The following is a 57,671-nucleotide window of genomic DNA, read 5'->3' on the forward strand; positions in this document are numbered from 1 at the left end:
GGACGGTCACCCGCCTCGATGATAATCTTTAAGCTGCCGGACTTTTTGATAAAGAGAAACCTCGATTCCAATTTATTCAGCACCAGCGTGCTGACCAGAACGATCGCTGTCGTGATGATCGCAGGCCAGTAAAAACCGGAGCCCACGCTTAAACCGATAGCCGCTGCCACCCATAAAGTGGCGGCCGTGGTCAGACCTGAAATGATATGATTGGAACGCCGCAATATGGCTCCGGCACCAAGAAAACCGATACCGCTTACAACTTGTGCCGCCAGCCGGGCAGGATCAAACCTCGCATTGGGATGATTGATCAGTGCAGAATCAAACCCGTAGATGGAAGTCAGCATAATCAGCGTCGATCCGACGGCCACCAAGAGATGGGTTTTTAACCCGGCCTGCTTATTCCGGCGTTCCCGCTCCCAACCGATCAAACCGCCGAGCAATGCAGCGAACAGCAGCCGCATCAGCATGGTCTCCGTATCCAGTTGAAACACATCCATTCCTAATCTCCACCCATCTTCATCATGTAAGGCGGCTCTTCGTTATGCCATATGTTCATCCTGCCAGCGCCATAACTCTTTGCTGGAGGTGGATATGCCGATTACACCGCTCTTTAGAGCCGTATCAAAATCCTCCAAATCGATCATGAGCCCCCCAGCAATGACAGGCACGTCCACCTCTGCGCGAATACGTTCCATAATCCGCTGGCACACCATGCCCGGGAGCACTTCAATGGCATCGGGATTGGAGGCCTTAATCATCTTGATCCCGTTGTCCAGGGAGACGGAGTCAAATACGAACAGACGCTGAACCGTTAACAAGCCCAGCTTCTTTGCTTCCACAATCGCCGTGTTTTTTGTCGTGACAATCCCGTCGATGCCAACCTTCTCAGCCAAGTACTTAACTCCCGTCTTATCTTTGCCGATCCCTTCAATCAGATCAAAATGCACAAACGAAAGCTTGCCTGCCTCGCGAATCTCCTCGACGATCGATTCAATGATAAAAATATCGGTCTTGAGAATAAATACGATGTTCGATTCGGTCGCTAACACGGCAGGAAGTTCATCCGCATTCATTAATGAAGTAATAATGGGTTTACGCTTCAAGCAATACGAAATTCGTTGTGCACCTTCAACACTGGTTTTCATGTCTTCACCTCGTTGCCGCCGCAACCTCTCCAATTCTCCCGTTGCCCCGGCATATTTTTGTAGATACTCGTCATTGCGCTTCGTTTGCCTGCTGCAAGGCAGTACCGCTGAGATAAATATCGTGAACCGAATTCAGCACATAGGTGGGCTTCACGCTGCTGTCCATCAGATCCTCCTTGGTCGACACCCCGGTCAGCACCAAAGCCGTGCTCATTCCCGCCTGATTGCCCATCTTGATATCCGTCTCCAGCCGATCCCCCGACATCAGGCAATCCTCGGCCTTCACTCCCAAAATATCAAGAGCCGTCAATGCCGTCAAGACGGAGGGTTTGCCCATGACCGTCGTAATGGTAATGCCGGCAGTGCCTTCGATGGCACCAATCATGCCGCCGCAATCCGGAACATCGCCGCCAGGCATCGGACATGTTCGATCCGGGTGGGTAGCAATAACCTCAGCGCCCCCCTTGATCGCCTGATAAGCAAAATCCAGATGACGATAGTGAAAATCCCGATCCCACGATACGACCACGACGTCGGTTTCCTCCGGGGATGAGGCGAATCGTATCCCATTGTCCAGCAGCTCATCCTTCAATATATCCTCGCCAATGACGTACACTTTTGCGTCCGGATGATGCTTCTGAAGATAATGAATCGTAACAAGCGCGGGATTCAGAATATGATTCAATTCAACCTGAATGCCAAGCTTCGCTAATTTCTTCAAATAATTCTCCCTAGAGTCTATCGTTTTGTTGGTCAAAAACAACAGCCTCTTATCCAATCCCTGCAAGTAATGAATGGTCTCCACCGCACCGTCGATGGCCTCGGCCCCAAGATAAATCGTACCGTCCAAATCAAAAATATACCCTGCAAAATGATCCATACTTCGTTCTCCTCTGCATGTTCAATCTGTAATTTCGCCTGCAAACGTCATGGGACAGGTCCGGTCAAATATCCCTGTTATATCTCCAGCCCTTGTCCGTAAGGTATACATATGACAGCGCCATGTCCTTTAGTCCCTGGACCGGCGGTCCCTTGCGGATACAAAAAAATGAGAAGCGCTTTGCATGGAAGAAACCTTCATTCATGACAAATGAAAGATTCTCGTTATGCAAAGGGCTTCTCATCATCTCTGCCCGCTCTATAACTTTATATGGTTATACTACATCCACATTTTACATTTGACAAGATCATCATGATGATAAACCTTATCGGTTCATCGCCGACACGGCCGATGGATGCCCGGCTTCTTCTTTGGAGACCGCATCATTGACGTGTTCCCGATCCGTCGGAGCTGCAGTCAGCTCCATTCTGTTACCTTCCGCTACTCCCCATGCCGCCTGCAACTGGTCCTGCAGCAGCTCCCATTGCCTGTCGACTTCCTCAGAATCCCACTCTAAGTATTCTCCCATCAAGCTCATGACCGAAGCAATGACTCGCTCGGTTTTGGGCCGGTCGAATAACATCCAGCCTGTTCTTCTTAACAGAAAATCCACGGCACTCATCGTCATTTCGCATTCGATGGAATACTCGATTTCGGCACGCAGCAATCTAAATCCGACAGCTTCTGTTTTGTCGGAAGCAGCCTTGATCCGTTTAAACAGTTCAATGGTACCGGTACCGTACCTGGTCATAAGGCTCCTCACGTCATCGTGCCTGATGCCGAGGGATTCGCCCTGTTTAATAAGCTTCTCCTGAGCTTCCGCATAGGTGAGTCCGTTCAAGCCTCCTCCGTTTATCGGAACCCGATCCGTCGTACAAGGAGGATAGATAGTGCCATCAGCGTCCTGAAGCTGTCTGGCAGCAAGGTTAACGACCTTTTCGGCCATTCTCCGGAATCCGGTCAGCTTTCCGCCTGCAATCGTGATCAAACCGGAATCGGATATAAACAACTCATCTTTTCGTGATATTTCCGAAGGACCTTTTCCTTCCTCGCGAACGAGCGGCCGCAGTCCCGCCCAACCGGATTCGATATCGCTTGGCTTCAGCCCTGCTTCCGGAAACGCATGATTGACCGCATCGATGAGATAGCGCCGGTCTTCCTCGGTAATGCCGGGCGTCTCAATCGACCCTTTATAGACGGTATCAGTCGTTCCGATATACGTCTTGCCCTCCCGCGGAATGGCAAAAATCATACGCCCGCCCGGCACATCAAAATAAGCGGCCTGCCGTACGGGAAGCTTGGCATGATCCACCACCAGGTGAACGCCCTTTGTTAAGAGCAGCTGATTGCCCTTGAGCGAATGATCCTTCAGCCTGACCTGATCCACCCATGGACCAGCGGCGTTTATGATTTTTTTGGCGTATATCGCATAGGTCTCCCCGCTCAATTTGTCTTCCACCTGTGCTCCTGCTACTTTTCCTCCTCGATAAATGAATTCACGAACCTTGGCGTAATTCGCGATGTGCGCTCCCTTAGCCCTTGCAGACTTTACCACTTCGACCGTCAAACGAGCATCATCGGTGCGGTATTCGTAATAATAACCGGAACCTTTCAATCCCTCCTTCCGAAAGAGCGGTTCAAGGGCCAGGGTGCTCTCCCTCCGAAACATCTTCCGCCGTTCGCTGCGTTTGACACCCGCCAGCCAGTCATACAGATACAACCCGACGCAGCTGGCAAAATAACCATAGGTGCCTTTTTTATAAATAGGGAGCAGCATGGGGATCGGCTCCACCAGGTGCGGAGCGCTGCGGTGAAGCAGCGCCCGTTCGGAGCCCACCTCCCGTACCAGGCCGATTTCCCCTTGCTTCAAATACCGGAGTCCCCCGTGGATCAGCTTCGTTGATCTGCCGCTCGTTCCCGAAGCAAAATCATTCATCTCCACCAAGCCCACGCTCATCCCTCTGCAGCTGGCGTCCCAAGCAATGCCCGCCCCCGTGATACCGCCGCCAATCACCAGCACATCCAGCTTTTTTGCCGACATGTCCTGTAAATAACGGGTCCGCATCTTGGCGGATAAGCTTGTGTCCACCTGACATTCTCCTCTCTCAACATATAATAAGAAAAACATCTATCGACGTACCTTCACAGAAGACAGACCGCATTTAGTGGACGTTTTTCTTGCGATTATCGAATGGGTTCAGCTTCGCTGAAAACTTTTACATTCATAATCTAAAAAAAAGAACCGCTTCTGCTCGGAATGCATACCAAATACGGTATGCATGTAAGCAAAAGGGTTCTCCGTCGTCTCCGCCGCTTTATGCAATCAATATGATTACTCATTATATGTCGCTTTTATATTTATGTCTATATGGAACCTGATAGAACCGCAAAACCCCGGGATCACTTTTTCCGTAAAGCCGATGGAGCCATCCGCTTATATTTCTTGAAGGTCCGGCTGAAATAATAAATATCGTTGAATCCGGTAGCAGCCGCGATTTCCGATACCGTAAGCGGGCTTTCGCGGAGCAGGTAATCCGCCCGGTTGAGCCTGGTTTCATTCACGTACTCCGTTACGGTTCGGCCGCTGATTTCCTTGAACAACCGGCTGAAATGAAAACGGCTGAGGCCGGCCATGCCGGATAACTGCTCCACCGACAGATCCTCCCGGTAATGCTCCTCGATATACTTGAATATCGGTGCAAACCGCTCGACGTTCTTCATCCGCTCGACGTATTCATCCTGCGTCAGAACCGTTGCGACATAACCTCGAAGCAGGAGCGTAAGCAATCGGTACAGCTCCGATTTGATAGCCAGCTCATAACCGAATTCCTGCCGTTCCAGCTCCTTGATAATGGATAGCATGGGCGCCAGCGCATCATCCCCGCTGATTCGGTTCTCGAAGATCAGCCGGTTCTGGGTGATCGGCGTGATGAATTTCATCTCGGGCGCATCCAGGGAATGGCTCTGCAGCAGCGAGAAATCTGCGATTAACGCATAATAAAACAAATGGTCCGACTGGCTGAGGCCATAATGCAGTTCATTTCGGTTAATGACGATCATATCGCCTTCCTTGGCGGTAAAGGTGGTCGAGCCGCATTCCAGCGTCGCTTCCCCCGAAACAAAATATAATATTTCAAGATGCTCATGCCAGTGATGATTAAATAATACCTGTCCCCGGCCATCAAACTCGCAACGATGAACCTTGATCGGAAACTGAGGATCCGGCATCGTCATCGGTTCTCGCAGTGTTTTGTCCAATGCTCTGATCTCCTTCCAGTAAGACAGCACAATTGTACAAACAAACAGCACGGTTTATCATGGTGTCTTCCTCTAAAAGCATTATAATACGAAAGTGTAATGCAGTAAATTCAGAGGAGTGAACTCATGAAATCTATTAATGTTGGCGTCATTGGCACTGGATCAATCTCTGCTATGCATTTGCAATCCTATCAAAAACATGCGAACGCGAATTTGCTCGCCGTGTGCGATTTAAACGAAGAAAGAGCACAGCGCGCAGCTGAAAAATACGGCGCTACCAAAGTCTACACGGACTATAAAGAACTTCTGGCCGATCCGGAAATCGATGCGGTAAGCATCTGTACCTGGAACAATACGCATGCCGAAATCAGCATTGCGGCACTGAATGCCGGCAAACACGTTCTGGTTGAGAAACCGCTTTGCCGCACCGTTGAGGAAGCGCTTCAAGTACAGGAGGCCGTGAAATCCTCCGGCAAGATGCTCCAGGTCGGTTTCGTAAGACGCTATGACCCTAACGCTCAAATGCTCCGCGAGTTTGCAGACAAGGGTGAATTCGGGGAGATCTACTTCGCGAAGGCTTCCTCCATTCGCCGCCTCGGCAATCCGGGCGGCTGGTTCTCCGACATCGAACGTTCCGGCGGCGGACCGCTCATCGATATCGGCGTGCACGTCATCGATCTGTGCTGGTACATGATGGGCCGTCCGAAGCCGGTTGCCGTCAGTGCCAATACATACCGGAAGCTGGGCAATCGCTCAAACGTGCGCAACCTGTCCTTCTATAAAGCAGCTGATTATGATGCTGAGAAGAACACCGTCGAGGATATGGCGAATGCAATGATCCGTTTTGAAAACGGCGCCTCTTTGTTGGTGGACGTAAGCTTCACGCTGCACTCGAAGGAAAATCTGCAATCCGTTAAATTGTATGGAGACAAGGGCGGATTCGAGATCGACCCTGAGGTTTCCATCGTAACCGAGAAGCACGATACCATCATCAACATCCAGCCGCAAACCGACAACAAGGGATTCGACTTCGATGCTGCTTTCCAAAGCGAGGTCAATCACTTCATTTCCTGTATCGAGAATGGCACAACACCGCTCAGCCCGGTTGAAGACGGCGTTGAGATCATGAAGATTCTGTGCGGCATCTATGAATCCGCCGAGAAAGGGGCTGAAGTTCTCCTATGAAACTCGGAATAAGCTCGTACAGCCTGTACCAGGCCATGAACAAAGGCGAAATGACCATTACCGACGTCATCGACTACGTTGCGGAGATCGGCGGAGAGCATATCGAGATCGTTCCGCTCGGCTTTAACCTCAAGGAAACGCCGGAGCTGATCGATACGATCAAATCCCGTGCCGCCTCCAAAGGGCTTGAAATCTCCAACTACGCCATCGGCGCCAATTTTGCGGAATTGGATGACGCTGCTTATGAAGCGGAGATTGAACGAGTTAAAGGCGAAGTGGACATTGCGGCTGCGCTTGGCGTCAAGCTGATGCGCCATGACGTAGGCTCTTCCAAGGACTTGTCCATCACGCATTTCCTGGAGGAACTTCCGCGGCTGGCCAATGCATGCCGCATCATTGCCGATTACGCGGCAGAACGCGGCATTACCACCAGCGTGGAGAACCATGGTTACTTCATTCAGCATAGCGACCGCGTCAAAGCTCTGGTTCAGACCGTGAACCACCCTAATTTCAAAACAACCCTGGACATCGGAAACTTCCTCTGTGCAGACGAGGTATCCACCGTGGCTGTCGCGAACAACATCGGCCTCGCGTCCATGGTTCACTTCAAGGACTTCTACTATCGTCCGGCTAACCGCGCGCCCGGATCCGGCTGGTTTAACACCTCCAGCGGCAACTGGCTGCGTGGCGCGATTGTCGGCCAAGGCGATATCGATATGCCGGAAGTCGTTCGCATCGTGAAGGAATCCGGTTACGACGGCTATATCTCGATTGAATTCGAAGGGATGGAAGATTGCCGCACGGGTGCTAAATTTGGTTTGGAATATGTCCGTAAAGCCTGGAACGAAGCTTAAGGCAGAAGGCTTATGGATCACATAAGGATGATATAAGGGGGATATTAGGATGTCGAAGCCTATCATGCCTAACAAAATTGGCGTTATCGTTGACAGCTTTCGGGTTGGCGTAAGAGAAGGTCTTGTCAAAGCACGGGAGGTCGGGGCGGACGGCGTACAGATTTATGCCGTTCACGGCGAAATGGATCCAGCCAACCTCTCCGCTTCCGCTCGAAAAGAATTGAAGGATTATATCGATTCCCTGGGACTTGAAATTTCCGCCCTCGTCGGTGACCTTGGCGGACACGGCTTTCAGGATCCTGCCGAAAATGCGGCCAAAATCGAAAAATCCAAGCGGATCATGGAGCTCGGTTTGGAGCTTGGAACCAATATCATTACGACCCATATCGGTATCGTGCCGCAGGATCACAACGGCCGCGTATACGAAACGATGCATAAGGCCTGCGTAGAGCTCAGCACCTTCGCAAACTCGATGAACGCGTTTTTTGCCATCGAGACGGGGCCGGAGCCTTCGGCTCACTTGAAATCATTCCTGGACGGCCTGGGCTCCAACGGCGTATCCGTTAACTTTGACCCGGCCAACATGGTCATGGTCACCGGGGACGATCCAGTACAGGGCGTATACAACCTGAAGGATTATATCGTTCATACGCACGCGAAGGACGGAATCAAGCTGGCAGACTACATCGATCCTCGTGACGTATACGGCGATTTCGGATATGAAGCACCCGCGCTTGACCATGACAAAATTGCCGATATGGCGGAATCCGGCGAGAAGTTCCGTGAGGTTCCGCTTGGCGAAGGCGGCGTTAACTGGAATGCTTACCTGCAAGCCCTTAAAGATATCGGCTATACCGGGTATTTGACAATCGAACGCGAAGTGAAGACCAATCCGGAAGCGGACATCAAGCTTGCCGTGGACTTCTTGAAAACGTTCAGAGCATAAACCGACGCAAGCTTTGAGACCGTTCCAAGCAAACCGCAACGTTCGCTTGGAACGGACTTGATAAACACAAACAACAGGCCGATCAGGAAATTTCCTGATCGGCCTGTTCATTGTCGCACCATGATGTATGTTGGAACTTGAAACTTGTATACCTTAAGATACCGCTTGTTTCCCCGTCACGGTCTCCAAAGCCCCGTTCGCTCTCGCTGAACGGATCTCGGCTTCGATAATTTCCAGCGATCCTGCCGCGCTGTCTGGCGTACATACCGTTACCGGCTTTCCTTGCGCAACATGCTCGATGAAATACTGAAGCTCGCGGTAGTAGCCGGAATCTTCGGACAGTTCGGCTGTAAAGCCCGGTGCGTCTTCAGGATACACCTTCAATTCATTATTCTCGAACACCAGGGTAGACTCCTCGAAATTTACCCGGTATCCCATATGGAAGCCATGTTCGCCGTGCAGCGTCCAATCCGCATGGGCGTTAATCACTTTCCCGTCAGGGTAAGTGTAATGGGTGGATACGATATCGTACGAGCTTCCTTCAATGATCGTTTTGGCGAATGTGGACACCCGCTCCGGTTTGCCCATCAGCCAGTGGATCATGTCCGCGTCATGCACATGCATGTCCGTGATGCAGCCTCCGCTTTTCTCCCCTTCCAGGAACCAGCCCTTAGGAGGCTCCGATCCCCGGAAGAATTCGCCCGCAACGATGCTGCCGTAGCGGCCGTCCTCCACGCATTCTTTCAAATATTCATAAGCCGGCCAGAAACGCAGGCATTGTCCGATCATCAGCGTTTTGCCCGTGCGTTCCGCTGTTTTCACCATGCGCCAGGCTTCTTCCGAGCTGCCCGCAACGGGTTTCTCGCACAGGACGTGAATGCCGCGCTCCAGCAGCATGCAGGACATATCCGCATGCAAATACGTTGGCAGGCACACATCCACGATATCCAGATCTTCATGCTCGAGCATTTTGTCCACATGGTCGTAAAGACGATAGGGCTCCAGGTCGTAGACATCCCGCTCGGTCGCCATATTCCCGTTGGCTTTGCTGTCTTTAAGCTCATCGATGAGGAGATCGCAAATCGCCACCAGCTCGATGTCTGCGCCTTCTTGAGCCAAACGAAGATAATTGTCGAAATGCATGCGGCCCATGAAACCAAAACCCAATATTCCGATCTTAAGCATTCTCATTCCCTCCGTATCCCTTATGATTATGATTGTCCTTGATGCTGCCGCGCGTCCGGCTTACGCAAAGACGGCGTCCGTCCAAGAATCGCATCCATCGCATTGGATGTGTTAAATATGATCTGCTCCGAATAATGGGTGTAGGCCGGGATCATCTCTGCCGTGACATAGTTGTCGTAGCCGATCAGGCGCAGAGCTTCCACCACTGCGGGATAATTGACGTCTCCTGCCAGCAGGTCGACAAAACCGTGCAATCCGCCTGCCTGCCTGCGGTAATCCTTGAAATGGACTTTCTTGATCCGCTCGCCCAAAATCCGAATCCAATGCTCCGGATAACCGTTGTGCACGACGTTGCCTACATCAAAATATGAGCCGACATAGTCGGAACCGATCTCGTCAATGAAGGTCCGCAATTCCAGCGGGGACAACAGGAATTTGTTCCATACATTCTCGAGCGCGATCGAAACGCCGGCGCTTTCCGCGTACGGAACCAGCTTGCGAATGGATTCTTGAGCCCGCTCGTAAGCATATTCGTAATCGATGACTGCGGAACCGGGAACAAAATCGACGCCTACCGCCCCTGGTATCACAAGAATGGCATCCACACCGAATGCAGCCGCGAGCTCCAGCTGCTTTTTGCAAACGTCCATGGCCTTTTCACGGATGGCCGGGTCGTCGCTGGTCATCGGATAGTCCCAATACAAGCCTGTCGCCAATCCTGCAATATCGAGGTCTGCGTCCTTCAGCTGTGCCGTTATGTTCTGCACTTCCTTATCGCCTGCCTGGAGCCCGAGCTCACCCGTTTGGTTCAGCGACAATTCGATGCCGTCAAAGCCCGCTTCTTTTGCCAATCGGATACAGTCTGAGATGGAAGCCTCTCCCGGGAACGACCAGATATTAATCCCTTTTTTCATCGCAAATCCCTCCTAAAATTCATAGGTTGATGATGTTACAAATGTTTTCTGAAACGCATCATTTGACTTTTTCCGTCAAGTTGTAAATAAACCAATTGGATGTAATAATACTTATATAATAAATAAACATTCCAAGAAATGATTTAGAAAGAAAAGCGATTATTTGGACAATTCCGTTCTATTCTCTTAATAACATTTGGGAGTGAATCTACGATGGCCGATATGGACCCCGATTATCCGGTAAAACGCGAAGCGCCTTTCCGCGAATGGTCGCCCAGCATTCATTATGCACAGTTTCAACGCATGGCGACGGGAGCTCTCCCGCAGCGCAGGTTATATGATTTCGAACTGCTCTATGTATGCCATGGGGAAGCCGTTACCACGATGTACGGGAACCGGCATGTCGTCGAAGCAGGCCAGCTGATCTTTCTGCCGTCCGGCGTTTACCACCAAAATGAGGTGGTTTCCCATCCCGACGCGCGTTTTCTGGGTATCCATTTTGATTTTTTCGATGAGTTGGACATCCAGACGGAAGCCGATATGATCGTGAACGAAGCCGTGGTGGATAAGGATAAGTTCGCGCATGAAGCCGTGTCATCCGCCTTCCCTCCCCTTTCTTCCCGGATTATCTATACGCCTCCCCTGCCATGCGTACAGATGATGGAACGCATCGTAGAGGAATTTACCCTGCGTCCCGCCGGCTACGAGCTTGCCTGCAAGGGACTGATGCTGGATGTGCTGGTTCAACTGTTTCGGACGCACCCCTCCCGGGCATTGACGGAAACGTCGCCGCACGAGGCCAAGCTGATCGAGCTGATGGCTCAAATCGAAAAAGCTCCAGCCAAAGACTGGAGCAACAAAGTCATCGCGGAGCATTTGATGTTAAGCGCGGATCATACCGCCAAATTGTTTAAGCGCCTTGCCGGGATGCCGCCGAGCGAATTCGTGCAATCCGTTCGTCACCGGGAAGCCCGCCGGCTGCTTCGGGAATCCGACATCTCGATCGAGATGGTTGGCGAAGGCGTCGGATACCCGGACATTCATTATTTCAGCCGCATCTTCCGGAGGCTGGAGGGGATTACCGCTACCGATTACCGGAAGCTGTCAAGAATTCTGTAAGGCATGAAGACCTTCGGCACGTACATGCGTTTGAAGCCAGCGTTCCATTCGTTCGAGCGCTTCGCAGAGTCGAGCGGACGAAGCGGCATACGAGCAGCGAATGAAGCCTTCGCCCCCGGCACCGAATACATGGCCCGGCACAACGGCTACTTTGGCCTCCCGAAGCAATCGCTCCGCGAACTGCTGCGAGCCGAGGCCGGTTCCGGTTATGCTGGGGAATGCATAGAAGGCTCCCTGAGGATCGCGGCAGATCAGGCCGATATCGCTCAGTCCCTGCACAAACATTTGTCGGCGCTCATCGTAAGCCTGCCTCATCACGTCCCGATCCCCGAGCCCGTTCTTTAAACATTCGATGGCCGCAATCTGTCCCATGATGGGCGCGCAGAGCGCGGTATACTGATGGATCTTGACCATAGCGCCCACCAGCCCGGCATCGCCGCAGAGGTAGCCGACCCGCCAGCCCGTCATGGCGAAGGCTTTGGAGAATCCGCCGATGATGACGGTCCGCTCCCGCATCCCCGGCAGGGAAGCGACGCTCGTATGCGTGCCGCTATAAGTAAGCTCGGCATACATCTCGTCTGAAATCACCACCAAATTGTGCTCGACCGCAAGGCGCGCGATCGGAAGCCAATCCTCATGGGTCATGACGGCTCCTGTCGGATTGCTCGGAAAGTTAACAACGATCGCTTTCGTCCGGGGCGTGATCGCCTGCTGCAGGGCATCCGCCGTCAACTTGAAGCCATGCTCGGCGGATAGCTCCAGCTCGACGACGGTGCCGCCGTTCAATTGCACAAGAGGAGCATAGGCGACATATCCCGGTACGGGAATGATAATTTCATCGCCCGGCGAGATGAGCGCCCGCAGCGCAAGATCAATCGCTTCGCTGCCGCCGACCGTGACCAGGACCTCCCTCGACGGCTCGTATTGCAGCTGGAAGCCGGCATGCAGATAGTCTGCAATTCCTTCCCTCAGCTCCATCAGCCCTTCATTCGGCGTGTACATCGTGCGCCCGTGCTCCAGCGCCTGTTTGCATGCATCGATCGCACACTGGGGCGTCACGAAATCCGGTTCGCCCACGCCGAGCGAAATGACCTCGTCATCCGCTTCCGCAGCATTAAAAAATTGCCGGATGCCGGATGGCGGCATGACTTGCACCCTCGATGTTAGAAAGCTGCTCGTTGTCTTCATATCCTTCTACTCCTTGCCTTCGCTTTTTCGTTCCGATAATGAGGTTTCAATCAAGGCATCCAAAAGTCCGCTGAACGAATATCCCGCCGCTTCCGCGCTTCTTGGCAGCAGACTGGTCTTCGTTAAACCCGGAAGCGTGTTGACCTCCAAAATATAAGGAATCTTTCCCTTCAGGATGATATCGATCCGGGCATATACACTGCACTTCATCGCCTTATAGCATCGAAGCGCGGCTGTGCGCACCTGCTCCTGAAATTCTGCGGGAAGCTCGATCACCTGCTCATCCGCTTCGCCTTCTTCGTATTTGGATGCATAATCGAAAAACTCCGAGTTCGGCTTGATCGACACAATCGGAAGCATGTCGCCGTTCAGGACCGGGCAGGTGATTTCTTCTCCCTCGATCCATTGCTCGATCATGACGAAGCGGTCCCACCGCAGCGCCTCTTCGACGGCGGATGCAAGGTCAGCCGAGTCGCGCACGATCCGGGTACCGATGCTGGATCCGCCCGCATTCGGCTTCACCACAACGGGAAAACCGAGCCCCTCCACGTCGGCGGCCGCCAACTCTTCCATGCAGCTGACCATGATCCAGTCAGCCGTATGCAATCCTTCGTAACGCAGCAGCTTCTTGCTCAAATCTTTATCCATGCAGAGACTGCTGGCCAGAACGCCGCTGCCGGTATACGGAATCCCCAGCGTATCAAGGGTGCCCTGGACCGTTCCGTCTTCTCCGAACGTGCCGTGCAGGGCGAGCAGCGCAATATCGATGCCTTCGGTTTTGCTGATCAGCTCCCGTTTATCGTGAATCTCGATCGGATAAACCTCGTAGCGGCTTTTATCCAAATGAGCGATCATCTCTTTGCCGGTCATGAGCGAAACTTCCCTCTCGGATGATACGCCTCCCATGATGACGCCAACCTTCATGATGTAGACCTCCTAAATAAATTCTTCAAGCTGATTGCCTGTACAACACTCCGCATGTGGATGATTATTTTTCCGATCTCTGTTGCCCTCAGATTTCCACTGATCTGAATATTCGTTGTTGAAATCCGACGGCAAAGGAGAACGTTCCGCTTCTCCAAAATAATTCCGCCTTCTCCGTTGCAGCCCATGATTTCTCGGAGAAGTATTCTTTGTATGTTAATCGACACTCCGCATGCGGATGATTATTCCTCCGATCTCTGTTGCCCTCAGATTTCCACTGATTTTGAATTTTCGTTGTTGAAATCTGACGGCAAAGGAGAACGCTTCGCTTCTCCAAAATAATTCCGCCTTCTCCGTTGCAGCCCATGATTTCTCGGAGAAGTATTCTTTGTATGTTAATCGACACTCCGCATGCGGATTATTCCTCCGATCTCTGTTGCACCCCGATCACACCAGCTTCCTCGCCGCCTCGCCGATAATGCGAATCCCCTTCTCGATGTTCTCGTCGGAGACGCGGGAGAATCCAAGACGCATGGTGTGCTGGCCGCCGCCATCGGTATAGAAAATATCGCCCGGCGTAAACACCACGCCCTGGGCGGAACAAGCCTCCAGCAGCTCCCGCGTCCGGAAGTCCGGACCGAATTCAACGAACAGGTGAAGCCCGCCATCGCCGGACAGCCGTTCCATCGGAATCCACTCCTCGCAGCAGCGGATCGCAAGCTCATATTTTCGCTTGTACTCGGCCTTCGCTCTCTTTAAATACTTCTCGAAGTTGCCATTGTACAGATATTGAAAGAGCAAGGACTGATCCAGAGTCGACGTATGAATGCTGCGGGCCCGCTTCACGCTTTCCAGATAATGAATCAGGGTCTTGTCGGCCAGCACCCATCCGACTCGCAGGCCGGGAAACAGAATCTTGGAGAAGCTGCCCAGGTAAATCACGCTGTTGTTCTCCCCCCCTGCACATGCAACGAGAGGCGCGATGTGGGAGCCCGAATAACGCAGCTCCTCGTTGAAGCCGTCTTCGATCACGGGAATCTCATGCTCGTTCAGCAGCCGCAGCGCTTCCAGCCGCTTCTGGTGGGACATCACGATTCCGGTAGGATTATGATAGGAAGGCACAAGGTACGCCATGTCGTACGACCGCTCCGACAGCTCGCGTGCGAGCCCTGTCAGGCTGATGCCGTCTTGCTCCATCTCGACGCCGGTAATGGCGTACCCGTGCATTTTAAAATTTTTAATGGCGGTATGATGGGTGGGATTCTCGCAGAGAATGCGGCCATGCCCTTGGTTCAAGGCGGATAGCACCAGACTTAAGCCTTCCGTAAAACCGCTGGTGATCAGCATATCTTTGCCCTGAACATTCACCCCTTTGTTCTCCATGTAACGGAGAAGGTAATCAATAAGCGGTTTATAGCCTTTGGCGTAACCGTAATTTAGTAGGATATCGCCTTCAAGCGACATCCGGTCCAGGAATGCACGCTTGACATTGGGCAGGTCGAACAGCTTCTCGTCGGGAGCGATGCTTGTAAACGATATGGAGCCCTTGTCAGCACGGATCCCGTGCTTCATCAGATCGTTCGCTTCCGCAAGCCTGGCATACTCGTTCAGGCGAGGAGCCCAGTCCAGCCGCTTGCCTTCCGGCTGTGCGGATGCCCCGCTGATCGAAGGGGAAACAAAGTGTCCTTGCCCTTTAACCGCGTAGATATAGCCTTCATCCTCCAAATCGGAGTATGCGCTCAGCACTGTATTGCGGCCCACTCGAAACAGCGCGCTTAGCTCACGCGTGGAGGGAAGCTTCTGATCGGCTTGCAGCGCCCCGGTTGTCATCAAGCGCTTCATGTAATCCTTGACTTGAATATACGCCGGGCGGTCATTCGCCAACTTGAAATCCAAATACATCGTTCATTTCCCCCTTGCTCTTATGATGGCATAATTTCGGCGGCACCACTAGAACCACAGCAGGCCTCTTTCGCCACGGGCGTGGTTTGCCGATATCGTTGGCAGAATCCCGGCCATCTCATCCCTAGGATTGGACTGCCCTTTGCGCCGGTATACCTTGATGACATGCACGTTCTCTATATCATGGAACCATACGGGATCATGCACAAGCAAGAATGAAACATTCTTGGTACCCATCTGGCGAAAAAACAGATCGGAAAATCAAAAACTGCCCCACCTTCTCAAAGGAAGATGGGGCAGTATTACGCCGTATTCGTTCGGCCTATACGGCCCTGATTCGTCTAAATAAGCCGTACTCCCGGCCCGCTTACTTCACAGCCAAGCTTTCCCTGATCTTATCATTGATCCACTGCCGCTTCGACAGCAGCCATTCCGGATCCCTTGGGTACGTCTTGAAAGTGATCGGCTCTTCAAGCCCTTCTTCCAGCGCCTGCAGAACTGCCTCCCTGCCGATCTGGGTTTCCAGCAGTTGAAGCGCTCTCAAATCCTGAAGAGCTTCCTGGAATACCTTCAGCCGAATGGATTCGATCGGCCCTTCTTCACCGGGATATACCACAAAAGCATCTCCGGAAGGAAAACCGCAATCCGCATCCGTCACCTTGAACGGATCAATGGCGCGTTTCGAGTATTGCGAATTCCAAAAGTTATATCCCCAATGGAGAAATCCCTCAATGTTAAACTTATACAGCTGAATCCCGATGATCCGGTTTCTCGCCGAAGGCAGATTGAAGAATCGGTTGGACACTTCCTTGTATTGGGAACAGCAATAATAGGTCCACAGCGGGGTTACCTGCTGATCCAGGAAAGGCTCGATGTGGTTGCTGCCCGGAATCGGACGCTTCACCAGCCCCTGCTCATAGAACGAAATATCGGAGAGCGCGTCGATGATCGGGTAATCCGGCAGCAGCTCGTTCATCAACCGGCTTGCATGCCCGTAAGCCTCCAGATGGGACTCGGACGGCTCATCGGATACATGGAAATAACAGCGCTGCTCAAGTCCCCGGCTTTCGATCCAACCGGTCAAAGCATGAATGAATTGTCTGATGAAGGCATGATACGCTTCTCCAGTCGCATCCGTCTCCCAACCGAACAGCTTCTCCGGCTGTCCGTTCACGTTAGCCATAATCTTCGGCGCATGCCGGGCTCCCCACTGCGTGAAGAGGTGCGAGAATTCCAGATACTGAATGCCATTGGAATCGCACAGGTCAGCCCAGCGGTCGAGTTTGTCAAACCCAAACGCATATTTTCCATCTTCGCTCACATCGACATCGACCAGCTGTACCGTCGGCCGCTCTCCGCCCACTTCCGTATCCAGCGGAGGCGTAAACACCGGAGTCAGGATCATATTGATCCCATGCTGTGCCGCGGTCTGCATAAATTGATCGATCAACGTCCAGTGCCGCTCGCTAAAAATCCCCACCTCATAGTAGTTTGCCAGGCAATCGGCATGGAACCATTCCGTATGAATGAGCTTCTGCGCAGGTAAGGCTGCCGGAATCACTTCCAGCGTAAATACCTCTTCCCCAAGCGTATCTCCCGATTCCGCTTCAAAACGGATCCGGATTTCATATGTACCTCCCTGGATCGCTTCCTCAGGCTGTACCGTGATCCAGAGGCTTCTCCACTGGCCCGGGCATCCGGTTATAACAGGATCTGATGCCAGAGGCAGCAGCGGGTCCGGATATAGCCCGGGCGTAGCTCTTAAGATAAACTCGTCATGGTCATGATACGTAGGCAGCTCCGACGGAACCAGGCCTACGGAGCGGACGGTAACCCGTTCGCTTAACTCGGATTGCAGAATAACCCGGATGTTTTTCAACAAGCGATTGGAACGGTAGGCAACTTGAAACGAGAATGTCTCATTGCTAAACGCTGCCCCTGCGTCGTACGAGGCTGGGGACAGTTCTTCATCGGCGAATACTTTGGACAGAGAGCTTAACAGCCGGGTTTCAAACGTTATGGAATGACTCATGCAGATTGCATCCTCTCTACAATGGAATGAGGTACTTTCACGTACATCTTACACTAATCTGGATGGAACGGAAGGTAAATTTTGCGTTTTCGAAAAAAAGGAGCCACCGCTCTTTTGCGATGGCCGCCTTATTACTGCCAATCCTTAGGGGAGGCTGCAGATCTGCAGTCCTCCCATCAATCCCTCGAGCTCCGGTAAACTTCCATGCCGGACAGGCGCGGACACCATCTCGATTCCAAAATGGTAAGGCGGATATATTGACTGCGTACGGCGGGAAAGCGGCAGATGCGTTTGCGCCCGATTACCGTCCCGGATTGGATCGTGTGCCAGTTCCCGTTTTCCATATATTCAAGCTCGAAGCGCTCGATCCGCTGCCCGTACCGGTATTCGGCCAATACGATATGATCGAAATCGATCGCCCGCCCGAGGTCCAGCTCAATCACGGCGTATTCCGTACCCTCCTCGGGGCTCCAATACGTATCCTTGTTACCATCGACCATATTTCGAGCATCCGATCCGGCTTTCGTTTCGGAAGCCGTAATATCCGCGCCGGCTGCCAAATCGGTATCAAACGTTGTTCGGATGGCGTCCCCGAGTTCCTGCAGACGCCGCAGATCGTTCTCATGAACGAGTCCGCGGGTATCCGGCGGAATATTGAGCAGAAAGGTGGCATTGCCGCCAACCGAGCCGTAATAAATATGCAGCAATTCTTCCAGCGATCGAACCTTATCGTCTTCGGACGCATGGTAGAACCAGCCGGGACGGATCGAGGTATTCACTTCGGCCGGATACCATACCAGCTCCTTCTCGCCTTGAATGACGCTCCGGCTGCCGAGATCCTCTTCGCTGGATTCATAGCGGCGCGCGAACTCCCGGTCATCCGTTTGCTGCGACTTTTCCTGGATCGCTTCATTTTGGCGCAGCGACGCCGGAACGACGCTCCACTCCGACTCCCTGCAATGCCCCGCTTCATTCCCGCACCAGCGAATATCCGGCCCGCAAACCGAGATGGCGGCATTCGGCTGCAGTTCCCGAATCAGGGCGTAATACGCATCCCAATCGTATTCCTGGCGCTTGCCGTTCGGCCCTTCGCCGCAGGCTCCGTCAAACCAGACGCTGAAAATCTCGCCGTAGCCGGTCAGGAGCTCTCTTAGCTGATTCAGGAAAAATTGATTGTACCGCGTCGAATCCCCATACGACGGTTCATGCCGGTCCCATGGGGACAAGTAGATGCCGAATTTGATCCCCTTTCTCCTACAGGCATCGGCAACCTCCTTCACCGCATCCCCATGTCCGTTTCGCCAAGGGCTGCTCTTCACGGAATGCTCCGTATACTGACTCGGCCATAAACAGAAGCCGTCATGATGCTTGCAGGTCAGGATCAGGCCGCGCATCCCGGCGCTGACACAAGCGCTGACCCATTGATCCGCATCCAGCTGCGCCGGATTGAACAGCGCCGGGTCTTCCTTTCCCGTGCCCCATTCCATATCCGTGAACGTATTGATGGTAAAATGAAAGAAGGCGTAAAACTCCATCTCCTGTACGGCTAATTGACGTTCCGAGGGCTCGATGTTGGCAGCGTATTCAATGAAATTGTGCAAGCGATAAACCTCCCATACCTCATCCTTGATTGTCTAATGCTTTCTGATGAATCTCCAGATACTTATCCAGCTGAAGCCCCTTAAATCCGCTGACATAGGCATCCCAATCCTTCTCGATGTCTTTGCTGCCGGTTACGAACTGGGCCAGGTTCGATTTCACGTAATCCTGAATCGTCTTCTGAATCTGCGCGATAAAGGTTGCGTCTTTCGGATCGATGAACACATCGGTCGGGTACACTAACTCCGGTTTGGCAAAAGGCTCATATTTCTTGGCAGCCAGCCATAAACGATACTCGTAGGCTCCGTTGCCGAGCGGATCTTCAGGAGCAACAAAGGATTCGCGGAGGGAATTCACCATCAGCATCGTGCCGAGCTGCCACCAGGTTACGTCAAGGGATCCCTCGGGCACATCCCGCTTCAACGCTTCGTATGCGGCCGGCTCGCCGTTGTAATCAAGCGCACCGGACTCTGCCTTTCGCCATCCGTCTCCCTCGAACCCCCAGGAAGTCATCACGGTGCCTTCTTCGGAGAACAAGTAATCCGCCAGCTTGATCGCTGCGATCCGCTGCTCCTCCGTCGCTTTGTTCGTAATGACAAACGATCCGTCCCCTGCTCCGACGCTATAACCTGCTAGCTGTACGCCATTCGGTCCTTTCAGCGGGGGAACGACATCGTATTCCTTATGGCGGGGCTTGGCGTCGGTCGGCTCCAGCACGCTGCTGATCAGCGCATAACCGACGGTGCCGACCACATTCTCCGCTTTGTTGCCAAGCTGCTTGACGGCATCGCCGTTTTGCGTAAAGGCTCCTTTATCGATCAGTCCTTCGCTGTAAAGCTTACGCAGATATTTCAGCCCTTCCCTCCATTCGGGCTCAGCCGCCGACAAAATCACCTTGTCATCCTTCACGCTTAGATAAGTCGTGCCATTGTTGTATATAAAAGCATTCATCAAAAAGGCGTCAACTCCTCCTCCCCATACATCGAGCGAAGTGGTCATCGGAATTTCGTCAGCCTTTCCGTTGCCGTTCGGGTCCTGCTCCTTAAAGGCTTTCAGCACTTCATAGAACTCGTCGGTGGTCGTTGGCATTTCAAGCCCTAACTTCTCGAGCCAGGTCGTATTGATCCACATCCGCTGGCCATACGTGCAGTGCAGGCACTCGTTCACCTTCGGAAGCGCGTATATATTGCCGTCCGGGGCCGTCATGGCGGATTTCAAATAGGAAACTTCCTCCAATGCCTTCTTGATGTTCGGTGCATGCTGGTCGATTAAATCATTCAAAGGGATAAAGGCCCCCTGCATTCCGTACTTGATCTGATCCGCCTTGGATATGCCGGCATTCATAATAAGCGCCGGATAATCCCCGCTGGCCAGCATCAGCAGTTTCTTGTCGTTGAATACCGCGTCGGGCGTCGTATTCCATTTGAATGTAATCCCCAGCTTCTCTTCGATATGCTTGGAGAATGGATTGACATCGAGGCTCTCGATGCCGGCGGACTGAGGAGCGAATACCGATAGTTCAACGGGTGCCCCCGACTCCGGAGGGCTTGCCGGATTTCCAGTTCCTGTTTCGCTCGATTTGCCGCAAGCGGATAAAACCAGCACTGCCGCGAGAATCAGACTTAAACCTAATCCAGTGAACCTATTCAAATCAATTCCTCCCTAATATGGAATGTCTGCCCGTACTTCATAAACGAAACCTAATTTTGCATATACCCCCTATGTGTCCGATCATCGGAATTACCCATTCTATACTGCCGGCCTCACCTCCTTCACAATAAGCAGGAATCACCCTTTCAAGGACCCGATCATCACGCCTTTGACAAAATACTTCTGCACGAACGGGTAAATGACCAGTACCGGGGCGCTTGCCACCACGATCAGCGAATACTTCAGCAGATCCTTCAGCCCTTCGCGGACCAGCAGCTCATTCACGTTGGTCACCATCTCGGCGCTGACGGAATTCAGGATCAGAATATCCCTCAGGAAGATTTGCAGCGGAAACAGGCTGCTGTCCTTTAAATAAATCAGGGCGTTGAAATAGGAGTTCCAATGGCCGACGGCGTACATCAGCGCGAGCACGGCCAGGATCGGCTTGGATAACGGAAGGACGATTTTCAGAAAAAAGGTAATGTCGCTGCTGCCGTCCATTTCGGCCGCTTCGGCGAGCTCCTCCGGGATCGTGGTTTGAAAAAAGGTTCTGGCGATGATGACCTGAAACACGGCTAACGCACCCGGTATGATCATGGCCCAGCGCGTGTCGAGCATGCCGAGCGACTTCACGAGCAGATAGTTCGGAATGAGCCCGCCGTCAAAAAACATCGTGAACACCAGCAGCATCATGATGAGGTTGCGAACGTAAAACGTCTTTCGGGCTAACGGATATGCAAGCATCACCGTGAATGCGACGTTGACAAGCGTGCCGACAACGGCATAGAACAACGAGTTGCCAAACCCGATCAGAATATTGGAATTCTGGAATACCGCTTTGTAGCCGATCAGGGTCACGTCCACCGGCCACAGCCACACCTTGCCCGACGACACCGCGCCCGGGGAGCTGAAGGATGCGCTTACAATATGCAGCAACGGAAACAGGATGACAATCAGGACGACGGATAGAAACAAATACACGATACCAAGGAAAATCCGGTCTGCAGCGGACTCCCGTACGGTTGATCTGCTCATGCGATTCCTCCTACCATAGACTTGTGGATGAGACTTTTCTGGATACGTAATTGACGATGACCAAGAGAATGAAATTGATAACGGAATTGAACAGGCCGATGGCGGCGGAGAAGCTGAAGTTCGCTCCGAGCAGGCCGACCTTGTACACGTAGGTGGAGATGACCTCGGACGTGTTCTGATTCAGCGGGTTTTGCATGAGATAGATTTTCTCGAAGCCCAGGCTCATCAGATTGCCCAGATTCAATATGAGCAAAATGACGATGACCGGAAACAAGCTGGGAATATCGATATTGATGATTTTTTGAAACCGGGTCGCCCCGTCCACTCGGGCCGCCTCGTACAAATCGGGATTGACGCCCGCCAAGGCCGCAATATAGATGATGGCCCCGTAACCGGTGAACTGCCATACATCGGACCAGACATAGATCGATTTGAACAGCTCCGGCACGCCGAGAAAATCAACGGTTTCCAGTCCCAGCGCCCGGAACAGGTTGCTCATCAGCCCCGTGTTGGGCGAGAGGTTCACGATCAGAATCGAGACGATGACAACCGTTGAAATAAAGTACGGCGCGTAGGTCACCATCTGGACGGTTTTCTTGAATCGGCCGTTCCTGATCTCATTCAGGGCCAGCGCCAACAGAATGGGTGCAGGGAATCCGACCAGCAGGCCGTACAGGGAAATCTCGAGCGTGTTGCGGACATACTGCCAGAAGAACGGCGCGTCGAACAATTGCCGGAAATAATCGAACCCTACCCAGGGACTGCCGAAGATCCCCTGTACGACGTTGTATTCCTTGAATGCAATCAATACGCCGAACATCGGAACGTATTTGAAGAGGATGATGTAGACTAACGGGAAGAACACGAGCAGGTAGAATTGCCAGTGCTTCATCAGCTTCTTCCTCGTTCGGTTCATGGGCTTGTTCGATGGTAGATTCGTTGGTGCCTGTGCATCTGCAGGTACTGGGATTGCGCTGCTCATACGAGCCAATGGGGTCACCCTCCTTCGCTTTGTGTTGGTCCCAAGTTTAGAGCGGACGGTTCCATCCGATCAATAAACAAGATTCTCCGAATCAACGTATTTCCGCGAGCAGGGGAAAATTTCAGAGCCGGCAGGCCGTAAGAGCGATAAACCTTTTTCCGCCGCTAAACCTCTCTCCGTTGACGGCAAAAAAGCCCGCCGGACAGCACCGTCCGCAGGGCTCTATACTGGGTTCGAGTATGCATGGAAGGGACTCCGAAGGACTCGTTAATTCCCGAATTTCTGCTGCTTGATAGCAGCTTGCTCACGATAATCCCCCGGCGACATTCCCATCAGCTTTTTAAACATCCGGCCAAACGAGATGGCGTTGGAATACCCGACTTCGGTGGCGATATCCTGTACGGGCAGCAGGGTTTCTTCCAGCAGTCTCCGGGCATGGGTCATCCGTAGCTCGATCAAATAATCCACGAATTTCTGGCCGGTCTCCTCCCGGAACAGCTTGCTCAGCGTTTTCCAGTTCATGCCGAAGCGTTCGCTTAAATAATTGAGGGACAGGTCCGGGTTGCTCGAGTTCTGCTCCATAAACAAGCGTACCTTCTGAATCGTGTCCGCATGATTTCGGCCCTCCATGAGAGCGAGGATGCTGTCGTACAGAGCGGATAAAGCCTCCCCGAGTTCCTGTTCCAGCTCCTCCAGCGTATCGGACGACTGAAGCGCGTTCCGTAAGGCAGGCTGCCCCTCCGTAAGCCATAATTCCTGAAATTCCTTCGCCATGCAGGAAATTTCGCGTCCCAGCGAGTACATCATGTAATCCGCCAGGTTCACCACGCCGTCCCGGTCCAGTATGTTCTGCTCGATGTTATGGATAAGGGTGCTGTATTTCTCCTGCCAATCCTTGTTGACGAGCCGGAAGGACTGCGCCATCGAGCGGATCAGGTTCAGAAAATCGAATGCATTCCCCCGGTCCTCACCGGATACTTCGGCGTAATGAATGATTCGGTTGTCGCCGAGGATCATTTTGTATTTCAATGCGGCGCGTGCCTGCTCATAGGATTCCGGGATATCCGTATACCGCTCCGCTTTCTCCCCGATGCCAACGGTTATGGTCAGCTTCAGGTGCTCCTCCACCCACTGGCGGGCTTGCTCCAGCAGCGTGGCCACATGCCGATTCGGATCCTGATCTTCCGCTGCCGCGAGAACTCCCAGCTTCGAGGCTGAAATCCATTCCGTCCAAAGCATCGTTTCCCGCCCGGCCGCAATTTCTTGAACGACGCTTTTTAAGGCAAACTTGATCAGATACTGGTCCTGCTGGGGATACTGTTCGCAAAACAGCGGGTATTTATCGATTTCAATGACATTGACGATCTGTGGTTGGGACAGGTCCGGCAGCCCCATGGCTTCACGCTGCTCGTTCCACTGCTCCAGATGAGAAGGATACTGTCCCTCCATCAGCTGCTGAAACAGGTACGCTTTGCGCAGGAGCAAATCTTCACGGTGCTGCTGCTGAAAGCTGCTCGCCTGTTCCAGCAGGCTCTCCAGCGCCGATTCGATAAAAGCAAACTCATCCTGTTTGCCGCCATGGAGCAGAACGCTCGTTTTGGTCTGCGAATATTTCGAAATCCGGGACACGATGGCTTCGATCGGCTTATAGTTCCGGCGCGTGACGAATACGATCCAGACCACGCCGGCCATGCACATCAGAAGGCCGACGATAAACCAGACATTGTACAATTGGCTGACGATACCCACCACCCTGCCTTGGGTAAGCCCCCCTTCGTAAACCCATCCGGTGTAAGGGGATACCGCTTGGGACACAAGTTCCCCGTGCTCGGCGCCCGAGGTGCCGGCGATCAAGGAACGGCCCCCCGTGTCCATCACATGAATGAAACTAACTTCGGGATTAACCATGCCCTGAATCATGTTATGTATGGCGTCCACCTTGATATTGACGGCAATCACGCCTTTGCCATGGGTAACGAAGGGGGCATCCCGTACCAGGGTGACCACCTGCTGCGTGCTGTTAAAGCTGAATTCCCGGAAACTCCGCAGGGCACTCCATTTTGCTTCGCTATTGACCTGGCTCAGATAAGGCTGGAGAAAGTCATAATCCGCATAATCCTGCAAACGGAAAGTGGACGAAGAGCTTAGGACGAATTCATCCTGGGTTCGAACGAGGACCATGGAATCCACAAGCGGGTTGGAAACCTTGAACTGCTTCATGGCCTTCACGGCCTGCATGTTCAAATAGACGTTGTCCTGATCCTCTTGATTGAAAAATCCCGACATATCAGGGTTGAACAGCAATTCCTGCACCAGCATCTGATCGATGGCCTTCAGCGAATTGTCGACCGAACGCATCGCCTGCTGAATCATCGTCTCATTAGCCTGGATCGCGCCCTGCCGCGACTGTTCCCCGAGCATTTGGAAAAAGACAAAAAACACAAAGGAAATCACGATAAAGAAGACCGGCATATACGATAAAAGCTGACGGTAAAACCACGCTTTCCTTCCCATAGGCATCCCCCTGAGCGATTAATTCCTTATCTCGTCATCGATTGAAAGTAATTTCATCATAGAAGAACGGACGGGGTTTACCAACACTTTTTTGAACCTCGGAAGAAAAACGCGTCTAAAGCATCATTACTTCCATAGCATTGACTTGGTCTTGATCCTATGGTAATCATACTTATCATTAGCTGAGGGAAACGCAGAGGAACCGTCGCCGAAAATCTATAAGGGTCTAGGGATTGGGAGGAGTCGGCACAGCGGGTTCACCCTCGCGGCCAAGCCGACGGCTTGCCGTTTCCCTGCGGCCTGTCGCGGATACATGGGCTCCGGCTTTGGCCAAACCGAAGCGCGGCATGTTGTTGTACAGGCATTCATACTGGCCTTCCTGGACCAGATAGGTTTCGTGAAAAATCCCCACGTCCCCTCCCGTTCCGACCTTGCGGTTGAAATCCCGCCATGCCGTCAGGTGGTTGGCTCCGTGGCGGGCATAGTGCTCGAGGTGTTCGAAGCTTCTCCAATATTGGATGAGGGTAAGCCCGCGCCCCGAAAAATGATAGGTACCGTCCATGAAGCCGAGCTCCTCCTTGTTCCGGTATAGCTCCTGCAGCATCGGGGACATGGCGCTCATGACCGGCAGCCACTTATGTACCGCCCACCATTTGTTAATTCGAAACCCGATGACGAATACAACGAAAGAACCGTCCATGTGGGCGGTATATCGACCTGGAATTACTTTGCTCACGCTTGCTCACTCCCCTTCCTTGATTTCGAGCAGACCTAGGTGCGTTTCGTAAAAGCAGCCGATTTCCGTGGAATTGTACAACTGGGCCGTCAGAAACGCCCCGTAAAAAACGGTGAAACAAATCTGTACGGCTTGCTCCAAGGTTAAGGCTTTATTCAGCCTGCCGGCTTGAGCTTCCTCCTTCATGAACCGCTCGAATAGAGCATGCATGTTGGGCGATTCGCTTCCCGCTTCCTCGTGACCGGGAAAGAGCAGCGATACTTCCGCCCGGCTCAGCTCCGGCATGCAGGGCTGCATGTTCTGCTCCGCGAGAAAAGAGATCAAACTCGGCATCATGCCCGGCCTTACTTGATGCTCCTTAGCGACCTCGGACAGCAGATGGCGGAATGCCTGAAACCCTTTTTTCCCTTCCTGGTCGATCTCGATCATCCGCTCGGTCAGCCAAACCCGCATAAAATAAATCAGCAAATCCTCTTTGCGTTGATAGAACTTGAAAAAAGTGACCTTGGATATTTCGGCGCTCCTGCAGATGTCCTCCAGCATGACCTGGCTGAACATCCGATCCTTCATCAAAGATAATCCCGCTTCGTACAGCGCGATTTTGTTCTTGGCTTTTTTTAACTCCCTTAATGGGATATCCGGATGTTGCAAGGGAATACACCGCCTTTGATTAACTCTTGTAAATAAATTAACACAAGTTAATTTATTTTGTCAAAGTAAAGCGCATCGCGCCCACGGTGCGTAGTCCGGGCTTGCTTGGTTGGCTGTCGATCATAGTGTGTTTATTGAGATTGGATACACGGGGGAATGACTTGGAAGGGAAAGCGCAGAAATGCCCCTCTTTTTTATGAATAGAGACGTGGGGGAAAATGCGAAAATGCGGTAACTGGTAACGGTACTTTGAGAAATGTGCGAAATAAGGTACAGAGAGAATAGCTGGGAACAGGAACGAGGATGACCCATACTGCCGGTTTGTTTGCTTTTCAGGAGGGTAAAACAAAAAGGCAAGTTTCAGGTTACATTCCTGATCTCGCCTCTGTTCATAATGGGTATGCAAAAAACGGTGATGCACTGTCAGACAAATCGATAACTAACTACTTAAAGGAGCATAGGCGGCAAAGGAAACTAGCGTTTGTCGGTCCACACTCGGCTTTGGTGATTCTGCCTAGATTGAAGCTGCGGCGACGGGGGACAAGAAGAACACCCGCCGAACGCCCACGCCGTAACTAACGGACAGCAGATCCGTTATTTTCCAGATAAGAGGCCCCCGTACGGTAACGGACAGCAGATCCGTTATTTTCCAGATATGAGGTCCATTAAACGTTCTAACGGACACCAGATCCGTTATTTACTCCGAAAGCAGCCATAATACCGCTCTTTTCAGAGAATAACGGATTCCCTGTCCGATAATTTCGCTCAAACCTCTATTTTCTACGAAATAAGGTCTCCTGTGTCCGCTAAACACCGCGTGTACACTGGGCAGATTGCCGAGGCATGGCAGGACGGCAATTACCATTGTTCCGCAAGGCCAGGCTTAGCCGCCACACGGCCAAGCGGCTTTGCCAGGCTTTCACCGCACTACAAGACCAGCGGCTTTGTCAGGCTTTGACCACGCCACACGCCCAAACCGCATTGACGGTCTTTGGACGCTCCACGCTGGCAAGCACCCTGAAGGTATCGCTCCATCGCAATGCCGGATACACCTGTATAAGCATCCCCGTCACACCGCCATACAACTCAACTCACAGCACGTTTAACTCGTAAACGGTCGCTAGAGTACCACGATCACTGGCCCGCCAACACGAAGGTTTTCATCCCCTGGCTGCGGCATCCGCGTAGAAAATAATCGTGTAAAATTTCGTCGTTTCGTTACCAGGGTTGACGTACCGATGAGGCCGGTTAGCCGAGAAATGGACGGAACTTCCGGCAGGCACGGTATAGCTTTCATCTTCGCGCCAAAGCTCAAGCTCTCCCTGATGCACAAAAATATACTCCTCCACGCCGTCATTATGAGCTTCGGACCCATGATCGCAACCCGGATCCATGATGACCATATAAGACTCGAATTTGGTACGCAGGTTGTAGGAGAACAAAGGGTGCACCCGGTACGCGCCTTCCGCCTCGTGAAAAGGCTCCACGTCATCCGGAGAGACCACGGTCACTTCGGTTTCCGCCTCCTCGATGAGTGTGGTGAATGAAATGCCGAGGCCGCTGACGATGCGCCACAATACCGAGATCGTCGGGTTGGAATCCCCACGCTCGATCTGTCCCAGCATGGCTTTGCTGACACCGGTCAACTCGGCTACGTTATCGAGGCTGAGGCCTCGTGATTTACGGATGGCTTGCAGATTTCTCCCTACCTTTTTATGAATGGGTTCCAAGTGTAACCATATCCTCCTTCTGAAACTAAGCCGTTAACTGATCTTGCTCTGATCAGTCCGCCGCTTCTCCATAAGCTTTGACACCATATCATCGGTCATATGGTTCAAATCATATTGTACATCAAATCCCCATTCTTCGCGTGCCGCAGTTGCGTCAATCGAGTCCGGCCATTCGCTTGCAATCGCTTGACGGACCGGATCCACGTCATAGTCGAGGCTGAAATCCGGAATATGCCGGCGAATGCTGGCCGCAATTCCTTCAGGATCGACGCTCATTGCCGTAACATTGAAAGCATTGCGATGCTTCAGCTTAGCCGGATCCGCCTCCATCAATGCAATGATGGCGGAGATCGCATCCGGCATGTACATCATATCAAGGTAGGTCCCTTTATCAATAAAAGAAGTATAGCTTCCGCTGCGGATCGCGGCCACATACATCTCAACCGCATAATCCGTCGTTCCCCCGCCTGGAGGCGCGGAATGGGAGATCAGTCCCGGAAAGCGTAATCCGCGGGTATCCACTCCGTATTTATGGTAATAGTAGTCGCACAACAGCTCCCCGGAGACCTTGCTGACTCCATACATGGTTAGCGGACGCTGCAGCGTGTCTTGCGGCGTTGCGTTTTTGGGGGTGTCCGCCCCGAATGCCGCGATGGAGCTCGGCGTAAAGAACTGGCAGGACAAGGCACGCGACGTCTCCAGCGCACTTAACAGACCGCCCATGTTCAGGTTCCAGGCCAGTGCCGGATTGGATTCTGCCTTGGCCGACAACAGAGCCGCTAGATGAATGATCGTATCTGCCCGAAACTCTTTAGCCGCTTCGTGAAATGCATGGTGATCGGTTACGTCCAGTGTTTTGAACGGTCCCGATAGGACCGTTTCATGATGGATTTGGCGAATGTCCGTTGCAAGAACGGATTCTTCGCCGTAAATCTGGCGCAATTTCGCCACCAGGTCTGAGCCGATCTGACCGAGTGCACCGGTTACCATAATTCGTTTCATAAACTCGTGCCCCCTTATTAGATCAGACCCAGCTCGCGTCCGATGGTTTCATATGCGGAAAGTGCGCGATCCAGCATCTCCTTCGTATGCATGGCGGTTGGCATATTCCGAACTCTTCCCGTACCTTTTGGTACCGTCGGGAATACGATCGATTTGGCATACACGCCTTCTTCGTACAATCTCGTACTGAATGTCTGGGTCGTTGCTTCATCTCCGATGATGCAAGGCGTAATCGGAGTTTCCGTGCGGCCGACGGAATAACCAAGGCGCTTAAGGCCTTCCTGCAGATAACGGGTGTTCTCCCACAGCTTCGTTTGCAGGTCTTTGCTGTTCTGCAGGATGTCGATAGCGGTAATGCAAGCGGCTACGGTACCTGGAGGCAGCGCAGTCGAGAACAAGAACGGACGGCTGCGAACCTTGAGCCAATCCACCAGGTCGCGCGATCCGGCAACATAACCGCCGACAACGCCAACCGCCTTGGACAGGGTTCCGATCTGGATATCCACCCGATCCGACAACCCGAAATGCTTCACGGTGCCTGCACCGCCGCCAAGCACGCCCGATCCATGCGCGTCATCCACGTAAGTGATCAGATCATAGGTCTCGGCGATCTCCACGATTTCGGGGAGTTTTGCAATGTCGCCATCCATCGAGAACACGCCATCGGTAATCACCATGATCTTGCCGTATACACCGGATTCTCTCGCTTCTTTTGCTTTCGAACGCAAATCGTCCATGTCCGAATGGTTAAACCGAATAACCTTCGCCTTGGTCAACCGGCAGCCGTCAATAATGGACGCATGGTTCAGCTCATCCGACAAAATGGCATCCCCGGCAGCCATCACCGCCGAGATCGCCGCCATATTGCAATTGAAACCGGACTGATACGTCAGCACCGCTTCGGTTCCCTTGAACTGCGCAAGCTTCTCCTCAAGCTCTACATGAAGTGAAAGCGTTCCGTTAATGGAGCGAACGGCGCCGCTTCCGGTTCCGAAATCGGTCGTAGCCCGGATGGCCGCTTCTTTCAGTCGCTCATCATTTGCCAGTCCGAGATAGTTGTTGGAAGATAAATTCACGAATTCACGACCCTGAATGGCAATGAGCGGACCGTTCGGACTTTCAAGAGGCTGGATGGTATTATAGAGCCCTTGCTGCTTGAGTTCCGTTAGATTATCCTGTAAGAAAGCGCTTAACGATTGACTGGACATATGAAATTCCTCCCGTGGATCCGAAGTATCTTAACGTACATATCATTTACCATTCCATTGTATGCAAAAAGTCACAAGCATGCAATATCCTGTACATAAATATGTTATATTAGATTTTCTGGCAAAAAAAATCCCCTCAGCATTCATGGTAGGCTGCCTGCCAGCCTGCCGTTATGAGTACTAAAGGGTGAATGAATAATTACGAGACCCAAATTTCGTACACGAAATCTTTAATGAACCTCAGTTTCTCCAACTGCTGTTCTTCCGTTTGGGAGAGTAAGAAAGGTATCCATCATGCTGCTGTTATAAGTAACTCTAATAAACTATAGCCAGCTATAGTATGAAGCTATCCCATCAAAATCAGGTGGCAATCGCTTCATGCAGCGCCTCGACATAAGCTGCGGCAAGCTTGGACAGGGTCGCGTTTTTATGGCTGATCCATCCGACGTTGATCGTCTCATCGCAGGCGAGCGGAACCGGAATAATCTCGTTCCCGTTCAGGTCGGCGCTCAGCACCCCGGTCGAAATGGTATACCCGTTCAGACCGATCAGCAGATTGAACAGGGTTGCACGGTCATTGACCCGGATGCTTTTTTTGTGAGACAGCGTGCTGAGGATTTCCTCCGAGAAGTGGAACGAATTGTATTCCCCCTGCTCGAAGGATAAATACGGATAATTCTGAAGCTCGTCAATGGTCACGATCGACTGCTTGGCCAGCGGATTTTTGATGCTGATAAAAATATGCGGCCTCGCCGTAAACAAGCTGGTAAACTGAAGCCCTGCATCCTTCAGCAGCTTGTTGATCACCTTGGCATTGAATTCGTTCAGGTAGAGAATGCCGATCTCGCTGCGCAGGGTTTTGACGTCCTGGATGATTTCGTAGGTCTTCGTTTCTCTCAGCGCCAATTCGTACTCATCCTGCCCGTATTCCTGGACCAGCTTCACGAAGGCATTGACCGCAAAGGCGTAGTGCTGCGTGGATACCGAAAAATGCTGCGGGGAAGGCTTTGCGTTCAGATAACGCCCTTCCAGAAGCTCTGCCTGCTCCACCACCTGCCGCGCATAGCCGAGGAACTCCGCGCCTTCTTTGGACAAGGATATTCCTTTGTTCGTCCGCTCGAATATCGTAATGCGAAGCTCTTCCTCCAGATCCTTGATCGCGTTGGACAAGCTGGGCTGGGAAATGAATAATCGTTTGGCCGCCTCGTTCATGGAACCACGGTTGGCAACTTCGATGGCATACTTTAATTGTTGTAATGTCAAAGTGATTCCCCCCTTTTTATACTTTCACATTCGCACGTTAAATTTTACTGCTATCATGGCTCCAGGGAAGGATTACCGTAAATTCCGTCCCCTTGCCAAGCTCGCTTTGTACTTGGATGTATCCACCGTGAGCCGCTGCAATCTGTTTAGCAATCGAAAGCCCCAGACCAGAGCCTCCTGTCGACCTGCCTCTTCCGCTATCCACCCGGTAGAATCGGTCGAACACATGAGGAAGCGCATCAGCAGGTATGCCCGTGCCCGTGTCCGTTATGCTTATCGCAATCTGTCCGGACAGGTCCCTCGCATCGATTCGAACCGAAATGTTTCCACCTTCCGGCGTATGCCGCAGCGCATTGGTCAACAAGTTAAGTAATACCTGCTTCAGCCGTTTCGGATCGACCAGAACCCATGCCGAATCCCGATATTCAGGCCCCTTTAACGTAACCCCGCAAGCAACCGCCTCCGGCTGTAGGAGCTCCATGAGATTGCCCAATAGCAAGTTCAGATCGGTCTTCTCTTTATATAAGACTAACTCCCCCGCTTCCGCCGTATTCAGAAGATGAAGCTCATCCACCAAATGCACCAGACGCAGCACTTCGTCGTGAAGGGGAAGCAAAACTTCCGGCTTCACGTCGGTTGGGGACTGCTGAATCAACTCCAGCTTGGATTGAACGATGGATAGCGGCGTCCTTAATTCATGCGCTATATCTTCGACAAGTCTTTTTCGAAGGTCCATGGCCTCTCGTAATTGGTGCGTCATGGAATTGAACGCCTCCCCAACCTGACCATACTCGTCCTTTCGCATGATCGGCACTTCCGTTGTCAAGTCTCCATCGGCCACTTTTCGCATGACCGCGATCAGTTTATGGAGCGGATGAATGATTAGACCTGAAAGCCAGTAACCCAAAACGACCACAGCGCATGCAACAAACAACGTCACCATAAGAGCCTTCATCTTCATTTCGCCAAGCACATATTTACTTAATCCCTCGAGATGCTCCCCTCCGAGGCCACCCCCGCTTCCCTCGGGAGCATACCGGGCAAACAGGCTTCCCAAGTAGCCTTGCGTTGTGCCGATATACGCGGCCGTTACAAGCATAACCAGGACGCCCATCGCCATGAATATTTTGCCGCGCACCGTCATCTCGGCTCACCGAATCGATATCCAAACCCATACACCGTTTGAATGTATTTCATATGGTCAGGATCAGGCTCAAGCTTCTTGCGCAGTTTACTGACATGAGAGTCCAAGGTGCGTTCATAATTCATGAAATCATCATCCATAGCTGCCTTCATAAGCTGCAATCGACTGAACACAACCCCCGGCCTGTTGGCCAGCGTCAGCAAGATCTTGAACTCGGTCGGAGTCAGCGGGATAAGCTCCCCGTTTCGCGTAACCTGGCATTTGGTTTCCGATATCAACAGATCTCCGCGCTGCAAGGGCGACGCCTCAACCTGGATTGGAGCCGTTCGTCTGAGAACCGAGCGAATGCGGGAAGTCAGCTCCCGCAAACTGAAGGGCTTGGTTATGTAGTCATCCGCACCAAGCTCCAGGCCAATAATTTTGTCCGTTTCCTCTGATTTCGCCGTCACCATGATGATTCCACAAGCACTGGATTGCCTCAGCTCCTTGCACACTTCGATTCCGCTCTTTCCAGGCAGCATCCAATCCAGCACTACAAGCGCGGGCTGCTCTCTTCGGGCGCACTCAAGCGCATCTTGACCATTGGTTACGGCAAGAATCCGGAACCCTTCGCCCTCTAAATAAAGCTTCATCGTTTCCAGCATCGCCACTTCGTCTTCCACAAGCAACAGCGTCGTTTCCATTGCGATAACCTCTCACTTTTTAGAACCATTATAACCCGTTTCCAGCATAAGAAGTGATCCTACACAGAATGAAAAGATCATCTCCAACAGTTCTACACATTTGATCTGTACACTGAATGCAAAACAAATGTAAAGGGGCGTACACAATGGTGAGAAGCTGGCTAATGTTTGACTACGTATTAACATTTCTAATTTTTTTTATATGGTGGATCGTCTATTACAGAGCAAAAAAGACATGCCTGCCGCAACCGAAGGAAGACCTGCTTAAGCATCTAAACAAACTTCGCTTCTGGTTGTGGCCCGCCAAAATCATGACAGGGCTTAAATTCGCTGCGGGTGCGGTGCTGTGGAATGCCGATTGGGCGTTTGTCGAAGACAAGGTGTTCATCCAGTGGCCGCTCTATGCGCTCTCGATTTCCGCCGTCTTTTTCTTCTCGCTGCCCGTATTAACGAGTCGCAAATTATCGGAGCTTCATGCAAAGTTAAACGACGGTTCAAGCGGATACCTGAACAACCGCATCCTTGCGGCGCCTTTTTCGGCAGCGTTCTACGCAGCAGCATGCTCCTGCTTATACATGTTGTTTCTCTCGCAATCTCCACTCCGATTCAGCAGTTTTATAACCGTCTGGATTGCATTCGGTATCCTGATGGGCATGGCGTGGGTTTCCCGCAGAAGACAGTTCAAGGAATGGCAGCATTCATTGAACATGGATCACCGTGTAACCTACAAGCAGAGTCTTATCCGATTCTCATGGAAGTGCCTGCTCGTCATTGCCATCACCTCCACAATGGTTTCCGCCGGCTTGATCTCGTCCCGGCTGCCGGACCGAATGAGCATGATGGACCATGGCCGTCATGACAGCAGCGGAAGCCCCGGGAACCATAGCCATCATGGAAATCACGCGGAAGCATCGAGCATTTCTGCAGAGAATATAGAATCGATTAGTGTAGCCAGCTTGCGCGGACCGCAGACCTCAAAGCCTGACCGCACATTCGAATTAAGCGCACAGAAAAAGCTGCTCACCTTGCCCTCAGGCGAAACCGAAGAGGTATGGGCTTTTAACGGACTCGTTCCCGGTCCGGAACTCCGTATTCAGGAAGGCGAGCTGGTCGAGGTTACCCTGGTCAATATCGATGTGGAGGATGGCGTTACGATCCATTGGCATGGACTAAATGTTCCGAACGGGGAAGATGGCGTGGCAGGATTAACGCAGAATGCCGTCATGCCAGGAGAACGGTTTATCTACCGGTTCATCGCGGAACAGACGGGCACATACTGGTATCATTCCCATCAGCAATCCTCGGTGCAGGTTGCCAAAGGGCTGTATGGCACGCTTGTCATCGAACCGGATGACGCTACCGTTTTGGAAGACGTCGATTTAACCGTGATGGCTCATCCGAAAGGAACGAGCAATGGAACAACGCTCACCTTAGGAGCCACGGGAAAGCTCCAGCGGCAGACCGTAATGCCGGGCAAAACCGTGAGGTTAAGATTAATCAATGCACATAACATGCCTAAAATGTTTTATTTATCGGGAGCATCCTTTAAAGTAACCTCCATTGACGGCGTGGATCTCAACGGTCCCGAGTGGATACAAAATCAAAAGCTGCTGCTGGCTGCCGGCGGACGCTACGATATTTCCTTTGCCATGCCGGATCATGCGGTATCGTTGACGCATACTGCCGATGCGATCAACGAACGGAGCGAAGCGATTGTTATGGCCGGCAATGATCGGGACCTGCCGCTTCCTGGCCGGGAGGGCCCGGTATTCAATCCGGCCAAGTACGGCACGCCGTCCTCGGTTCCTTTTGACGCCGATACCGTCTATGACCGTAACTTTACGCTTGTGCTCGACAACCGCGTGGGCTTCTATAACGGCACGATGACCAATGTGCAGACCATCAACGGTTATGTCTTTCCGAATACGCCGTCTCTCATGGTACGTGAAGGGGATATCGTAAAAATGAAGTTTGTGAATCGGGGTTTCATGGATCATCCGATGCATCTGCATGGTCACCATATTCTCGTCTTGAAGCGTAATGGAGAACCCGTCGTAGGAAGTCCCTGGTGGACGGATACGCTGAATGTAGCGCCAGGCGAGACGTATGAAGCTGCGTTTGAAGCCGACAACCCGGGACTTTGGATGGATCACTGCCACAATTTGGACCATGCCGCGGCCGGGATGTCGATGCATCTCATGTATGAGGGGGTTTACACGCCTTACGAAATCGGGAGTGCCACCGTAAATAAACACGAATGAACAAAAAACAAGCGCCGATCACCAGGCTTCCGGAGCCAGCGGTAATCGAGCGCTTGTTTGCAATTGTTAATACTAGCTAAGCCTCTCTAAATATTCACCTTATACCCTAAAGCCAGTTCATCCCCGGGAAGCCCACGGATTCCCCAGTTGTGCTGCGGCGTTTCAAAAATCGTAATCTCCACGTCCTGGGAAGAAACATGCAGCGTATGCTGAATCCGCTCGAATAACAATCGAATCAGCTGTTTCTTAGCCTCCACCGTCCGGCCTTCAAATATGCTGATCTCGATCACCGTGTAACGATCCGTTCTCCCGTCAGGGAAGTAGAAATCCTCCCGACTCATGGGAAAAAAACGATGAAATTTCTTATCCGCCGGAAGTTCAAATGCGTCTACCACGCACGAATGTATCACTTCCGACAGCTGCTCCTTCACCGGGTTCAGCCGCTCCCGGACGCCGTAAATTTTGATCTGTGCCATGCTCTGCTCATCTCCTCTAATCTCATCTAAACTAAAGGCTATGTCACCTTGTCGTTATATTCGTTTCAGGCAGTAAATAATCCTTCCTGCCCCGTCCCTATTCCCCCGTCTGGAACTGCTTCTTTGCCCACTCGACATAGGACGGATGGCTTCGGATCAATTCTTCATGCGTGCCGCTTCCCGTAATATGACCCTTCTCAAGCACAATAATCTGGTCCGCCTCGACGACGGTCGATAACCGATGGGCAATGACCACGGTCGTTCGTTCCACCATCAGATTGTTCAGCGCCTTCTGCACTTCGTGCTCGGAGTCGCTGTCCAGGCTTGCCGTCGCTTCATCCAGCAGCAGGATGTCCGGCTTCCGCAGCAAAGCCCTTGCAATCGCGACCCGTTGGCGCTGACCTCCGGATAACTGGATGCCCCGCTCGCCAACCTCCGTGTCGTACCCTCTCGGCAAGGCCTCGATAAACCCTTCCGCGTACGCGAGCCGCGCTGCTTCTGCAATCTCCTCGTCGGAGACCGTCTCCTCCCGCCCATAGACGATATTGTCCCGAATCGTTCCGGTCATGAGCGGGCTGTCCTGGGACACATATCCGAGCTTTCTCCGCCAGGACTCCAGCGTATAATCGCGGATTGCTTCCGAACCGAAGCAAATCTCCCCGCCGGATGGCGCATAGAACCGCTCGATCAAGGAAAAAACCGTGGTTTTGCCGCTGCCGCTGGGCCCGACCAGGGCAGTGACCTTCTTGGCTGGAATGGAAAAGGTTACGTCGGACAGAATGGTTTCACCTTCATGGTAAGCAAACGTAACCTTTTTGAATTCAACGTCCCGATGACCTTCCGGTGCCAACCGCACCGCACGATGATCGCTCTCCGGTTCGAATTCAAGGATAAGCCGCAATCTCTCGGTTGCCGCCATCACCTTCTGGAGCTGGGAGTAAAACGTGGCGAACTGGCTGAAAGGAAACATGATTTGGAAGAGCAGCAGGATAAACGATACCAGCTCGCCGGCGCTGAGCGCACCGGAAGAAACGCGAACGCCGCCGTATCCGATGATGACCACCAGCAGAACGACCATGACCATCGACATCAACGGAATCAGAACCGAGTTAATCTTGGCTTCCTTCATGCCGAAACGGTACAGGCTGTCCATACCCTCATACCCGCTTTTCTCCTCCCTCCGCTCTGCATTGGAGGCTTTCACCAGCCTGATCTCGCCGATCACCTGGGTCAGCATGGCGGACAGCTGGGCCAGCTGTCCATACATGCTGATGGAGATTTTGTACATTTTTCCGCCGATGGGCATCAAAATGCCGAACCCGACCGGAACGGCAATCAGGATGATGAGGGTCATCCGCCAATCCAGGTAAAACAGGATCGCAACAGCCCCCAAAACGGTCAGCAGATTCGAGCAAAAAGCGATCAGATGATCCGTGATCAGCGTCTTTACTTCATTCGTATCGTTGGTCACACGGCTCATCGTCTCGGCCGAGCGATGCTTGTCGAAGAACGGAACCGGCAGGGCCAGCACCTTCGTCCAGAGCCGTTTCCGAATTTTGTTCACCGTCTGGTTCCCGACATAGGCAAGCATATAATACGAAAGACCGCTGGCCACGGCTTCCAGCAGGAAGAGGACGGCCAGAAAGCCGACCATGCGAATATTAAACGCATCTGCTGCGAAATTATCGATGAGCTGGCCGGTGATGAGCGGGACGATAAGTCCCGTCACCGCCCCGACCAAACTTAATACGATCGCCAGAAAGAGCACCAGCTTCGGAATGCCCGAAGAACGCAGCAGCTTGATAAAATATCGAACCGTGGTTTTTGTTACCTTGCCTTTCTCATCTACGGTTTGCTCCATTCCAACTTCCTCCCTTCTCGTTCAACCCGTCACATATAGATTTCTTTGATAAAGCGGCCGGTAAACGAGGCTTCCACTGCAGCCACTTCTTCGGGTGTTCCTGTCGCCACCAGCGATCCGCCGGCTGCTCCCCCGCCAGGCCCGATATCGATGATCCAATCGGAATTCCAGATCAGGTCCAGATTGTGCTCAACCAACATCACGGTGTTCCCCGCATCCACCAAACGGTTTAACAGGACGAGAAGCTGCCGGACATCGCCCGGGTGAAGTCCGGTCGAGGGTTCGTCCAGCAAATAGAGCGTGTGGTTTTTCGTTTTTTTACTCAGTTCCTTTGCTAATTTGATCCGCTGTCCCTCGCCGCCCGACAGGGTGCTCACCGATTGTCCCCACTTCAAATATCCAAGTCCGACATCGCAGAGCAGCCGGGTCAATTCCATGATCTTTGGCTTCACTTCCAGCAGGGCAAGACTTTCCTCAATCGTCATATCCAGAATATCGGAAATGGTGTAACCGTTAAAAGTCACCCGGAGAACCTCTTCCTTGAAGCGCTTGCCCTTGCAGTCCGGGCAGCGTACTTCCAGCTCCGGCAGAAAGTGCATATGCACGGACACGACGCCAAGGCCTTGGCATGTCTCACAGCGCCCGCCTTGTGTATTAAAAGAGAAGTGCTTGGCCGTCAGTTGATTCTGTTTAGCTTCCGGCAAGCTGGCGTACCAGTTTCTGATATGAGTGTAAACATCCGTATAGGTAGCAATGTTAGAGCGCTGCATTCGGGATACCGGCGATTGGTCAACCTTGATCAGCTGTCCCACCGATTCCCAGCCCGTGATGGCTTTGCAGCCGATTGGAGTTGATTGATCGCTTCCGGATTCCGCCAGAAGATCAAATAAAAGCGTGGATTTACCAGATCCCGATACGCCTGTCACCGATATGAGACAGCCTAGCGGGAAAGAGGTCGTAATATGTTTCAGATTTCTCAGATGTGCATCCTCGATCGTCAGCAGGCTGCCGTTTCCGGTCCTCCGCCGACTCGGAGCCGCCAGCATCGTGGGATCCCGGAAATACGATCCGGTCACGGACTCGGGATTCCCTATCAATTCCTCCAGCGTTCCTTGACCGACGACCGTGCCGCCCATCGTTCCCGCACCCGGTCCGATATCAATGATATGATCGGCGGCCCGCATCACTTCTTCGTCATGCTCGATGACAAGCACCGTGTTGCCGAGATCCCTCAGTTGCTTCAGAACCTGGATAAGTCCCCTGGTATCTTTGGGATGCAGACCCGTCGTCGGTTCGTCCAAAATGTACAGCACGCCCGTGAGGCCGGAGCCCAGAATCGATGCGAGCCGAAGCCTCTGAGCTTCCCCGCCCGACATCGTGACGACCTGCCTCTCCATGGACATGTAACCCAGCCCGACATCCATGATGCGCTTTAGTCTCACGACGGAATCATAAATGAGCGGTTCCACGATCGTTAATTGGTCCGCCGTCAGCTTCTTCAGCAGCGCCTCCATCCAATTCAGCGCTTCCCCGATCGACCATGCGTTAACTTCGTTAATGGAGACGCCGTCAATCCGGACGCGGCGGCTGTCCTCCTTCAGCTTCGTTCCGTGGCAATCCGGGCAGACATGCTCATGAAACAGGGACGCTTCCCCGGACTCGCTCCCCTTCTCCCGGTACCTTCTCCATATTCCGGTGACTACGCCCTCGTACTTGCCTTGTCCTACGGACTTCGGCGGCTTCACGTCAGGAAAGTGCCGGCTGAACGGCTCACTCTCCACGCCATAATACAGGAGATCGCGCTGAACGTCGCCATAATCCCGAAGCGGCATAAACTCATCGAACACAAACCCGTAATACTTGGCTGCTGCTTTCAGAATGCTGATGTTATAATCGGAAAGAGCGCTGTACCATATTGCCACCCCGCCGTCTCTTAGGCTCAAATCAAGCTGGAACACGGCTTCCATGTTCAGGCTGACCGTTTGACCGAGTCCGCTGCACGTTTCGCATGCGCCTTCCGGCTTGTTAAAGGAAAAATGCGACATCGTCAATTTGTCGAGACCATGACCGCATCGCCTACAATGAACCGTCTCGTGGGAATCGCTGATTTCTTCCTCGTCAGAAGGACCGTGATAGGCTTCTCCGTCCACACTCGGTATCACCTTGTCGCCGCAGGAAGGACAGCTTCGTTCCCCCAGCTTGGCAAACAGAATCCGGAGCAGCGTATAGATATCCGTCACCGTTCCGATGGTGGATCTCGGGTTCCGGTTCGTAATGTGCTGACCCACGCTGATCGACGGGGAGAGCCCTTCAATCGAATCCACCTTCGGCTTGCTGACCGTGTCCGACACCATGCCCATGGATTCCATGTACTGCCGCTGACATTCCCGCTGCAGCGTATCCATGGCCAGCGTGGACTTGCCCGAGCCGGACGGACCTGTCATGACGACCAGTTTGTATTTGGGAATCTCAAGCGAAACATTTTTCAGATTGTTCTCCCTGGCACCGCGAATCTTAATCGTTCCTTCCATCTTCCCTACCTCCTTCATTTTACAAACCCATCTTACAACATTGATGCAAGTACAAAATTTCAAACCTGCGAAGGTTGCTCCACCACTGTTTTCAACGGCGAAAGCCGTCACGGAGCTTTAAGGTTTATGTACAATGTTTGAAGCCCTGTTGGTTGTCTGTGCACCGCAATTGACTTTATAATAGGCTATGAATATCTACGCTACGTATCGTGTTTTCAGAGGAGAGGTACCCATGCCGAAAAAAATCGCACCCGAATTTTATTTTATTGGCAACCATCCCGTGCTGGATTTCGTGAATACCAAGATCGCTGTCAACGCTCAGCCGCTGGATTTGCTGGATACTTTCGATTCTTTAATGGATTGGATGGTGAAGGCGAACCTGCTGTCGGAGGCGGAACGCAACCTGCGCAAGGCGGTATATAACGGCAACGAGGAGGAAGCCCGGATCGTGGAGTCCGCCAGATTGCTCCGCGACCACATCTTTCACCTGATTCAGCCGGGCAGTGCGAACGAGAGTTCAACCGAAGCAAGCCTGCAGTTCATCAACGGGCTGCTGAAGGAGCAAATCATGCGCACCGTGCTCGTGGCCGAAGGCAGCGCGTACAGCCGCAAAAGCCGGATGCTTTTTCGGAAGCCGCTGGACCTGCTGAGCCCGATCGCCGCATCTGCCGTTGATTTTTTAACTACCCATGACTTGAAGCTGGTGAAAAACTGCGAAAATCCGGCGTGCGTGCTTCGCTTTTACGACAATAGCAAAAACGGCACAAGGCGCTGGTGCAGCCCCAAAACATGCGGAAACCGCATGAAGGTCGCTGCTTATCTGGAGCGTCAGAAACAACAAACGAAGGAATCTTAGATAAACCCTCTAAGATTCCTTTTTTAATACCCAAAATAAAACTTTACAGGTTAATATTCGGAATATATAATGCCATTAAATGATTTATGACGGTTAATAAAAAGGAGGTAAGTGTTCTACAAGTAAATGACGACCTGTCAAAAGGATCTACATAGCAATCGCTTCATAAAAAAATCGCAGGTATTCAAGGAGGCGTTTATCCAATGGAACATAAAATCCAGTATCATACGGCTCAAATCAACGGTTTGGACATTTTTTACCGTGAAGCAGGAGCTCCCGGCTCGCCTGTCGTATTACTGCTGCATGGTTTCCCGACTTCCAGCCATATGTATCGTCAATTGATTCCGTCCCTTGCCGATCGGTATCATGTGATCGCACCTGATTATCCGGGATTTGGTTACAGCAGCGCGCCAGACCATGATCAGTTCCGGTACAGCTTTGACCATTTCAGTCAGCTCATCGAAGAATTGCTGGCACAATTAAATATCCAGACCTTCTATATGTACTTGATGGACTATGGTGCACCCGTCGGGTTCCGGATCGCGGCGCGACATCCCGAGCGGATCCGAGGCCTGATCATTCAGAACGGGAACGCCTACGATGAGGGACTCGAAGAATTCTGGAATCCCATTAAAGCTTACTGGGAAGATCCGGCAAACCCGGATAAACGCGAGGCTCTGCGCTGGCTTACCAGCATCGAGGCAACGAAGTGGCAGTATACGCATGGAATCGATGACGCCTCCCTCATCAGCCCGGACACCTATACCTTGGATCAAGCGCTGCTCGACCGTCCCGGCAATCAGGAAATTCAACTGGATTTGTTCCTGGATTACGGATCGAATCCTCCCTTGTATCCGGCTTGGCAGCAATATTTCCGCAATGCTCAGCCGCCAACCCTGATTGTGTGGGGGCAAGGCGACCACATCTTCCCTGAGAACGGAGCCCATCCGTATCTGCGTGATTTGCCTCATGCCGAGCTGCATCTCCTGAAGGGTGCCGGTCATTTTGCATTGGAATCCCATGGACCGGAAATCGTTCAATACATCCGGGCATTTTTGGAACGGCAATGATTCTGAGCATGATTCAAACCCAAGGTGACAGGTTATTTTTTCATCCGTCTTTTCTCGGAAACGCACTTCATGATACAATCCCCCAATAAGTAAGGATTCAGGCAGATCCGGATGAAGTAGGGGGGACATCATGGGCATTCGACCGATTGATATCGCCAAGAAACTCGGGATTACCACAAGTGCGCTCAAGCACTATGAGAAATGGGGAATTGTCCCTCCTGCCGAGCGAGCGCCGAACGGCTACCGGTTATATACCGAGGAGCATGCCGCTTATTTCGAGTGCATCCGCGCCATGTTTCCCGGTTTCGGCGTAGACGTGACGAAGCAAGTCATGAAGAAGCTGCAGGAAAGGGAGCTGGATGATGCGCTCTGGATCGTAAGCGAGGTGCAAGCCCGCCTCCAGCAGGATAAAATCCTTGCGGAGCGGACCATCCGCATTCTGGAAACGGAGCAGCTTGACGCAGTCGATGCCCGAGGCCGCAAGAAAGAGCTGACCATCGGGGAGGTTGCGGCCGAGATCGGCGTTCCCTCCTCGGCCATCCGCCATTGGGAGAAGGAAGGCGTCCTTATTCTGCCGCGGGATCAGGTTAACGGCTACCGGAAATTCGATGGTGCCCAAATCCGGCAGATTATGATCATTCGGATTCTCCGCTCAGCCAATTACCCGCTTGAAGTCATCAAGGACGTCCTGCATGAGCTCGAGCATCATCAGGTTCATAACGCCAGACGGGTGCTCAAGGACACGCTGGTGTACCTCAATCACCTCAATCATAACCAGATACGCGGCGTGCACTACTTATATCAATTGTGCCAAGTATTGAAGTTAATGTAATCCGCTATCCATTCGCACATTGGTTATTGCTGTAACAAAAAAACAAACCCGGAGCCTCATCCGGGTTTGTTTGTGTGTATGTGCCGCTTATGGATTAACCTTGATGGAACCGACCGAGGTCGTCAGGGATATTTTCGCTCCGCCGCCGTTGACGTCGCTCTGTCCCCGGCTTGCTCCTGTAATCTGTCCAAGCTCGGTTTCGGTATTCAGCGTATATTTCATGGACGGCGCGAACGCAGCGGTGATGCTGCCTGCCGATGTGTTGGCCGTCAGCGAGCCGTCAGGGTCGATCTTCCCAATATCCAGCTTGATGCTGCCCGCTTCGGATACGATCCTTGAGTTGCCCGTGATTTCCGTTTGGTTGAGTTGAACTTCCCCGGCTCCCAGCTGCAGCTCGAAAGCCCCCTTCAGCTCGTTCACCCTTACCTTCCCGACATCATTCTTGATACGGATATTCTGCAGGGCTTCCGGTACCTCGATCACATAATCGATCATGAATCCGGAATCGCCGAACTGCTTCTGCGACCAGTCCCACAGGCTAATGCCGGAGTCGTCTCTAGGATGCGTCCTTAATTCCAGCATGCCATCCTGGAGCGCCAAGGAGGTAGCGGCCTGCTCCGTCACCCGGGTGCGAATGTTATCGTTCTTGAAAAAACTTTCGTTGAACCACACGGTTGTTTTCACGTTGACCTCGCTACCGGGTACCGCGATAAGCTCGATATTGCCTACGGCATGGTCGATGACCAGTCCCTCGGCCGTGCCGGCTTCCTGAGCCGTCGTCCATTCGAACTCCTTCCCTTCCCGTTTTACTTGATCGCTGATGGCTATCGCCGATTCGCCGGCTAGGTTCCCGATTTGCGCTAATTTATCAAGCTCCCGGTTTACGGCTTCATCGGCATTTTGGGCAGCATCGCATCCGACCAGCACGGCAAATATCAACAGCGACGAAATTTTCACGGCCATCATGCTCTGTTTTCTCTTCAAATCCTCCACGTCCATTCCTGTTTATGTATATGTCCATTATATCGCGGAGGAAAAAGTTCACACGCTGCCGCGGACCAGTTTCTTCCTGGACCTTAGTCTGGGACGCCCCCTCCGTCTTTTGTATGACGCTGCACGTACGGATCATTCTTCCAATCGCAGTTGCCCCCAAATTTCAATCATGGTTTTGTAACGGTAGAAATTCGGGGACAAAGCTAAAAAAAAGAAAAGGGAGTTCCGGCAGTAAAAGATCTACTCTTGGAACAACCCTTTTCTCTGAAATCATGCGCGGATCTCATGGCTGGTCTATCCGCAGCACGACCTTTCCCCGGACATGACCGGATTCCACGGCACGATGCGCCTCAGCCGCTTCGCTCAGCGAGAACGTCTGCGACACATGGATTTTCAGCTTCCCTTGTTCATACATTTGGACCAGTTCCGCTAATCGATCCTTGGATCGCTGGCTGCGGATCGGGCGCACCCCCAATTCTTCTACCAGATCGAAAGCCACGATCGTTCCGATGCGGCTCCGGTCGCCGACAAGCGCCACCGAGGCCCGCAGGGCTTCTTCGCCGGCGGCATCCAGCGCGGCTGTCACTCCCTCGGGGGCGCAAGCCTTGACCCGGTCTACAAGGCCTGGTCCATAAACAACGGGAACGGCGCCCAGCGAACGAAGATAATCATGATTTCGCTCGCTTGCGGTCCCGATGACCCGCGCTCCCCTGGCTCGTGCGATCTGGACGGCAAAGGAGCCGACTCCCCCCGCTGCCGCATGAATCAAAACCGTATCCTTATGGCCAACCCCTAGCATCCCAAGTGCCGTATGGGCGGTTTGCCCCGATGCGGTCAAGGCACCCGCTTCCTCCCATGGCATCGAATCGGGTTTCCGTACAACTTGGTCTGCGCTGACCACGACATATTCAGCGTAGCAGGCGAGTAATGACCAGCCAATGACGCCATCCCCGACTTCAAAGTCCGTCACTCCCTCTCCGACCTGATCAACCGTTCCGGCGAATTCGTTGCCCAGAATTTGCGGCATCCGCAATGTCACCCCGGGCGGCGCCCAGCCGCTTCCCCTGATTCCGCAGTCGGCCGGCTGCACGCCTGCCGCCTTGATGTTAACCCTGATCTGGCCGTTGCCGGCCTGAGGATCTTCAAAGTCCATAATGCGCAAAACTTCCGGCGGTCCAATCGTACTGAACGCAGCGGCTCTCATATCGATCATCCTTTCATGCATCCCTTGATCTTGTTTCTGAGACCATTCTATAATCATCGATAGATAATAAAAAATACAAAATAATCTATGTATATATATACTGGAGTATATAAGCAGGGACGGTGAACCGTAATGGAAATGTTGCAGCTGAAGTATTTTGTTACCGTAGCAAGGCTTGAACATATGACCAAAGCCGCAGAGGAGCTCCATATTGCTCAGCCGGCGCTCAGCAAGACGATCTCCAGACTCGAAGAGAATCTCGGGGTTCCGTTATTTGAACGCCAAGGCAGGCAAATCCGCCTCAATCCGTACGGCAGAGCATTTTTGGCGAAAGCCACCGCTGCCCTGCAGCTGCTGGAAGAGGGACGGCGGGAAGTGGAAGATCTTGCGGGGCTGGAGCATGGGCGCATTCATTTGGCCTTGTCCAACATGGAGCAGCTCCGCGAGCCTTTACGTTTGTTTCTGCGCGAACATCCGAAGGTCAACTTTCATATTATCCAGTCCTCGATGGAGGATATGGTTCAGACGATTGAACATAATGAAGTGGATTTCTTTCTGACTTCCATGCCCGTTCGGCATCCGGATATACGCAGCTTGCCATTGCACGTGGAAGAGGTATTCTTGGCCGTTCCCCCCACCCACCGCTTAGCCGGAAACAATCGCATCCGCTTAAGCGAGGCTGCCGGAGAATCCTTTGTGGGTTATAAAGAGGGCCATCCGTATCAGAAGATGAATAACGAGTTTTGCAAACAAGCCGGTTTTCAACCGAAGGTCGTCTGCGAGGTGGAAGACCCCGGGACCATCGCCGATCTGGTCCGTTCGGGGTTTGGCGTGGCTTTAATCGGGGAATGCAGAAGCAGCGAGGAATTAAAGCTGACGAAGCTCAGCATTCAAGAACCTCTCGCACGCCGGGTATTCCAAATCGCATGGCTGGAATCCAGATACTTGTCCAAGGCCGCGATTTCCTTCCGCGATTACCTCGTCGAATATTACGTAGATTGAAGGGAGAAATGAGGATTATGCTGTCATTCATGCCAGATTGGAATTTCGTCATGTTGTTGTGGCTGCTGCCGGTTGTATTTTTCATTCACGACGGAGAAGAGATTGCCACGATGGAATGGTGGCTCAGGAAGAACAAGAACAGCCCCTGGATCACGAAATTTTCGCCCGTCTCCATTCCATGGGATAAGAACATCACCCTGCAATTCTCCTTTGCCGTACTGCTGATCGGGTTCATCCTCACCTGCGTAACGTTTCTAACGGCGCGCGCCTTCGATATCGGCAGCCCGTTCAACGGCCTGTTCGCGGGGTTCGTTACGGTGTTCCTGCTGGACGGCGTGAAACATGTGGGGGCCTCAATCGCGCTGAAGGCATACACCCCTGGCGTCATTACAGCTGCGGTCCTTGAAATTCCATACGGAATTTATGCGCTCAACCGCCTGCTGTCCACTGGAATCGTGGATGCCACGGCATTCGCGATGGGAACCCTGATCTCCCTGCCTCTCATTCTGTTTCTGGTCTGGTTTGGTTTAACGCTTGGGAAACGAATCGCGCCGCACCGCATAAATACGTAGTCTCCGATAACGGTGCCCTGCAGGAAAACACAGCGACTGCTTGACGTTTCAAGCCGCAGGTTGCAGAACAATACAAGAAAAACGTCTATCGACGTACTTTCTCAGCAATCAGACCGCATTCAGCGGCATTTTACTTATAAGAGTAGAGTTAGTTAGCCCCGCCTATAACTGCGTTCACAAGAAAAAATGCCGCCGGATCTGATCATCCGACGGCATTTCGATTCGTTACGATTTGGCGTTATCCTACAAACTCCAGTTGCGCCTTGGCTTATAACCTGCCTTCTCCAGGAAATCCCGCTCCGTCTCTGGGCCAAGACCCTGAATTCCAACCTTGGCGCTCATCGAAGTAATCAGCATCCGGCTGGCCACTTCCAATGTCTGCAGGGCCATCCGCGCTTCGCGAATGGTCGTATCGTACACCACCACGCCATGGTTTTCTAACAGCAGCACATTGGCGATCTTGGCCTTTTCCCGAACGCCCTCGCCCAGCGCATCGCTCCCCGGATGATAATAAGGCACGCGTTCGATCCGTTCGAGATAATACATCGTCTCGACGAACATATTGGAGGGGAGCTCCAGGTCGGAGCAGGCAATCAGCGTTGTGTAGAACGGAGAAGCATGGAGCACCGCGCCGATCTCCGGACGGCTCTCGTAAATCGCCCGATGCATGGGCGTTTCCTTGGACGGTTTGCGGCCATCTGCGCCATATACGTTTCCGGACAGATCGCATTCGATCAAGTCCGCTTCCTCCAATTCGCCTAGGAACGTCCCGCTCGCCGTAACCACGTAACGGTCCCCTTCCGTTCTCGCAGAGATATTCCCCGCATTGCCCCACGCAAGGTCATATTGCATCATATATTTGCCGGTATGCTGCAGTTCTTTTCTAATCGTTTCCGCGCTAGCCATGATCAATACCTCCTGTATTTCAATACTTATTTTACACCCAATAATTACTTATAAGACGAGTACCTACCCGCATACCGCTATTTGCCGCCTAACAGGTTCGGCAGGAACATCGACAATTGCGGAAGATACGTAATCAGCAACAGGTCAATGATCAACACGATATAGAAGGGCACCATGCCCCTTGTGATTTGATCCAGCCGGATCTTCGCGATTTGGGCCGATATGAACAGATTGATGCCGAGCGGCGGCGTGCACATCCCGATCGCCAGGTTCACGATCATGATGATGCCGAAATGGGTCGGATCGATGCCGAATTCGGCCGCTACCGGCGCCAGCAGAGGTGCCAGAATGATGATGGACGCATTGGACTCCATGAACATGCCCACGATGAGCAGGAACACGTTGACCAGCAGCAGGAACACGATCGGATTGTCGGATATGTTCACGAAAAAGCCTGCAACCGCCTGCGGAATGCCTTCCCGCGTCATGATCCAGCTGAACAATCCTGCGCTTGCAATGATGAACATGATGACGGAAGTCGTAATCGTGGATTGCGTCAGAATGTTGATCAGCTTGGAGAATTTAATCTCCTTATACACGAATACGCCAACGATGAACGCATACGCTACGGCTACGCCTGCAGCTTCGGTCGGCGTGAAGATGCCGCCGTATATTCCGCCGAGAATGATGATCGGCATAAGGACCGCCCAGAAGGATTCCTTGAAGGCCTGCCATACTTCAGCAGGGCTCTTTCTCTTCTCGCGTGCATAGCCTTTTCGTTTCGCAATGATATAAACGGCAATCATCAGCGATAAACCAATCATAATTCCTGGAATAAGCCCCGCCATAAACAGATCGCCGATCGATGTTTCGGCAGCGACCCCGTATAGAATCAACGGGATGCTTGGCGGAATGATAACCCCCAGCTCACCGGACGTCGCTTGAAGGGCACCCGTAAAGTTCTTATGATAGCCCCGGGAGATCATGGCCGGGATCAGGATGCTGCCCAGCGCCGCGGTTGCCGCGGCGGAGGAACCGGATATGGCGGCAAAGAACATCGAGGTTACAATCGTTACGAGTCCAAGTCCGCCTGGCAAATGGCCTGTAAGCGCATTCGCCAGATTCACCAGCCGTCTTGAAATTCCGCCGAATTCCATCAAGGTGCCCGCGAACACGAAGAACGGAATCGCCATAAGCGGGAATGAATCGGTTGACGTGAACGAACGCTGGACGAGTACAAGCAGCGGCGTGCCGCCTTCCCACCAGATCGCCACCGCAGACGCCATTCCCATCGAAACGGCAATCGGAACGCTGATGGCGAAGAACAGGATCAAACATCCGAATAGTACGATAGGCATTATAATCCTTCCTCCTTCGCTGGCGGGATGGTATCGGAAACGATCGTTTCCAGAATGACCGCTACCGCATTGATGATGAGCAGCACCGCGCCAATCGGAATAGCTGCATAAGGAACCGACATGCTAAGCCCCATCGCTGCCGACGATTGCACGGAGACCCGGTTCAAAATATCGATGCCCTGGACCAGCAAAAGAACGAAAAACACGATGCATATCGCCATGACGGTGATGCGAATCACCTTTCGGTTGACTTCGCTCACGAGCTCCGGCAGCAGCTCGATCGCTACCAGCCGATGATGGCGCAGCGCCAGCGAGGAACCCAGGAAAACAAGGTATACCATCAAGTATCTGGCCAGCTCCTCGGACCAGTGAAGCGGATACCCGACAATCCGGTAAATAATCTGCATGATAATCAGGATGGACATGACACCCAGGATCATGGCCACTGCGATGCCTACGAGTTTGTTGAGCGTATCGATCGCTTTTAATGTCTGCCGCATGGCTTATCCCCCCTCTTGAAGAAAAAATGGTTATGGCGTGTTGATGATTTTGTCGTACAGCTCTCTTCCGTACAGGTTGGCAAAGCGTTCATGCACCGATTTGGCCGCCGCCTCGAACGGTCCCTTATCCACTTCCACGAACTCCGTACCGAAATCCTTAAGCTCATTGATGATCTGCTCTTCCTGTTCAAAGACCAGCTGATTCTCGTATTCCGTCGCTTCCTTGGCCGCTTCTTCAATAGCCTGACGCTGAGACTCATTCAAGCGTTGATACGTCACTTCACTCATAGCGAGCATTACGTAACCGTATACATGATCGGTCATCATCATATACTTCTGGACTTCCTGAATCTTGGAGCTGGCGGTAAAAGCAACCGGATTTTCCTGCGCGTCAATAACCCCGGTTTGAAGCGAAGAATACACTTCGCCAAAAGCCATAGGCGTCGGCGTCGCGCCCATCGCCTCCCAAGCCGCAATGGAAGCCGGAATTTCCGGTACGCGGATTTTTAAGCCGCGCAGATCGCCGGGCGTTTCGATCTTCTTGTTGGCCGTCAGCTCGCGCGGGGTTCTCATCCAGAACTCCAGGCCGCGGACCTCGGCATTGTCAAGCAGGCTCTGCTTCAGTTCATCGCCGACGTCTCCATAGAGCACGTTCTCCAAATGCTGCTTGTCCCGGAACAAATACGGCAGCTCCAAGATGGCATAAGGACTGTAGAAATTCGATAACACGCCCGCCGGCAGGGCAAAATCCACGGACCCGATCTGCATCCCCTCGATCAGGTCACGGTCATTCCCGAGCATCGAGCTGGCGTACACCTCTACCTCAATCTCGCCGCCCGTTTTCTCCTTGACCAGTTCCGCAAACTTGAGCGCGCCCAGATGCCACGGATCGGATTCACCCGTAATGTGACCTAGCCTTAGCTTGATCGGGCCATCATCCGTATTCGGCTTCGTCATAAATAAAGCGCTTACAACGAGCAGTGCAGCCACCATGACAACTGCGAGTCTTTTCCACATTTGTCGTTCCCCCAATCTGATATGAAGTTCCTGCAGCCTCCGCCACTGAAAGCAGAAGCTGCGGGGATATGTTGGTAATTAAAAGGTGACGATGACCTTCAGGGATGAGTCCTCCTTCTTGTCGACCAGGCGGAACCCTTCCGCGGCATCTTCATAAGGCAGCCGATGGGATATGACGGCTCCAACGTCCACCGCTCCACTAGCCAACAAATCGATGGCGGAAATGGTATCCTCGCGTGTGTATGTCATGCAGCCCACAATCTCCTTCTCGGTCTGCTGCAGATTCACGATATCGAAGGTTTGCGTGCCATGGAACATGGCGATCGTTACGCATCGGCCGCCTTTGCGAAGCAACGCAAGGGCGTCATCCACGATCCCGGGTACCCCGGCAGCAATCAGCACCTTATCGAACTCGCCGGCAATCTCCTTCTTGGCTTCCTCGGTCCAATGTTCTTTGCCGCGAATGTTCAGGGTATGGGTCGCCCCCATATCTTTCGCGGATGCCAGCGCATAATCCATGACGTCCGTCACCATGAGCGTGGTAGCGCCAGCAGCCTTGGCAGCCGTCATGGCGAGCAGCCCGATCGGTCCGGCACCGAGGATGGCGACCTTGTCTCCGACTTCAATCCCGGCCTTGCGTACCGCATGGACCCCTACCGCGAAGGGCTCAACCAACACGCCCAGCTCATGGTCCAGCTGATCCGGCAGTTTGAACACGCATGCCTCCGGCGCCGCGAAATACTCGGCCATCGAACCGTACCAGCCCTTGAGGCCCGGCGCTCCCCGTTCGGCGCAGTAATTCGTCCTTCCCGTCAAGCAGTAATCGCATTTGCCGCAGCCGACCTGGGGCTCCACGGTCACCCGATCGCCGATCCTGAAAGATGTGACATCCTTGCCCACCTTCACGATTTCGCCGGACACTTCGTGGCCGATAATGACGGGCGGCTTCCGGAACAAGTGCAGTCCTTTGTAGGTATGAATATCCGATCCGCAAATGCCGGCGGCTTTGACCCGGATCAGAACTTCCCCTGCCCCGATTTCCGGTACGTCTACGTCTTTAACGACAACTTTGTACGCATCCTCCACATATACAGCCTTCATTGTCTCTCCCCCTCGTAGTAATTCAAGATGGCGGTCTGATCCCGTTTCTCTCTGTTATATAAAAAGCGCTTGCTTCGATTCCTGAAGATGCTTGCGCATCACGTCGGCGCTGCTCTCCTTGCCGGTTTTCAAGGCCTCATAGATCTTCCAATGATCCTCAAGGAACTTCTCCATCCTGTGCGGATCCTTCCGCAGATGCCGGCGGGTAATTCGCTGAAGATGATCGTGGTAGTTCAGCAGCACCCTGTGGATTTCCTGATTGCCCGTACACTCGCAAATGATCAGGTGGAAATCATGGTCGGCCTGTGCGAAATTCTTGACGTCAAGCCGGCTGACGATATCGGCGGTTTCGGCTAAATTGCCCTCCAGCTCCTGCATCTGCTCAGGCGTAAGCCTGGATTCGACCTGCTGGCAGTTGAACGTCTCCAGCGCGATCCGAAGATCGTAGATATCCACGATCCGGTTCACGGACAGATCGTTGATGATAATGCCCTGTTTTGATGAAACGGTGACAAAGCCCTCGGCTTCCAGCCGCGTCAACGCCGCTTTGATCGGCGTCTTGCTCATACCCAGCAGCTCAATCAATTCCCGCTCGGACAAGAAACGCCCCGGCTCGAACTTCTCGTTCAGAATGCTTTCCTTGATTTCATTGTAGGCCACGTCTTTTAACAGAAGTGAAGAAGCAGTCCCTTTGCTTTTATCCATCGTCATTCGTTGATTCTCCTATCTTGGCAATTGATCCGTGCTATTGATCCAGTTCAGGGAACCCGGCATCCCGTACGCTGATAAAATAATCCGGTGATCCCAGCTGCCCGCCCTTGAGAGCCAATTCAAGGCCGTCAAGGCTGGCGTCGTCCGAATATACCCTGCAGAGCGGAGCTCCCGGGGATACGTCCCATATCATCTCCAGCCCGTAGGCGCCCATTTCGCTGGTGACAAAACCGGAGGTGTCTCCTCCAGCGACGACAATCCGGCCGAGCTTGGCTTGCCCCATGATCTGCTTGGTTAACTTCCCGAGGCTTCTGCCGATAAACTCGCCCGCTTCCGCTCCGGTGAAACCCATGGCCTTCAATCGCGTCCGGGTCTCGCCGATCGCTTCATCCTCCGGGCCAAGCGCCGTATAGAGCACAACGCTTTGTCCTTCTGCGAGAACGTCTATAGCTTGTCGAACAAGCTCCGACCGGGCCGTTCCCTGGGTATCTTCAATGGCGTCCGGCGTAATGCGAATGCCGCGGAAACCCGCGGCTATCGCCCGCTCAATCTGAAGCCGACTGACCGGCGAAGCACTCCCGGACACCGCCAGAATCGTATCGGTAGGCCGGACGGGCGCTGCGGGCGCGATTTTCTCAGACGAAGGGGCAGCGAGCCCGAGCTCATCCCAATGGGCAGCCAAAGCGTATTCGACGCCGGACGAACCGACAACGAATGCCCCCGCCCCTTCGGGTTTGTCCTGAATCAGCTGGCCGCACCGCTTGAGCCTGTCCTCATCCAAGGCATCGAACAGCAGAATTCCCGGCTTCTCTTCCAGTTTATCACGATATCGGCCAAGAACCGCATCCGCGTCTCCATCCAGTTCAACGATATCCATCAATGCAATCGTATCGGCCGTCTGCTCCGCGAGATGAAGACGCAAATCGGCCTCATGCATCGGCGTGGATGGATGCTGCGACATGACGGGATGCCGGTCCAAGCGGTACACCGTATCATGCATTTTCGCAAAATGCTGTCCGAACAGCGTATAACGTCCGAGGCGTGGCGCTCCGACCAGCAGCGGAACCGTAACCTGATCGGAAAAATAGTCTCTGGCCACCCCGATCGCGCGGCCTATACTGCCAACCTCCGGTGACGAATCGAAGGTAGAGCACGTCTTATAGTGAACGAGCGGCGCGCCGCTCATGGACAGCTTCTCAAATACCGGCCGGAGCTCGGCCTCCATATCCTCCGGGGATTTGGCTCTGCTGGTGCCCGCTACCCCTATGCAGCGCAGGCCTTCAAACTTCTTGAGCCGATCGAGCGAAGGAGCTTCCAAAAACAGCACCGTGCGGTAACCGCTTCGGGCCAGCGCCTCCATCGCATCCGTCGAACCCGTAAAATCATCGCCATAGAAAGCAAGCAGCAGCTCATTATCGTTCATGCTCGTCCCTCCTGAATCTATGATAGATCTATCATAGATCTATTTGAGACCTATTGTATGTGCAGCGCTTTCAAAAGTCAACACTCTTTTCGATCAAATGTGAGATATGTCATTGCGAATCTCCCCCTGGACGACTTCGTTTTCCTCAACATATTAGCCAAGCGCCGGCTCATAAGCTTAATGGATGGCAGTTAAACCGGATACGTTACGTTAACCATATGGAGGGAGATACCGATGATGGAGGATCAGAACCAGAAACGAGGAAATGCCGGCCGTATACCCCAGCCGATTCGCAGCGACGGTGCAGGCGGGCCGGACTATGGTCCGCGGGATGTGATGAGGGATATCGAGAATCCCGACATGCTTGTACCTCCGGTCACGGATGCGGGCTTGATGCCGAATCTGAAAATGTCGTTCTCCGACACGCATATGCAGCTGAATCACGGCGGCTGGTCGCGGGAAATTACGGTACGGGACCTGCCGATTGCGACCACGCTGGCCGGCGTAAACATGAGCCTGACGCCCGGCGGGGTTCGGGAGCTGCATTGGCATCAGCAGGCGGAATGGGCCTACATGATATGGGGCAGCGCCCGGATTACGGCCATGGATGCAAGCGGCAGGAATTTTATCGCGGATGTGGGACCGGGCGACCTTTGGTATTTTCCGGCCGGCCTCCCCCACTCGATCCAAGGACTCGAGGAAGGCTGTGAATTTCTGCTGGTCTTTGACGACGGCCACTTCTCGGACCTGAACACCTTATCGATCTCCGACTGGTTTGCCCACACGCCTAAGGACGTGTTGTCCGCCAACTTCGGCGTCCCGGAGAACGCCTTTGCCCATATCCCGAAGGAGCAGGTTTATATTTTTCAAGACCAGGTACCGGGTTCGCTTGCCAGCCAGGAGGTGCAGTCTCCCTACGGAACGGTGCCGCTCAGCTTCAAGCACCGGCTGTTGGCGCAAGAACCGGTCATAACCCCCGGCGGAAGCGTAAGGATCGTGGATTCCCGCAATTTCCCGATCTCCAAAACCGTTGCAGCCGCGCTGGTCGAGATCAAACCTGGCGCCATGCGGGAGCTCCATTGGCATCCGAATCAGGACGAATGGCAGTATTACTTGACCGGGCAGGGAAGAATGACCGTATTCGCCGGCAATGGAGCAGCTCGGACCTTCGATTACAGGGCCGGCGACGTCGGTTACGTGCCTTTTGCCTTCGGCCACTACATACAGAACACGGGGACGGAATCCTTATGGTTTCTGGAAATGTTCAGAAGCGACCGGTTCGAGGATATATCCTTGAATCAATGGATGGCCTTGACGCCTCGGGACCTGGTCCAGGATAACCTGAGAGTCGGAAACGAAGTCACCGATGCTTTGCGCAAGGAGAAGTGGCCCGTCGTGAAGTATCCGGGATTTTCGTATTATCCGCGATAAGGCCTCATCCCCCTGTTTAGTCGCGGATATTTCCCCTTTTATCAACTGGTCATGCAGACCCGCCAAAGGGCATGATTCCGTGGAGGTCTGCATGTGCCGTTATCCTGAGATTGACTTTTCCTTCCTTCTGCCATATAGTTCAATAATGAAACTGTTTCATACGTGAACTATTTGAGAGGAGAACTATCATTGAACGACAAAGCAAGGCAGTGGATCGACCGGTATGTCGATGTCTACCTGCTGGTATCGCGGCGGATCAATGCCCAGATTCGAGAGCAGCTCGGCGAAGACCTGACCAGCGACCAGTTTCAGGTGGTACGCTTGATCAACGGCATGGATCGCTGTACCTCATCCTATCTGGCGGAAGCGCTCGCGGTCGGCAAAAGCTCGGTCACGGCCATCGTCAACCGTCTCGTGGATGCCGGCATTATCGACAGAACCCGGGACGAAGCGGATCGCAGGCTGGTGTATCTGACTTTAACGGAGTACGGACATACGATTTTTGAATCGGCCCAGGAGCAGATGAGGGAGATCATCTCCCCTTACCTGCAGCATTTTGAAGAAAAAGATATCGAAATGTTTATCTCCATGTTTGAGAAACTGGGGCAATTGATGTTTGAATCAGGGGGGAGAAAGAATTGAGAGCTATACTGAAAGCAAGATGGGCCATCATCGTGCTGTGGCTGGTGGCCGCCGTCGCGCTGTTTATGTTCGCGCCATCCATGGCGGACCTGGTGCGGGAGAAGGGCCAGCTATCCGTGCCGGATGGATATACCTCTTCGCGCGCGGCTGAAATCCTAAAGGAAGCCTCCGGGGGCGAGGGCGGGGAAACCCTGAACCAGGTTGCGCTTGTCTTCAACAAACCCGACGGGTTAAGCGAAGCGGATAAGGAAAGCATCCGGCAGGGCGTTCAAGCTTTAAACGACAATAAAGACAGCCTACATATCGATTCCATAAATGAACCGTTCACGCAGACGGAGCTGGAAGACACGCTCATCGCCAAAGACGGCAAGACCATCATGGTCGCGCTTCAGGTCAGCGGAGGCGAGGAGGCCGTGAAAGAGCTGCCCGGGAAGGTCGATCAGGTGCTCGAAGGCGTTCAAGCCGATCATTATCTGACCAGCGAAGGTCTCATCAACGAAGATACCATCGTCAGCTCCGAGGAAGGCCTGAAGAAAACGGAATATATTACGGTCATCTTTATTCTGTTGATCCTGTTCGTTGTATTCCGTTCCTTCGTGGCACCGTTCGTGCCGCTGTTGACCGTGGGGCTCAGTTATCTCGTGTCCCAGTCGGTCGTATCCTTTCTCGTGGACCAGTTCAACTTCCCGATATCCACTTTCACCCAGATCTTTATGGTGGCCGTCATGTTCGGGATCGGAACCGACTACTGCATCCTGCTGATCAGCCGGTTTAAGGAAGAACTCACCACGTCCGAAGATACCCAATCGGCCATTATCGAAACTTATCGGAAAGCCGGCGGCACCGTGCTTTATTCCGGTCTTGCCGTATTCGTCGGCTTTGCAGCCATCGGTTTATCCAAGTTCATTCTGTATAAATCCGCGGTTGCGGTCGCGATCGGCATCGCGGTTATGCTTCTTGCGTTAGTCACGGTCGTGCCGTTCTTCATGGCGGTCCTCGGGAAGAAACTCTTCTGGCCGTCACGCGGCAAGCTGGAACACAGCGAAAATAAACTATGGGGAGCGGCCGGTTCCTTCTCCCTCAAGCGTCCTTGGGCCGCCATGCTCGTCGTGGCCGTCATCGTCGGGCCCTTCCTCGCTACGTACAGCGGCAAGCTGTCGTTTAACAGCCTGGAGGAAATCGGTCCGAGTTA

The 57,671-nt window shown here is 52.9% G+C and carries 51 protein-coding genes (2 of these 51 only partly in view); 13 read left to right on the plus strand and 38 right to left on the minus strand.

Annotation, left to right across the window (positions count from 1 at the left end; translation table 11 throughout):
• The 5 genes from RB297_RS11725 to RB297_RS11745 all read right to left on the minus strand — a co-directional run.
• Positions 1-500, minus strand: the 5' portion of a protein-coding gene (locus RB297_RS11725; protein ID WP_009593619.1) for an MgtC/SapB family protein. 214 nt of this gene lie to the left of the window's left edge; only the first 500 of its 714 coding nucleotides appear in the window; its start codon is at positions 498-500; its stop codon lies beyond the left edge, outside the window.
• A 42-nt stretch (positions 501-542) separates the two neighbouring features.
• A complete protein-coding gene (locus tag RB297_RS11730) occupies positions 543-1,148 on the minus strand; it encodes a glycerol-3-phosphate responsive antiterminator (protein ID WP_009593577.1) in 606 nt (201 codons plus the stop codon).
• 70 nt (positions 1,149-1,218) lie between these two features.
• On the minus strand, positions 1,219-2,028 hold the full coding sequence (locus RB297_RS11735) for an HAD-IIA family hydrolase (protein WP_015736729.1): 810 nt from the start codon (positions 2,026-2,028) through the stop codon (positions 1,219-1,221).
• A gap of 325 nt (positions 2,029-2,353) precedes the next feature.
• Positions 2,354-4,117, minus strand: coding sequence for a glycerol-3-phosphate dehydrogenase/oxidase (locus RB297_RS11740; protein ID WP_375120493.1), 1,764 nt, complete (start codon positions 4,115-4,117; stop codon positions 2,354-2,356).
• Between the two features lie 311 nt (positions 4,118-4,428).
• Positions 4,429-5,286: an AraC family transcriptional regulator gene (locus tag RB297_RS11745; RefSeq protein WP_096776080.1), complete on the minus strand. Its 858-nt coding sequence runs from the start codon at positions 5,284-5,286 to the stop codon at positions 4,429-4,431.
• Positions 5,287-5,412: 126 nt separating this feature from the next.
• Here RB297_RS11745 and RB297_RS11750 point away from each other — a divergent pair, with 126 nt between their 5' ends.
• From RB297_RS11750 to RB297_RS11760, 3 genes are read left to right on the plus strand one after another with little or no spacing between them, the layout of a single operon-like run.
• Positions 5,413-6,471: a Gfo/Idh/MocA family protein gene (locus RB297_RS11750; protein WP_015736732.1), complete on the plus strand. Its 1,059-nt coding sequence runs from the start codon at positions 5,413-5,415 to the stop codon at positions 6,469-6,471.
• Positions 6,468-7,325, plus strand: a complete 858-nt coding sequence (locus tag RB297_RS11755) for a sugar phosphate isomerase/epimerase family protein (RefSeq protein WP_015736733.1) — start codon at positions 6,468-6,470, stop codon at positions 7,323-7,325. Before RB297_RS11750 ends, RB297_RS11755 begins: the two co-directional genes overlap by 4 nt.
• A gap of 49 nt (positions 7,326-7,374) precedes the next feature.
• On the plus strand, positions 7,375-8,271 hold the full coding sequence (locus RB297_RS11760) for a sugar phosphate isomerase/epimerase family protein (protein WP_145037202.1): 897 nt from the start codon (positions 7,375-7,377) through the stop codon (positions 8,269-8,271).
• 153 nt (positions 8,272-8,424) lie between these two features.
• Here RB297_RS11760 and RB297_RS11765 read toward each other — a convergent pair whose 3' ends face one another.
• Both RB297_RS11765 and RB297_RS11770 read right to left on the minus strand, forming a co-directional pair.
• Complete coding sequence (locus RB297_RS11765; RefSeq protein ID WP_277746626.1) at positions 8,425-9,456, minus strand: Gfo/Idh/MocA family protein; 1,032 nt, start codon at positions 9,454-9,456, stop codon at positions 8,425-8,427.
• Positions 9,457-9,482: 26 nt separating this feature from the next.
• Complete coding sequence (locus tag RB297_RS11770) at positions 9,483-10,370, minus strand: sugar phosphate isomerase/epimerase family protein (RefSeq protein ID WP_036660164.1); 888 nt, start codon at positions 10,368-10,370, stop codon at positions 9,483-9,485.
• Positions 10,371-10,583: 213 nt separating this feature from the next.
• Here RB297_RS11770 and RB297_RS11775 point away from each other — a divergent pair, with 213 nt between their 5' ends.
• The gene (locus RB297_RS11775; RefSeq protein WP_277746627.1) at positions 10,584-11,489 is read left to right on the plus strand and encodes a helix-turn-helix transcriptional regulator; all 906 of its coding nucleotides are present in this window, start codon (positions 10,584-10,586) and stop codon (positions 11,487-11,489) included.
• On the opposite strand, the gene RB297_RS11780 is transcribed toward RB297_RS11775, so the two are convergent.
• The 19 genes from RB297_RS11780 to RB297_RS11870 form a co-directional block, all read right to left on the minus strand.
• Positions 11,475-12,677 carry an aminotransferase class I/II-fold pyridoxal phosphate-dependent enzyme gene (locus RB297_RS11780; protein WP_277746628.1) on the minus strand — a complete coding sequence of 401 codons (1,203 nt, stop codon included), beginning with the start codon at positions 12,675-12,677 and terminating at the stop codon, positions 11,475-11,477. The genes RB297_RS11775 and RB297_RS11780 overlap by 15 nt on opposite strands.
• 6 nt (positions 12,678-12,683) lie before the next feature.
• A complete protein-coding gene (locus RB297_RS11785; RefSeq protein ID WP_375120494.1) occupies positions 12,684-13,601 on the minus strand; it encodes a D-alanine--D-alanine ligase in 918 nt (305 codons plus the stop codon).
• Positions 13,602-14,048: 447 nt separating this feature from the next.
• Positions 14,049-15,503 carry an aminotransferase-like domain-containing protein gene (locus RB297_RS11790; RefSeq protein WP_277746630.1) on the minus strand — a complete coding sequence of 485 codons (1,455 nt, stop codon included), beginning with the start codon at positions 15,501-15,503 and terminating at the stop codon, positions 14,049-14,051.
• A 48-nt stretch (positions 15,504-15,551) separates the two neighbouring features.
• Positions 15,552-15,716, minus strand: coding sequence for a hypothetical protein (locus RB297_RS11795; RefSeq protein WP_162939100.1), 165 nt, complete (start codon positions 15,714-15,716; stop codon positions 15,552-15,554).
• A gap of 154 nt (positions 15,717-15,870) precedes the next feature.
• Positions 15,871-17,535, minus strand: coding sequence for a DUF4091 domain-containing protein (locus RB297_RS11800; protein ID WP_096776086.1), 1,665 nt, complete (start codon positions 17,533-17,535; stop codon positions 15,871-15,873).
• Between the two features lie 176 nt (positions 17,536-17,711).
• Positions 17,712-19,136 (minus strand): alpha-L-fucosidase, encoded by a 1,425-nt coding sequence (locus RB297_RS11805; RefSeq protein WP_277746631.1) that lies wholly within the window; start codon positions 19,134-19,136, stop codon positions 17,712-17,714.
• Between the two features lie 19 nt (positions 19,137-19,155).
• Complete coding sequence (locus tag RB297_RS11810) at positions 19,156-20,784, minus strand: ABC transporter substrate-binding protein (RefSeq protein ID WP_277746632.1); 1,629 nt, start codon at positions 20,782-20,784, stop codon at positions 19,156-19,158.
• A 138-nt stretch (positions 20,785-20,922) separates the two neighbouring features.
• Positions 20,923-21,819 carry a carbohydrate ABC transporter permease gene (locus tag RB297_RS11815; RefSeq protein WP_096776089.1) on the minus strand — a complete coding sequence of 299 codons (897 nt, stop codon included), beginning with the start codon at positions 21,817-21,819 and terminating at the stop codon, positions 20,923-20,925.
• Between the two features lie 10 nt (positions 21,820-21,829).
• Positions 21,830-22,801 (minus strand): ABC transporter permease, encoded by a 972-nt coding sequence (locus RB297_RS11820; protein WP_015736745.1) that lies wholly within the window; start codon positions 22,799-22,801, stop codon positions 21,830-21,832.
• A 267-nt stretch (positions 22,802-23,068) separates the two neighbouring features.
• The gene (locus RB297_RS11825; RefSeq protein ID WP_375120495.1) at positions 23,069-25,315 is read right to left on the minus strand and encodes a helix-turn-helix domain-containing protein; all 2,247 of its coding nucleotides are present in this window, start codon (positions 25,313-25,315) and stop codon (positions 23,069-23,071) included.
• 226 nt (positions 25,316-25,541) lie between these two features.
• A complete protein-coding gene (locus RB297_RS11830; RefSeq protein ID WP_375120496.1) occupies positions 25,542-26,051 on the minus strand; it encodes a DUF4188 domain-containing protein in 510 nt (169 codons plus the stop codon).
• 6 nt (positions 26,052-26,057) lie between these two features.
• Positions 26,058-26,702 carry a TetR/AcrR family transcriptional regulator gene (locus RB297_RS11835; RefSeq protein ID WP_375120497.1) on the minus strand — a complete coding sequence of 215 codons (645 nt, stop codon included), beginning with the start codon at positions 26,700-26,702 and terminating at the stop codon, positions 26,058-26,060.
• Between the two features lie 514 nt (positions 26,703-27,216).
• The gene (locus RB297_RS11840; protein WP_375120498.1) at positions 27,217-27,387 is read right to left on the minus strand and encodes a hypothetical protein; all 171 of its coding nucleotides are present in this window, start codon (positions 27,385-27,387) and stop codon (positions 27,217-27,219) included.
• Between the two features lie 475 nt (positions 27,388-27,862).
• Positions 27,863-28,432, minus strand: coding sequence for a helix-turn-helix domain-containing protein (locus RB297_RS11845; protein WP_090909377.1), 570 nt, complete (start codon positions 28,430-28,432; stop codon positions 27,863-27,865).
• 33 nt (positions 28,433-28,465) lie between these two features.
• Positions 28,466-29,434: an NAD-dependent epimerase/dehydratase family protein gene (locus tag RB297_RS11850; protein WP_375120499.1), complete on the minus strand. Its 969-nt coding sequence runs from the start codon at positions 29,432-29,434 to the stop codon at positions 28,466-28,468.
• A gap of 17 nt (positions 29,435-29,451) precedes the next feature.
• The gene (locus RB297_RS11855; RefSeq protein WP_375120500.1) at positions 29,452-30,642 is read right to left on the minus strand and encodes a glycine C-acetyltransferase; all 1,191 of its coding nucleotides are present in this window, start codon (positions 30,640-30,642) and stop codon (positions 29,452-29,454) included.
• 360 nt (positions 30,643-31,002) lie between these two features.
• A complete protein-coding gene (locus RB297_RS11860) occupies positions 31,003-31,905 on the minus strand; it encodes a LysR family transcriptional regulator (protein WP_009593611.1) in 903 nt (300 codons plus the stop codon).
• A gap of 37 nt (positions 31,906-31,942) precedes the next feature.
• Entirely contained in the window at positions 31,943-33,049 is a 1,107-nt protein-coding gene (locus tag RB297_RS11865) for a HAMP domain-containing sensor histidine kinase (RefSeq protein WP_375120501.1), read from the minus strand.
• Positions 33,046-33,732: a response regulator gene (locus RB297_RS11870; RefSeq protein WP_096776104.1), complete on the minus strand. Its 687-nt coding sequence runs from the start codon at positions 33,730-33,732 to the stop codon at positions 33,046-33,048. The genes RB297_RS11865 and RB297_RS11870 overlap by 4 nt, the downstream gene beginning before the upstream one ends.
• 146 nt (positions 33,733-33,878) lie before the next feature.
• On the opposite strand from RB297_RS11870, the gene RB297_RS11875 reads away from it, so the two are divergent.
• Entirely contained in the window at positions 33,879-35,993 is a 2,115-nt protein-coding gene (locus tag RB297_RS11875) for a multicopper oxidase family protein (protein WP_375120502.1), read from the plus strand.
• Positions 35,994-36,079: 86 nt separating this feature from the next.
• Here the strand turns inward: RB297_RS11875 and RB297_RS11880 are convergent, their stop codons facing one another.
• The 3 genes from RB297_RS11880 to uvrA form a co-directional block, all read right to left on the minus strand.
• Entirely contained in the window at positions 36,080-36,469 is a 390-nt protein-coding gene (locus RB297_RS11880) for a tautomerase family protein (RefSeq protein WP_096776105.1), read from the minus strand.
• Between the two features lie 97 nt (positions 36,470-36,566).
• Positions 36,567-38,330 carry an ABC transporter ATP-binding protein gene (locus RB297_RS11885; RefSeq protein WP_375120503.1) on the minus strand — a complete coding sequence of 588 codons (1,764 nt, stop codon included), beginning with the start codon at positions 38,328-38,330 and terminating at the stop codon, positions 36,567-36,569.
• Between the two features lie 29 nt (positions 38,331-38,359).
• The gene (gene uvrA / locus RB297_RS11890) at positions 38,360-40,861 is read right to left on the minus strand and encodes an excinuclease ABC subunit UvrA (RefSeq protein WP_375120504.1); all 2,502 of its coding nucleotides are present in this window, start codon (positions 40,859-40,861) and stop codon (positions 38,360-38,362) included.
• A 232-nt stretch (positions 40,862-41,093) separates the two neighbouring features.
• Here uvrA and RB297_RS11895 point away from each other — a divergent pair, with 232 nt between their 5' ends.
• The 3 genes from RB297_RS11895 (at position 41,094) to RB297_RS11905 (ending at position 43,619) form a co-directional block, all read left to right on the plus strand.
• Positions 41,094-41,717, plus strand: coding sequence for a CGNR zinc finger domain-containing protein (locus RB297_RS11895; RefSeq protein ID WP_375120505.1), 624 nt, complete (start codon positions 41,094-41,096; stop codon positions 41,715-41,717).
• A 203-nt stretch (positions 41,718-41,920) separates the two neighbouring features.
• The gene (locus RB297_RS11900; RefSeq protein WP_375120506.1) at positions 41,921-42,787 is read left to right on the plus strand and encodes an alpha/beta fold hydrolase; all 867 of its coding nucleotides are present in this window, start codon (positions 41,921-41,923) and stop codon (positions 42,785-42,787) included.
• A gap of 130 nt (positions 42,788-42,917) precedes the next feature.
• Positions 42,918-43,619 (plus strand): MerR family transcriptional regulator, encoded by a 702-nt coding sequence (locus tag RB297_RS11905; protein ID WP_192570989.1) that lies wholly within the window; start codon positions 42,918-42,920, stop codon positions 43,617-43,619.
• Between the two features lie 87 nt (positions 43,620-43,706).
• Here RB297_RS11905 and RB297_RS11910 read toward each other — a convergent pair whose 3' ends face one another.
• Together RB297_RS11910 and RB297_RS11915 are read right to left on the minus strand one after the other, a co-directional pair.
• Positions 43,707-44,612 carry a DUF4097 family beta strand repeat-containing protein gene (locus RB297_RS11910; protein ID WP_375120507.1) on the minus strand — a complete coding sequence of 302 codons (906 nt, stop codon included), beginning with the start codon at positions 44,610-44,612 and terminating at the stop codon, positions 43,707-43,709.
• Between the two features lie 283 nt (positions 44,613-44,895).
• Positions 44,896-45,816, minus strand: a complete 921-nt coding sequence (locus tag RB297_RS11915) for an NADP-dependent oxidoreductase (RefSeq protein ID WP_375120598.1) — start codon at positions 45,814-45,816, stop codon at positions 44,896-44,898.
• 132 nt (positions 45,817-45,948) lie between these two features.
• On the opposite strand from RB297_RS11915, the gene RB297_RS11920 reads away from it, so the two are divergent.
• Positions 45,949-46,818, plus strand: coding sequence for a LysR family transcriptional regulator (locus tag RB297_RS11920; RefSeq protein WP_375120508.1), 870 nt, complete (start codon positions 45,949-45,951; stop codon positions 46,816-46,818).
• A gap of 17 nt (positions 46,819-46,835) precedes the next feature.
• Positions 46,836-47,390, plus strand: a complete 555-nt coding sequence (locus RB297_RS11925) for an HXXEE domain-containing protein (RefSeq protein ID WP_213579425.1) — start codon at positions 46,836-46,838, stop codon at positions 47,388-47,390.
• A 243-nt stretch (positions 47,391-47,633) separates the two neighbouring features.
• Here the strand turns inward: RB297_RS11925 and RB297_RS11930 are convergent, their stop codons facing one another.
• From RB297_RS11930 to RB297_RS11960, 7 genes are all read right to left on the minus strand, one after another.
• Positions 47,634-48,296: a class II aldolase/adducin family protein gene (locus RB297_RS11930; protein WP_375120509.1), complete on the minus strand. Its 663-nt coding sequence runs from the start codon at positions 48,294-48,296 to the stop codon at positions 47,634-47,636.
• Positions 48,297-48,373: 77 nt separating this feature from the next.
• Positions 48,374-49,654: a TRAP transporter large permease gene (locus RB297_RS11935; protein ID WP_119847036.1), complete on the minus strand. Its 1,281-nt coding sequence runs from the start codon at positions 49,652-49,654 to the stop codon at positions 48,374-48,376.
• A complete protein-coding gene (locus RB297_RS11940; protein ID WP_090909365.1) occupies positions 49,654-50,154 on the minus strand; it encodes a TRAP transporter small permease in 501 nt (166 codons plus the stop codon). The genes RB297_RS11935 and RB297_RS11940 overlap by 1 nt, the downstream gene beginning before the upstream one ends.
• 30 nt (positions 50,155-50,184) lie before the next feature.
• Positions 50,185-51,171 carry a TRAP transporter substrate-binding protein gene (locus tag RB297_RS11945; RefSeq protein ID WP_375120510.1) on the minus strand — a complete coding sequence of 329 codons (987 nt, stop codon included), beginning with the start codon at positions 51,169-51,171 and terminating at the stop codon, positions 50,185-50,187.
• A 78-nt stretch (positions 51,172-51,249) separates the two neighbouring features.
• Positions 51,250-52,272: a zinc-dependent alcohol dehydrogenase gene (locus RB297_RS11950; protein ID WP_375120511.1), complete on the minus strand. Its 1,023-nt coding sequence runs from the start codon at positions 52,270-52,272 to the stop codon at positions 51,250-51,252.
• Positions 52,273-52,326: 54 nt separating this feature from the next.
• Complete coding sequence (locus RB297_RS11955) at positions 52,327-52,983, minus strand: GntR family transcriptional regulator (protein ID WP_119847033.1); 657 nt, start codon at positions 52,981-52,983, stop codon at positions 52,327-52,329.
• A 34-nt stretch (positions 52,984-53,017) separates the two neighbouring features.
• Positions 53,018-54,406, minus strand: coding sequence for a four-carbon acid sugar kinase family protein (locus RB297_RS11960; protein ID WP_375120512.1), 1,389 nt, complete (start codon positions 54,404-54,406; stop codon positions 53,018-53,020).
• A 234-nt stretch (positions 54,407-54,640) separates the two neighbouring features.
• On the opposite strand from RB297_RS11960, the gene RB297_RS11965 reads away from it, so the two are divergent.
• The 3 genes from RB297_RS11965 to RB297_RS11975 all read left to right on the plus strand — a co-directional run.
• Positions 54,641-55,837: an oxalate decarboxylase family bicupin gene (locus RB297_RS11965; protein WP_375120513.1), complete on the plus strand. Its 1,197-nt coding sequence runs from the start codon at positions 54,641-54,643 to the stop codon at positions 55,835-55,837.
• A 189-nt stretch (positions 55,838-56,026) separates the two neighbouring features.
• A complete protein-coding gene (locus RB297_RS11970; protein WP_090909359.1) occupies positions 56,027-56,479 on the plus strand; it encodes a MarR family winged helix-turn-helix transcriptional regulator in 453 nt (150 codons plus the stop codon).
• Positions 56,476-57,671, plus strand: the 5' end (the start) of a protein-coding gene (locus tag RB297_RS11975) for an MMPL family transporter (protein WP_375120514.1). 1,972 nt of this gene lie beyond the right edge of the window; the window shows 1,196 of its 3,168 coding nt (coding positions 1-1,196); it begins with the start codon at positions 56,476-56,478; its stop codon lies off the right edge, out of view. The genes RB297_RS11970 and RB297_RS11975 overlap by 4 nt, the downstream gene beginning before the upstream one ends.

The organism is Paenibacillus sp. CR_12, assembly GCF_041953985.1.
Lineage (GTDB): Bacteria > Bacillota > Bacilli > Paenibacillales > Paenibacillaceae > Paenibacillus_AQ > Paenibacillus_AQ lautus_A.

Excerpts from the sequence above, each read along its gene's own strand:
- RB297_RS11850 (WP_375120499.1), bottom strand. The coding sequence starts at position 29,434 with ATGAAACGAATTATGGTAACCGGTGCACTCGGTCAGATCGGCTCAGAC.
- RB297_RS11870 (WP_096776104.1), bottom strand. The coding sequence starts at position 33,732 with ATGGAAACGACGCTGTTGCTTGTGGAAGACGAAGTGGCGATGCTGGAA.
- RB297_RS11935 (WP_119847036.1), bottom strand. The coding sequence starts at position 49,654 with ATGCCTATCGTACTATTCGGATGTTTGATCCTGTTCTTCGCCATCAGC.
- RB297_RS11875 (WP_375120502.1), top strand. The coding sequence starts at position 33,879 with ATGGTGAGAAGCTGGCTAATGTTTGACTACGTATTAACATTTCTAATT.
- RB297_RS11940 (WP_090909365.1), bottom strand. The coding sequence starts at position 50,154 with ATGCGGCAGACATTAAAAGCGATCGATACGCTCAACAAACTCGTAGGC.
- RB297_RS11905 (WP_192570989.1), top strand. The coding sequence starts at position 42,918 with ATGGGCATTCGACCGATTGATATCGCCAAGAAACTCGGGATTACCACA.
- RB297_RS11755 (WP_015736733.1), top strand. The coding sequence starts at position 6,468 with ATGAAACTCGGAATAAGCTCGTACAGCCTGTACCAGGCCATGAACAAA.
- RB297_RS11785 (WP_375120494.1), bottom strand. The coding sequence starts at position 13,601 with ATGAAGGTTGGCGTCATCATGGGAGGCGTATCATCCGAGAGGGAAGTT.
- RB297_RS11750 (WP_015736732.1), top strand. The coding sequence starts at position 5,413 with ATGAAATCTATTAATGTTGGCGTCATTGGCACTGGATCAATCTCTGCT.
- RB297_RS11945 (WP_375120510.1), bottom strand. The coding sequence starts at position 51,171 with ATGTGGAAAAGACTCGCAGTTGTCATGGTGGCTGCACTGCTCGTTGTA.
- RB297_RS11960 (WP_375120512.1), bottom strand. The coding sequence starts at position 54,406 with ATGAACGATAATGAGCTGCTGCTTGCTTTCTATGGCGATGATTTTACG.
- RB297_RS11760 (WP_145037202.1), top strand. The coding sequence starts at position 7,375 with ATGTCGAAGCCTATCATGCCTAACAAAATTGGCGTTATCGTTGACAGC.
- RB297_RS11765 (WP_277746626.1), bottom strand. The coding sequence starts at position 9,456 with ATGCTTAAGATCGGAATATTGGGTTTTGGTTTCATGGGCCGCATGCAT.
- RB297_RS11800 (WP_096776086.1), bottom strand. The coding sequence starts at position 17,535 with ATGAGTCATTCCATAACGTTTGAAACCCGGCTGTTAAGCTCTCTGTCC.
- uvrA (WP_375120504.1), bottom strand. The coding sequence starts at position 40,861 with ATGGAAGGAACGATTAAGATTCGCGGTGCCAGGGAGAACAATCTGAAA.
- RB297_RS11825 (WP_375120495.1), bottom strand. The coding sequence starts at position 25,315 with ATGGGAAGGAAAGCGTGGTTTTACCGTCAGCTTTTATCGTATATGCCG.
- RB297_RS11920 (WP_375120508.1), top strand. The coding sequence starts at position 45,949 with ATGGAAATGTTGCAGCTGAAGTATTTTGTTACCGTAGCAAGGCTTGAA.
- RB297_RS11820 (WP_015736745.1), bottom strand. The coding sequence starts at position 22,801 with ATGAGCAGCGCAATCCCAGTACCTGCAGATGCACAGGCACCAACGAAT.
- RB297_RS11735 (WP_015736729.1), bottom strand. The coding sequence starts at position 2,028 with ATGGATCATTTTGCAGGGTATATTTTTGATTTGGACGGTACGATTTAT.
- RB297_RS11770 (WP_036660164.1), bottom strand. The coding sequence starts at position 10,370 with ATGAAAAAAGGGATTAATATCTGGTCGTTCCCGGGAGAGGCTTCCATC.
- RB297_RS11730 (WP_009593577.1), bottom strand. The coding sequence starts at position 1,148 with ATGAAAACCAGTGTTGAAGGTGCACAACGAATTTCGTATTGCTTGAAG.
- RB297_RS11775 (WP_277746627.1), top strand. The coding sequence starts at position 10,584 with ATGGCCGATATGGACCCCGATTATCCGGTAAAACGCGAAGCGCCTTTC.
- RB297_RS11780 (WP_277746628.1), bottom strand. The coding sequence starts at position 12,677 with ATGAAGACAACGAGCAGCTTTCTAACATCGAGGGTGCAAGTCATGCCG.
- RB297_RS11925 (WP_213579425.1), top strand. The coding sequence starts at position 46,836 with ATGCTGTCATTCATGCCAGATTGGAATTTCGTCATGTTGTTGTGGCTG.
- RB297_RS11880 (WP_096776105.1), bottom strand. The coding sequence starts at position 36,469 with ATGGCACAGATCAAAATTTACGGCGTCCGGGAGCGGCTGAACCCGGTG.
- RB297_RS11895 (WP_375120505.1), top strand. The coding sequence starts at position 41,094 with ATGCCGAAAAAAATCGCACCCGAATTTTATTTTATTGGCAACCATCCC.
- RB297_RS11965 (WP_375120513.1), top strand. The coding sequence starts at position 54,641 with ATGATGGAGGATCAGAACCAGAAACGAGGAAATGCCGGCCGTATACCC.
- RB297_RS11815 (WP_096776089.1), bottom strand. The coding sequence starts at position 21,819 with ATGAGCAGATCAACCGTACGGGAGTCCGCTGCAGACCGGATTTTCCTT.
- RB297_RS11930 (WP_375120509.1), bottom strand. The coding sequence starts at position 48,296 with ATGGCTAGCGCGGAAACGATTAGAAAAGAACTGCAGCATACCGGCAAA.
- RB297_RS11855 (WP_375120500.1), bottom strand. The coding sequence starts at position 30,642 with ATGTCCAGTCAATCGTTAAGCGCTTTCTTACAGGATAATCTAACGGAA.
- RB297_RS11885 (WP_375120503.1), bottom strand. The coding sequence starts at position 38,330 with ATGGAGCAAACCGTAGATGAGAAAGGCAAGGTAACAAAAACCACGGTT.
- RB297_RS11915 (WP_375120598.1), bottom strand. The coding sequence starts at position 45,816 with ATGAGAGCCGCTGCGTTCAGTACGATTGGACCGCCGGAAGTTTTGCGC.
- RB297_RS11790 (WP_277746630.1), bottom strand. The coding sequence starts at position 15,503 with ATGTATTTGGATTTCAAGTTGGCGAATGACCGCCCGGCGTATATTCAA.
- RB297_RS11950 (WP_375120511.1), bottom strand. The coding sequence starts at position 52,272 with ATGAAGGCTGTATATGTGGAGGATGCGTACAAAGTTGTCGTTAAAGAC.
- RB297_RS11955 (WP_119847033.1), bottom strand. The coding sequence starts at position 52,983 with ATGACGATGGATAAAAGCAAAGGGACTGCTTCTTCACTTCTGTTAAAA.
- RB297_RS11865 (WP_375120501.1), bottom strand. The coding sequence starts at position 33,049 with ATGACGGTGCGCGGCAAAATATTCATGGCGATGGGCGTCCTGGTTATG.
- RB297_RS11900 (WP_375120506.1), top strand. The coding sequence starts at position 41,921 with ATGGAACATAAAATCCAGTATCATACGGCTCAAATCAACGGTTTGGAC.